This is a genomic window from Flavobacterium lotistagni, from assembly GCF_011392125.1.
GTDB classification, from domain to species: domain Bacteria; phylum Bacteroidota; class Bacteroidia; order Flavobacteriales; family Flavobacteriaceae; genus Flavobacterium; species Flavobacterium lotistagni.
In genome coordinates, this window is sequence record NZ_JAAJBU010000001.1 from 173015 (window position 1) to 230685 (window position 57671).

Sequence of the window (57671 nt, forward strand, 5' to 3'; positions counted from 1 at the left end):
ACTAATTTTCGATACTTGCTTTCATATAGGGAAAGCCCCAGAACGTTAGCGGGATTTCCCCGTAAATAATTGTCATTGAAAAGTTTGGAGGTTAAATCGGAAGTGTTAAATTTATCTTGTGAAACCGATTGTGGTTTTTCCCTAAACCAATTAGGGTTTTCCCCAATGACGCAAATACAGCCATTTGCCATCTTTGTGAATATCAACTTTTAAAAATTTTAGACATGGCAGATTTTAACATTTTAAAGACGGTATTCATTCAGATGAACCAAAAACCAGCCGGATGGGATAATTTAACCTACGGAAACCCGGCAGTGAAAAACAAAGACATGGTATTAGGAAGTTCAAAACTCTCTAAATGCGGGGTCGACGTGGAGATTGTCAATCTCTCTAAAATAACAGACGCGAACATATTGGTGGGCTGGCTGGAAGACAACTCGTCAATCATTTGTTATGATGACAGCTATGATTTCATTGAAAAGGTGCATATCATCGACAAAAAAGGTGCCGACGACAACACTATAACAGCTGCTATTCAAGATCCAAGTCATGTAAGAAAAGCCTCTTTGACTGCCGCAGATTTAACCAACAAATTAGGTGCTAAGTTTCAAAATCACAATTATGACAAAAACGCCTACATCCGATTGTACTTTGATACTAACGACCAGTTTCAATACGAGACTGCCGCTTTTAGCAGTACAGATGGAAAGACCTATCATTCCTATCCTTTTTTTAGAAGCATTCTAGTGAACAATGATGTGGTGACCTTAGCAGACCTTCAAAAATGCATATTTGATTTTGCAGAAGTGACCATCAACCTACAAACCTCTGCTGGACAAAGTCCGGTTCTTACCGTAGCTTTTAGAGTCACTTTCCCCAATGGCATTTCCACCACATTTTATGATTATTCCCAAAACCCGTCTCCCGCAATAGGACTCGGGCCATTATTTACCTCAATGAAGTTGATAATTTAAATGTCAAATCTATTTATATGTACAAACTCCATTCGCCTTTTGGTATTCGCTACCATGGCATATGGAGTTTTACATCTAAATTCAAAAAATAAAATCCATCGCCTAGTACAATTAATCTTGGTGGTCAATTGCCTGACAGAGGTACTTTCTGTCATCTTATCGATTTATGGGATCAATCTGTTCCTATTGTATTCGATAAGCTTTATTTTCCACCAATTCCTTTGGTTATGGTTGCTCTCTAAATTCAGTTCATATCGATACTCATTGGTAATTCCTATCCTTTTTCTATGTTTTGGACTGTTTAATTTGTTCTTTTGGGAGGGTAGAAATCTGAATCAGAAAACTTTTGTCTTTGGCGCTCTGATCTACATTGCCTTATTTATATATGAAAGTTTCAAGAACCTGAGCAAAGAGAATCTTGCTTTTTTTTCAAACAACGATTACACCATATTGTTTGCGCCGGTTTACTTTTTCATGGGTATGAGCTTCACTTTAGGCTTTGGGGATTTCAAGTTACTGGACTACCTGATTTACAACGACATCACTTTATATTCACTTATCAATTGCTTTGTCAATATTGTTTACTATGGGCTCATTGACTTCTATATTTACAAAGAACAAAAACTAAAAAATGCTTAAAGACATCGCCCTGGGCATCATCATTAGCCTACTTTTTATCAGCCTCGTGGTGTTGTTCTGCGCAGTGCTCATCAAACTCTACATCCAGAAAATCAAAGAACACAACCAAAAAGAACTGGCTTTTCAGAAAACGCTCAACAGTGCCATTCTGGAAAATCAGGAACAGTTGCTCACTTCTATTTCCCAAGATTTGCACGACGATGCCGGACAGCAACTCACGGTCATCAATTTCCAACTCGAAAATCTGAAACTCGACCACCCTGATTGCGAAGGCAGCCTCTCGCCTATTTCTACTTCTGTATCCAATCTTTCGCAATCGCTCAGGCAAATCAGTCATTCGCTCAACAACAACTGGCTTATTGTCAATGGCTTAATCAATGCCATACAAACCGACATCGATCGAATTAAAAACCTCAAAAGCCTCAATGTTTCGTTTGAATGCCAAGACGAACCTGCGCGAAAATTTAGTGTCGAGCAACAAATAGTGATCTTTCGAATTTTTCAGGAAAGCATCAACAACCTACTCAAACACGCCAAAGCCAGCTCGATTTCAATAACGATAAAAACCTTACCCGTTTTCGAAATGGTGCTTATAGACAATGGCATCGGCTTCGAAGCTAACGTTAAAAACCAGAACAGTATCGGCCTTGAAAATTGCAGACAACGGGCAGCAGCCATCGGACATAGTTTCCGCATCGAATCTATTCCTAACCAAGGAACCACCATTACTTTAATAGAAAACCCATCATGAATACCATCAACGTTTGCATTATCGACGACCATAAAATCGTGCGTCAAGGCCTAATTGAGCTTTTAGAAAAACTAGGCAACATCAAAGTGATTTACGAATTCGAAAGCGGCGTAGAATTTCTCAATGCCTTGCCCTTTGAACAAAAAGTCGATCTCTGCATTCTCGATTATTCGATGCCTGAACTCAATGGAATCGAAGTACTCAAAGTCTTGGAAGAAAAACAAGAGGAATATCGGGTTTTACTGCTCACCCAACACTTCGACGAGCACATCATTGACGAGGCCTACAACTTTGGCGCGCGCGGCTTTTTGAACAAGAACTGCACGGCGCATGATTTGAAATTCGCTATCAACAACATCGTGACTATCGGCTACAATAACGTTTCAGAGATTTTAAAACGGGTTCGCCATTACGAGGAAAACCATCGCCAACAGAAAAAAACCATTGAACTCACCGCGCGTGAACACGAATTCTTAACGCTGGTTTGCAATGAAAAAGAATTCACCTACGAACAAATGGCCGAAAAAATGGGCTTGTCGGTGAAATCGCTTGAAGGTTATCGCGCGGCTTTGTTTGACCGCTACGGCATCAAATCGAAAGTGGGATTGGTTTTGTTTTCGTTTAAGAATAAGTTGACCGAACCGTTTTTATGATTTTTGCGTGAGTCGCTGATAATAAAAAGCCGGTACAAAAAGCAAAACCAATAAAGGCTGGATTAAAAAACGCCTCAAGTAGAACAACACAAAGTACTGATGTTGCTCTCCGAAAGTAATCAGCACAAAGAAAGGTAACATCAGCAGCACGAAAAAAATCGCATACAAAACTGCTGCGAATTGGGTCAGCTTTACATCGGTAAACAAAACCCAAATGATGCCCAGCGATAAAACGGTATTCAGCGCATAACGCAAAGTCATGCTGCCCAGCAACGGCCAAAATTCAAAATCGGGAAAAGCCAAATTGAGGTAGTCGTTTTTGAAATAAGCCGAAAACGGATCATAAAAAAGCACATTCTCGAAAGCGCGCACCGATGCCAAAAGCACAACCAGAAGCGCAACCAATAACGCCTTGACTTTTTTATCCATTTTTCCTTGCTGCATAATCCGAGAATTGATTCACCCAAAACACCCAAAGCAAAAACACTACACCATAAATAAACAGCGGAAAAACCACGCCGTGCAATAGCGGTTCTTGCTCCGGATTGTAATACAAGGCTACCGAAAGCAAAGCAATGCGCAACACATTCAAAACGTGGATCAACAAAGAGCCCAGCAGTACATACAGAACGGTCGTTTTCCATTTCCCGGAAAAAGCCACTACAAAAGCCACGAAAAGTATCATGACGCTGATGGCATTGCAACCTTCAACCACACGCGATACGTATACGTTTTCCAGAATCAGTTTTACCGAAGCCTGCGCCGGATGTGGCTCTAACTGCGCCTGAAAATCCAAAGCTTGCAAAACCCATTGTACCTGACGAGCAACTGATTGTGTAAAACCATCGACTTCAAAAGACAACACACTCTCGAAACCGCTTAAATACCAACGATACAAAACAGTCAGAACCACATACACGCCGAAGAACTTCGCCAAAAAAACAAAGAACGGCCGATAAAGCGAAAGGTATTTTTTCAAGAAAGAATTTTTAACAAATTTATAGAATTAAAGCCCGAAGCATTGAATACTTTTGCGAAAAAAAAGCCATGACCTTCTCCGAACTTCAGCCAAAAGTACTCGAAATTTTAGAACAACCCAGCTTGAATCGCGACGAAAAACTACTTCAGCTTTGCGCTTTACTCGAAAAAAACGTGGCGCATTACAATTGGGTCGGGTTTTACTTCGCCAATCACGCGAGCCGAACCTTGCACCTCGGGCCATACGTAGGCGCGCCAACTGACCATACCGTGATTCCGTTTGGCAAAGGCATTTGCGGGCAAGTGGCCGAATCCAACCAGAACTTTGTTGTACCCGATGTTCAGGCCCAAGACAATTATATCGCGTGCAGCTTCACCGTGAAATCTGAAATTGTGGTGCCGCTTTTTGTACGCGGGGAAAACATCGGCCAGATCGACATCGATTCCAATGTGCTTGATCCGTTTACGCAGGCCGATGAACGTTTCCTGGAATTCGTCAACGAACAGGTCGCGAAATTGTTTTAGTTTTTTCAGAAGCTATTCCGGCTGTCCGCTATAGCTTTTGCGCCACTGAAACCTTCAGCCAAATTGACGAAATATACCCCGACGCAAAAGGCTGCCGCTACCATCCGGGCTAGGGCTTGCAGGAAACCGTTCACCTCCGGATGAAATTAAAAGCAAAATAAATTCGCGATTCGGTCTTTGTAATTGGGATTTATTTTTACCTTTGCGCACGAATTAGGAAAATCCTAATCGATACATAAAAATCATTTAAACAATATTGGCATGTACTTAACATCAGAAGTAAAAGCGGAAATTTTCGCAAAACACGGAGGAAAAGCAGAGAACACCGGTTCGGCTGAAGGGCAAATCGCCTTGTTCACTTTCCGCATCAACCACCTTACGGAGCACTTGAAAAGAAACCGTCACGATTACAACACCGAGCGTTCGCTTGTGAAACTCGTAGGTAAAAGAAGGGCTTTGCTCGATTATCTGAAGAAAACAGACATCAGCAGATACCGTGAGATCATTAAAGAATTGAATATCAGAAAATAATCAATCGAAAAAGAGGTGCCCACGCGCCTCTTTTTTTTACTACATATCGGCAAAAAAAAGTTTGGTTTTTCATTGGGTAACACAACAACTACAACAACAACACAACTACCCATTGTTTAATTAAGAGAATTAAAATTTATGATTCCAAACGTAAAGAAAGAAGTGATCGATTTAGGAGATGGCAGAAGCATCTCAATCGAGACAGGAAAATTAGCAAAACAAGCCGACGGTTCGGTTGTGGTGCGCTGCGGCGACTGTATGCTCTTGGCAACAGCGGTATCGGCAAGAACGGCAAACCCAGGCGTAGACTTTTTGCCTCTTACGGTAGATTACCGCGAGAAATTTGCAGCAGCAGGGCGTTTCCCTGGCGGTTTCTTCAAAAGAGAAGCACGTCCGAGCGATGCCGAAGTATTGACCATGCGATTGGTTGACCGTGTATTGCGCCCGTTATTCCCAGATGATTACCACGCAGAAACGCAGGTCATGATTCAATTGATGTCGCACGACGAAAGTGTTATGCCTGATGCACTAGCTGGTTTAGCAGCTTCAGCAGCTTTGGCAGTGTCGGACATTCCGTTCTACAACCTGATTTCAGAAGTGCGTGTAGCACGTGTAGACGGAAAACTGATGATCAACCCAAGCAAAGAACAATTAGAGCAGTCAGACATCGATATGATGATTGGTGCCTCATTAGATTCTGTGGCGATGGTGGAAGGCGAGATGAAAGAAATCTCAGAAGCCGAAATGATCGAAGCCATCAAATTTGCACACGAAGCCATTAAAGTTCAAATCCACGCACAACAGCGCCTTAGAGAAGCAGTAGGCACACCGGCATACCGCGAATATGAAGGCGAAGTGGAAGACGAAGCTATTTACGCTAAAGTAAAAGCAGCGGCTTACGATAAATATTATGCGATTGCTCAGGAAGCATCGGCCAAAAGCGAAAGAAGCGAGAAATTCTCTTTAGTAAAAGACGAAGTAAAAGCTTTGTGGAGCGAAGAAGAATACGCCGAAAATGCCGACTTGGCAGAACTCGTAGGCAAATACATCTACAAAACCCAGAAAGAGGCAGTTCGTAACGTTATCCTTGAAAAAGGTATCCGCCTCGATGGTAGAAAAACTACAGAAATCAGACCGATCTGGTGCGAAGTAGATTACTTGCCATCAGCACACGGTTCGTCTTTGTTCACCAGAGGAGAAACCCAAGCTTTGGCAACGGTAACTTTGGGAACTTCCAGAGAAGCTAACATTATTGATTCACCATCAGAGCAAGGAGAAGAAAGATTCTACTTGCACTATAATTTCCCGCCATTCTCAACCGGTGAAGCCCGCCCGCTCAGAGGCACTTCACGTCGCGAAGTAGGACACGGAAATCTGGCACAACGCGCCTTGAAAAACATGGTACCGGCCGATTGCCCTTACACCATTAGAATTGTATCGGAAGTATTGGAATCCAACGGTTCGTCGTCGATGGCTACCGTTTGTGCCGGAACAATGGCGCTCATGGATGCCGGAGTTCAAATGACCAAACCAGTTTCTGGAATAGCAATGGGATTGATTACTGACGGACAGAATTTCGCTGTACTTTCAGATATCTTGGGCGACGAAGACCACTTAGGAGACATGGACTTCAAGGTGACTGGAACCAAAGACGGAATTACTGCTTGTCAAATGGATATCAAAATTGACGGTTTGCGCTACGACATCATGGAGCAAGCGCTCAACCAAGCGCGTGAAGGCCGTATGCACATCTTAGGTAAATTGGTAGAGACCATCAAAACGCCTAGAGCAGACGTTAAGAAACACGCACCAAAGATCATTATGAGAACCATTCCTGGAGCCTTCATCGGCGCGTTGATCGGACCTGGTGGAAAAGTGATTCAAGAATTACAGAAAGCTACCGGAACTACGATTGTTATTAACGAAGTCAATGAAGAAGGTGTCGTAGAAATCCTAGGAACCGATCCGGATGGAATCGCAGCAGTATTGGCGAAAATCGATTCTATCGTATTCAAGCCAGTTGTGGGTGAAACTTACGAGGTAAAAGTCATCAAAATGCTCGATTTCGGAGCGGTGGTAGAATATACTCAAGCTCCCGGAAACGAAGTATTGCTTCACGTTTCGGAACTCGCTTGGGAACGCACCGAGAATGTGTCTGACATTGTAAAAATGGGCGATGTGTTTGAAGTAAAATACATGGGCATCGATCCTAAAACCAGAAAGGAAAGAGTTTCTAAAAAGGCTTTATTGCCGAGACCTCCAAGAGATGAAAACCGCCCACCTAGAGACGAAAATCGCCCTCCAAGAGATGGCAATCGCCCACAGAGAGATGGCAACAGATCGCCAAGAGAAGAGAAAAAAGACTAATTTTCTCCATTTCAAAACGATAGAAAAACCCGCTTTTCCAAAAACGAAAGGCGGGTTTTTTGTTTCGGCTCTTTTCGACGATTTTAATTTGCGTTTATCGATTTTAACTAAATCCTTTTCCTGCAACCCACATAGAATGGCTATCTTTAGCTTCAACTAAACAACAATCCTTAATTATTATGAAAAAAATCTTTACCCTACTCTTAATTGGTATTTTTTGCATCGGTTGCTCAAGCGATTCAGATAGCAGCAGCAGTAGCAGTTTATCAAGTACTCCAATGGCTAAAGCTGAATTCGACACCAAAAATTTTGGGATTTACAAAGGCGTATTTAGCGGATCTTCAGGCACAGTACTGATTAACATTAAAAATGACAGCGACGTTATTAAAGCGGTTTTGGTGATTGACGGAACAACTTACAATTTCACTTGTACAGAAGACGCTACCTTAGGCCAAGCAATCACTGGTTTGACCTTTACTAGCGGCGACATGAGTTTTGATGTGAATGTATCGGCAACCGGTGATGATATCGCAGTGGTATCGTCGACCATTCCGGCGCATCCGGGTGCTACTTTTAATATCATTAAGGAATATTCAACTGATTTGGTGCGATGCTATCAAGGCACTTATACTGGCAGTGCCCAAGGTACGCTTAACTTGATTCTAATCGATCAGGAAATTTATGGGCTTTCACGTTCTAATGAAGAAGGAAGCGAAGCTCAATTTCTTAATGGCAGCTTTATTGAAAACCAAATTAATGGTAGCTTCAACGGTGGTGGTTTTAGCGGTTCAATGTCTGGAAACAACATCAGCGGACAATGGCAAAACGACCTGCAAGAATCTGGCACCTGGACCGGGCGCCGAACTTTATAGACGCTCAGAGAAACTTAAAACACGAACCCATTTCAAATTCAGAAGTGGGTTTTTGTTTTTAGAGGCTATGCAATAGGGATGGAAGCAGTTGTCTGAGCTCTTTTTGCTTAGGGAAACTTCTTGAAAATCTAGTCTGAAATTTTTTAGAAAAAGCCCGAAACAGCAAGGGCAAAAAAGCGAGTGCGACAGCCCGGCCCAAAGGGATTGCCCCAAAAATCACAATAAAAAAATAAAATTTCGCGCTTTTGTAACTTTATCGTAGCCCGCGCCGTACAAGCCGGGTATGCTCTAAAAAAAGAAACGAAAACATGAGACAACTTAAAATCACCAAGCAGGTAACCAATCGTGAAACCGCTTCCCTTGACAAGTATTTACAGGAGATCGGGAAAGTCGATTTGATTACCGCCGATGAAGAAGTAGAATTAGCACAACGCATCAAAGCCGGAGACCAACGCGCCTTAGAGAAACTCACCAAAGCGAACTTGCGTTTCGTGGTTTCGGTGGCCAAACAATATCAAAATCAAGGATTGACTTTGCCTGACTTAATTAACGAAGGCAACTTGGGTCTCATTAAAGCAGCACAACGTTTTGATGAAACCCGCGGTTTTAAATTCATTTCCTACGCCGTATGGTGGATTCGTCAATCGATTCTGCAAGCTTTGGCCGAACAATCACGTATCGTTCGTTTGCCGTTGAACAAAATCGGTTCGATTAACAAAATCAATAAAATGTATGCGTTGCTTGAACAATCCAACGAGCGCCCGCCGTCTGCCGAAGAAATTGCCAAAGAACTAGACATGACCGTGAACGATGTCAAGGAAAGCATGAAAAATTCCGGTCGTCACTTGTCGATGGATGCGCCGCTGGTTGAAGGAGAAGATTCAAACTTATACGACGTTTTACGTTCAGGCGAATCTCCGAACCCGGACAGAGAATTGATCCACGAATCATTGCGCACCGAAATCGAGCGTTCATTGGAAACATTAACGCCTCGGGAAGCAGACGTGGTAAGATTGTACTTCGGACTCGGCGACCAACACCCGATGACGCTTGAAGAAATTGGCGAAACTTTTGACTTAACGCGTGAGCGTGTGCGCCAAATCAAAGAAAAAGCCATTCGCAGGTTGAAACACACCTCCAGAAGCAAGATTCTTAAAACCTACTTAGGATAAGTTTCAAAATACCCATTTTCTCGGGCGAGAATTTGGAATTCAAGTTGAAATTTATACTTTTACCGCAACAACAGTCTGATTAACTGTTCGTTTTTTGATTGATGATTGAAACTCCGGCTGATTACCGGAGTTTTGTTTTTATTATATCTTGCCGGTTGAGCATTTGTGAAAACACCGGTCAGTTCGCACTTTGTGCTCGGGTATAGCTTCGCTCAGTTCGCTATCGCTCGTGTCCGGAGTTTTGCTTTTTCTAATGCTTCTTTCAATTTCAAAATAATTATATACTACTAGAACTTTGCGCCTTTGCGTCTTTGCGAGCGTTATTTTTGGGCTCGCAAAGACGCAAAGGCGCAAAGCAATAATTTGGAAATGTTTATTTAATATTTAGGGCGTGCCCACAAGGGTCAGGCTGTCCGCAGTGCACGGCACTTAGCTCCCATCCTTCACGCAACCCGAGGCACCAACAACTTTTCTGCATAACCAAATTACCGCATCCACAAAAACCTTATTTTTGCACCATCAACACAACTACTACTATGAGCAATACCATCATCGCCCCGTCGATTCTAGCCGCTGATTTCGCGAACCTGCAACGCGATATTGAAATGATCAACCAATCACAAGCCGACTGGTTCCACATCGACATCATGGACGGTGTTTTCGTGCCGAATATTTCCTTCGGTATGCCCGTTTTGGAAGCCATCACCAAACACGCAAAAAAAACCATCGACGTGCATTTGATGATCATCGACCCAGACCGTTATATCAAAACCTTTGCAGATTTGGGTGCCAATATCCTGAGTGTGCATTATGAAGCCTGCAATCACCTGCATCGCACAATACAAGCAATTAAAGCAGAAGGCATGAAAGCCGGAGTGGTTTTGAATCCGCACACGAATGTAGATTTGCTCGAAGACTTAATCAGCGACATCGATTTGGTTTGCATTATGAGCGTGAATCCTGGTTTCGGCGGGCAATCGTTTATCGAGAATAGCTACACCAAAATCGAAAAACTCAAAGCGATGATCAGCCGTAAAAATGCGTCTACACTCATCGAGGTAGATGGCGGTGTGACCAACAAAAACGCCGCACAACTCGTGGCTGCCGGCGCTGATGTTTTAGTAGCTGGAAATTTTGTTTTTAAAGCAGAAAACCCTACCCAAACCATTGCTGATTTGAAGCAACTGACTTCAAAGTAATTATTCCTTGATGATTTTAATGACTTGTGATTTATTGTCAGATTCGAGTTTAACGAAATAGTTTCCAGTTCTGAGTTGGCTCATCGGCAAACTGAACTCTAGAGTATTTATGTTTTGCTGCAAGATTTTTTGACCTATGAGATTCAATACCGTCACTTTCAGAATCTTGTCTTTAGACGAAATCTGTAGCGCTTCACCAACCGGATTTGGGCCAAATTTCAAATCTTTGAAAGCAAAAGTATCATTTGCAAGAAATTGTATCGTGATGCTAAAGGCGGACGGACTTTCATGCCCGTTGATAGTTTGTGTCGCGTAGTACGTAACACCTTCTTGTAGAACCGTGCTTAAAGGTAGCGGCACCGAATTCGGCCCTCTGTTCAACGAATCATACCATTGGATATTTTGTCCATACACTACCACGTCGGCCAAAGTTTGCCCCAAAGTAAAAGTTTGATTCGGATCGCCTACCGGAGCCGGAACTGGTGTTTCGAAAACATGAAATTCTGAAGATTCCGTAGTACAACCGCCCATTAAATGGGTCACCTTTACCGTATAAGAATGTACCCCTTGAACCGTGGTATTGACCAAATAGGTCGGCCCATTTGCCCCAAGGATATCGTTTCCGAACAATGCCCATTGATAGCTATAATTGCCTGACATGGTTGCATTAAGCAGTAGAGTTTGAGCGACTTGATTTCCATCAACATAAATATAATCCACGTTATTATCTGTAGCAATTACTGGTATTGTGGTTGGAATAACTGTTACTTGAAAAGCATCTTCAACTGAACTGCAAGAATTACTTAAGTACACATATATCATACTGCTAGCGGTAATCACATCTCCAGCTTGAAGCATCGGCCCATTGCCGCCTGAGAGCAAATAATAATTTCCTTGTTGCAATGGCGGTAATGTATACTGATCACAAACAGTAACATCCGGCATTGGCATAACCACCAAAGGAGGTAATACATTGATACCTGCACATCCACTTAGGCTTGTAGTACAATTTAAAATACCACTACTGGTAACACTCACTAAACAAAACATGCTACTAGCACTTAATGCTGGGGTAACTATGGTAGCGGTTCCTGAAGCATTTAAAACAATCATCTGCATTGGGCCACTGTTATAGGTGTAAGTGACTACCGCGTTTGGAGTTCCGTTAAAGTTGACCGTCGCAGACTGCCCTTGACAAATCGGAGAAGTGGCCGAAATCGTGGCGGTAGGCGATGGATTTACTGTAAAAAAATCTGTTCTTGGTATCGCACATTGCCCGGCATCTGGGGTAAAAGTATAAGCACCGCTGGTAGTGACAACCGATGGATTCCAGCTCCCTGTGATTCCGTTGAGCGAAGTAGTAGGCAAAGTGGGTGCTGTGCCTTGGCAAAAACTATTGCCGTTAAAACCAAACTCGGGCTGAATAGTATCTTCAATAAAGATGGTAATGCTGGTGGTATTGGCGCATTGGCTAGCGTCTGGTGTAAAAGTATATGTCGTCGTGAACTGGTTGTTAATTGCGGGCGACCAAGTACCGGTTATGCCATTATCAGAAGTGACCGGAAAATTCGGGATCTGACTTTCTGTACAATAATTGGTAGGGAACGAGAACATCGGAATCATCTCTGCCAATATAACCACCGTTGTCGTACATACAAACGCAGGGTCTTCTGGAGTTGAGGCAATAGTGTAATTCACCGTAAATGTCCCTGCTGCGCTTTGCCCGGGCGATATGGTTCCCGTAACTGGATTGATAACTAAGCCCGGTGTGGCAGAAAAAGTGCCGCCAGTTGTTCCCTCAAGGATGACCTGTAAATCTCCCCATCCAGTACACCAAGGATATGGATAGTAAATCGTCGCGTTGGGCGGTGCGGCTGCTTTGGCTACAGAGAAGATTAATATTAAAAACAAACTGAATGGCAATTTTATCTTCATAAGGTTTTGATTTTTAGTCTGATTCAAAGATAGATAAATAAGGAATCTATGCTATTTTAATATAAAAAAAACAGGAAAAAGTCCGAATGCTTTCTCCTGTTTCGCCAATTCTACCAATTAGATAAATAAATGAAAAATAAACTAATACTGTTCAATCAGGTAACGAATCAAATCTGTAGTAGAAACAATCCCTACCAACAACTCGCCCTCCACGACCGGCAAAGCGTGAAATTCGTTAACCGACAGAATTTCTGCAGCTTCCTTAATGGTGGTTTCGGGAGTAATGGTGACTAACTTGCGAGCCATGACCTGTTCAATCGAAAACATATTGTATACCGTCACATCTACCGCGATTTCATTTTCATCCACCGCGTCGGCATAGGCAATCCTGAGAAGGTCGGTATAACTGAGCATACCCAGAATTTTATTGCCGTTGACCACGGGAATATGACGGATATGGTGTTTTTTAAAAAGTGCCTCGGCTTTGGTCAAGTCATCAGAAAGGTTAAGCTTGATAAGATTTTTGGACATAATGGTCGATACCGGAACGCGTTGTTTCATAATACTGAATTTTAGGTTACAGTATTAAAATTACGATTTAGCCGATTGACAGAAGATGATTAATATCAGGTAATCGAAAGTTGTCTGTGATGATTGCTTTTTGATATTAAAGAGATCAAATTACCTGCGTACAAGATTGACTGCGCCGGGCCTCAAATGCTCCGCTTTGAAAAACAAACTGCTCTAAGAAAATGCTCAAGCGAGCTTGGAACTTGTTCTAGTTTTGACACGAGAGGATTGACTACGTCGGGCCTCAAATGCTCCGCTTTGAAAAACCTAACACCCTAAGAAAATACTCAAGCGAGCTTGGAACTTGTTCTAGTTTTGACACGAGAGGATTGACTACGTCGGGCCTCAAATGCTCCGCTTTGAAAAACCTAACACCCTAAGAAAATACTCAAGCGAGCTTGGATATTTTCTTAGGGTGTTAGGTTTTATTCGTGACCGCGGGAGGACTCGAACCTCCATCATCAGAACCGGAATCTGACATTCTATCCGTTGAACTACGCAGCCGTTTTTTGGGGATTGTAAGACTGTAAGATTTTGAGACTTTAGGATGATCAATCTTATAGTTCTGTAATCTTAAAATCCTATTTACGCCAATAGTTTTTTGACTACTGTGGATATGGTTTTACCATCGGTTTTGCCGGCTAGTGCTTTGGAGGCGATGCCCATGACTTGACCCATAGCCGCCATGCCTGACAAACCGTTTTCTGAAAGTATTTTCGCTACTGCAGCTTCTACTTCTGACTCGGTCATTTGAGCGGGTAAGAATTTCTCGATAACAGCCAATTGGGCTAGTTCGGGTTCGGCTAAATCGGCACGGCCTTGCTCGGTATAAATCGCGGCGCTGTCTTTTCTTTGCTTGACCAAACGTTGTAATAATTTGATTTCTTCTTCTTCAGAAATTTCTTCTTTGGCACCGCTTTCGGTTTGGGCCAGCAATAAGGCTGACTTAACCGCTCTTAAAGCTTCGAGTGCTACGGTATCTTTGGCTCTCATGGCATCTTTGATGTGCTCCATGATGGTGGTGGATAAACTCATTTTGAGAAAGTATTGGTTATGAAAACTGTAGCCCTGCCCCGGATGGCAGCGGCATCCTTTTTAAATGTGTTGGGTTTTTTGAAACCCAGCACATTTAAAAAGATATAGCGAACAGCCGGATTAAGGCCCGACAAAACTACAAAAAAATGTTAGACCACCACACCCGGCCAAAAACAAAAAACCCCGAAAACCAATTAAATTTTCGGGGTATTTTTTAAAGGATTCTAGGTGGATTATTTGCGCTCCATCCAGAAGTAATTGTTCCAGCCTTCTACCAAAGCTTTTGGATCGGTGTTCTTAGCTCGATCTTGTTTGTCGCACTGAACAATGTTGCCACCAGCCATTTTGAAATCGTACATTCTTGGGGCTGCTTCTCCATCAACGGTAACTTTCATGGTGTAATTGCCATCTTTAAGTTCGTTGATTTTAAGGAAATCTTTACCGCCAATTAATTTGACTGAAGTAGAACAATCTTCCCACTCGCCTTGTTTGACGATAGAAGTTTTCTTGTTTTTCTCGGAGATTACTTTTCCGTTCTGCATCAACTCAGGATACCAATTGATACTTTTAGAAGTCTTCCTTGGGTTGTTCGGATCTGGTTTGGCATCGGTATGCATCAAATAAAAACCAAAGATGAAATTCCCAGAAGTTTGTGGTGTTACATATGCCCATTTTTCCCATGGCCCTTTAGAGAACCACAGAGTATTGTTGGCTGCGTAGGGATCTGAATCGACTTTCTTGAACACATCGAAGTCAAAGCTGTAGAAATGTTGTCCGCCTGCATAGAAATCAATACGGTATTTACCTTCTTTGCTGAGCTGGATGTCTGAGTCGTTTCTGTCATCCTGATAAGTATTTTGCTTGCCTTCGTTGAAGTAGCTTCCGTTAGGATAAGTAGCTTCCTTTTCTAATTGGTCATTGATGTAGATTTTGGTCGTCAAAACATTTTTGTCGTAAATCATATCTACATTTCCACCAGAAGCTTTTTTGTTGGGAATGAAAGTCGCGCGGTAGAAATTCATTCGGAGGTTTCCGGTTGGCGAAACTTCTGTGCCTTCAAGCAAAGATTTCATGGTGATGGCTGGTGTCATTGGATATTGTTTCCAGTCCAAAGCAACACTTCCACCGCCCACTCCTGCAATACCTGAACCAGAAGACGAGGAAGTTGCATTTCCTGTAGCGGCTTTAGTAACTTGTTCTGTAGCTGCATTCTTAGCGGCTTTTTTAAGCATGCCGCCCAATTGTGCTTGCGAAGCTGAACTTACAGCAACCGCTGCAATCAGTGTAAAGATTTTTTTAGTGTTTTTCATTGGGTTTAAATTTGTTTTTAGGTAGTAACTTTTGATTGTCTGCGCAAGGTAAACTAAAAAAGCTATCCAAAAAAATATCCCGAAAATTCGAGGGGATTTTCGGGATATTTGCAGCGATTTGGGAAATATTCGCTAATCTACATTGTCGTGCAAGAAGGAATTATTCGAACGCAACTGGATGTCGTCATTGCTATCTGTGCCCAAGGAAGTACGCGAAGTACTATTGTCTTTTGGACCGGTTGAGATATCGATTCCCAATCTTTTGTAAGCGGGTTCTTTTTCAAATTCTTCCATGCGCGATGGGTTGTTATGGAATTTGTAATTGAACTCTTTCAACTTTCTTCTTCTTTCATCAGCGCGTACTCTGAGTGACTCTTCGATAGACATTTCTACAGGTGAAACATCTTCAAATGCAGCAGAGAAATTTGATACTTCCTCTACTTGCTTCATGGTGATGTCAAGTTCTGGTGCTACTGGCTCAGCAGCAATATTATCAACGGGCTTTGAATTGAGTAGCTCGTTCTCCAATTCCATATACTCCTCAAGCGAATATTTGATAATGCCATTCTCGTTAAGCTCTGTCATTGGCACCACCTGAACCGCTTGGTTAACCACAATATCTTTGGTTTCGCTAGTGAGTTCAAAAAGCACTTTATTTTCGTCTTCTAGAGGTGTTTCAATAGGTTTGCTGATAGGTAAATCAAAAGTAAACGACACTTGTTCTTGTTTCACTTCAGTAGCGTCGATGACTTTGATGTCATTGGTATTTTTGATTTCAGCCACAGGTTTTGAAATTTCAAAATCAAGCGGTCGCTCTGGTGATACGATTTCGAAAGTCACATCCAAGCTTTTGATGAACTCGGTCATGACAATGAGTTCGTTATTGTCGATCATGACAGGCTCTTCAACCTGTTGAACAACCGACGTTTCCTCTACTGCTTTAATTTCATTCGCCTCGTCTTCAATGAGTTCAAAAACGATTTTCTCCTCTTCTTGTGCCGTAACTACTGGTTTTTCTACTTCAGTATCCAATTGGAAAGCTGCCACAGGTTTGTTGGTCAAATCACGCTCTAATTTGTGCTCACCATCAAGCGAGTGAATGATTTTCTTCGGCTCAGTATTGACGATTTCGTTTTGTTGCTCGACGTTGAAGCCTGTAGCGATAATAGTTACCGCGATAGCATCTCCAAGGGTTTCGTCTTCTCCGACACCCATAATGATGTTGGCGTTGAAACCGGCTTCAGTTTGGATATGGTCGTTGATTTCTCCGATTTCGTCAATGGTAATTTCGTTGGTTCCGGAAACGATAAGCAACAATACGTTTTTGGCACCGGTGATTTTATTGTCGTTCAAAAGTGGCGAATCCAATGCAGCGATGATGGCTTCCTTGGCGCGATTCTCCCCCATAGCAGTAGCCGATCCCATGATGGCCGTTCCGCTGTTAGAAAGCACGGTTTTCGCATCTTTCAAGTCAATGTTTTGTGTATAGTGGTGTGTGATGACTTCAGCGATACCACGTGAGGCTGTAGCCAAAACTTCATCGGCTTTAGAGAACCCGGCTTTAAAACCTAAATTGCCGTATACTTCTCTTAATTTATTATTGTTGATGACAATCAAAGAATCCACTTGCTTGCGCAGTTTTTCCACACCTAAAAGCGCTTGGTCTGAACGAACTTTCCCTTCGAACTGAAAAGGAATTGTCACGATACCCACCGTAAGAATATCTCTTTCTTTGGCCAGTTGCGCAATCACAGGAGCAGCACCGGTTCCTGTACCTCCGCCCATACCAGCGGTAATGAAAACCATCTTGGTGTTGGTGTCGAGCATTTTCTCGATATCGGCAATACTTTCGATTGCTGATTGTTGGCCTACTTCCGGATTCGCTCCAGCGCCCAAACCTTCAGTGAGGTTCACACCCAATTGAATTTTATTGGGCACGGCACTGTTCTGTAGCGCTTGTGAATCGGTGTTGCAAACGATAAAATCTACTCCTTTGATTCCTTGACGGAACATGTGATTAATAGCGTTGCTCCCGCCACCACCTACTCCGATGACTTTAATGACGTTGGATTGATTTTTAGGTAAATCAAACGAGATGTTTCCAAAATCTGAGTTGCTTGTCATAATTTTTGGTTTTTGATATTCTTATTCTATTGTGCTTCTGGTGGGACTATTCTGCGTTGTCTAAAAATTCTTTGATCTTGTCTACGTATTTATCGAAGAACGATCTTCTGATTTTAACCTCAGTCGATTCTGGCCTGAAAACAGCTTCTTCGACTACTGCTTCGGTTTTGGGCTGAACCACTTCTTTGACTTCTTCGGCTTTCTCGAATGTAACTTCGGACTCCGCTTTCGGAATATCGAAAGGCTCAAAAGTGCGCTCCTGCTGGAACGTAACTTTTTCAGGAACCACAGTAGTTTCTTTCTTGACCGCGCTTTGGGTCTTGTTCTCGATGCTGTTCATTACGAGCCCAACTGCTGTTGCATATAATGGACTTGAAATTTCTTCGTCTGAATTACCGGCCAAATGCTCGTTCGGATAACCGATTCTGGTGTCCATTCCGGTGATGTATTCTACGAGTTGTTTGAGGTGTTTCAGATTCGCACCGCCGCCGGTTAAAACGATGCCGGCGATGAGTTTCTTGCGTGGATCTTCGTGACCGTAGGCTTTAATTTCGGCAAACACTTGCTCAATGATTTCCACCACTCGGGCGTGAATGATTTTCGAAAGGTTCTTCAATGAAATTTCCTTAGGTTCTCTTCCGCGCAATCCTGGAATGGAAACGATTTCGTTGTCTTTATTTTCTCCTGGCCAAGCCGAACCGAATTTGATTTTCAGAAGTTCCGCTTGTTTTTCGATGATAGAACAACCTTCTTTGATGTCGTCCGTGATGACATTTCCTCCGAACGGAATTACTGCGGTATGGCGAATAATGCCATCTTTGAAAATGGCTAAATCTGTGGTTCCGCCACCAATATCAATCAGTGCTACTCCGGCTTCTTTTTCTTCTTGACTCAATACGGCATCAGCAGAAGCTAGTGGTTCCAGAGTTAATCCTGACAATTCAATGCCGGAACTCTGAATGCATCTTCCAACATTTCTGATGGATGAAGCTTGCCCAACTACTACGTGGAAACTGCTTTCCAAACGGCCGCCGTACATACCGATCGGCTCTTTGATGTCAGATTGTCCGTCGATCTTGAATTCTTGCGGCAATACGTGGATGATTTCCTCACCGGGAAGCATCGCCAATTTATGGACTTGGTTGATCAGCATGTCGATGTCTTTGCCACCAATCACTTCTTCGGCATTGCTGCGGCTGATGTAATCGCTGTGTTGGATGCTGCGAATGTGTTGCCCGGCAATACCAACTACCACATCTTTGATTCTGTAACCCGAATTGTTTTCCGCCTCGAGAATTGCTTGCTGGATAGAATGAATGGTTTGGGTGATGTTATTCACAACACCGCGTGCCACACCAAGGCTTTTGGATTTTCCTACCCCGAGGATTTCCAATTTGCCGTATTCGTTTTTCTTGCCAATCATGGCCACAATCTTGGTGGTTCCTATGTCAAGACCTACTGCAATATTTTCATTTTCCATAATCACTTATTTAGTGCAAACAACCTGCTGGGTAAAGGTCAGATTAATCTTTTTGTATTGGTGCAACGAACTATCCTGAACAGCCTTCTGATAAAACGCTTTATAGTTGTTGAATTTTCGTTCGATATTGACCGTTTGGCCAAATTCAATTTCATAATCGAAATTCCTATTGCGCATTTTCAATCTACCAGACGGCGAGATTTGGATACCAATGATGTTTTTTTTCAAAAAGTCATCGTCGTAAACAAACCTTAATAATTGGCTAAATTCGTCCTGATGTAATTTGTTAATTTCCCCCGAAACAATTGGAACTCTCGCCGTAAATTCGTCAGACAAAGGCATAATACTTCCCTGATAGTCAATATAAAACGAACCGGTTTCATTGAAGAGCCTGGCAATGGGCGTTTTCTGTTTCACCACTGCTTTAAGAACCCCGTCTATACTGACAAAAACCTCAGATTTTTCAATCATTGGGTTGGCATTGATAGACTTTTCCAATTGGTTCAAATCTAAATCAACTTTTTGGATGGCTGAAGCGTCGGTTTTATTTTCTATTAACAATTTATTAACCGCTTCCTGCCGAATAAACGGGTTCGAATCATCTGTAAAAACCACGACAGATTTGGCCAATTTACGGTGCTCATTTCGCATCGAAGTGAACGAATACAAAAACGCCACTAATGCAAACATTAGCACCAATCTCAGGTTATCCCATTTGAAGATTTTCATGACAATAAAGCTTTTTTAATGGGTTTGACTAATTCTCCTATATCGCCCGCGCCAATGGTGGCAATCACTGTTGCATCGCTGTTTGAAATGGTATGGATCAAATCGTTTTTTGAAACTAATTTCACATTCGGATTGGTCATTTTTTTCATGAGCCAAGAAGAGGTAATTCCTTCCATCGGCAACTCGCGCGCCGGATAAATATCGAGCAAAATAATCTCGTCGAACTTCGATAAACTCTCAGCAAAACCATCGGCAAAATCTTTGGTTCGGCTAAACAAATGCGGCTGGAAAACCGCAAGTACTTTTTGCCCCGGATACAACTCGCGAACCGCTTGGTGCACGGCATCAATTTCGGTCGGATGATGGGCATAGTCATCAACATAAACCAAATCATCGGTTTTAATCTGGAACGAAAACCTTCTGCGGATTCCGGTAAACGAAGCCAAGGCACGCTTGATATCTTCTGAATGCACACCATAACTGCTAGCCATCGCCAAAGCCATAAGCGCGTTCATCAAATTGTGTTTTCCGGGCAAACTGAATCGGATGTCAGTAATTATTTCGGAAGGAGTTTGCACATCAAAAACATATTGGCTGTTTTCAATTCTGACGTTGAACGCTTTGAAGTCTGCATCTTCATTAACAGCGACAGCCATTCCTTTTAAATGCAATCCTTTCGCTATAAACAGTTTGTTTTTATCTTCGACTTTATCGGCAAACTCTGCAAACGATGCTTCAATCGAGGCTTTATCGCCATAAATATCCAAATGATCGGCGTCGGTTGAAGTGACACAAGCAATATCCGGATGCAAATGCAAAAACGAACGATCGAACTCATCGGCTTCAACTACGGTAACCGTTTTGCCATTTCCAATTAGATTCGAGTCGTAGTTCTCCACGATTCCACCTACAAAAGCCGTCACATCCACGCCGCTTTGAAACAAAACATGCCCGAGAATGCTTGAAGTCGTTGTTTTCCCGTGTGTGCCGGCAACTGCAAAACAGAAAGTATCTTTGGTAATGATGCCCAGCACTTCTGCTCTTTTCTTAATTTGAAAACCTCGTTCTAAGAAAAAGTTCCACTGCGAATGCGCAATCGGAATGGCCGGCGTTACAATCACCAGTGTATTTTCGGTGTAAAAATCTTGCGGAATCAGTGCGATTTTGTCTTCAAAATGAATGTCGATACCACTTTGTTGCAATTCTTTAGTAAGCTCGGTTTCGGTTTTATCGTAGCCACAAACGTTCTTGCCGATGGTTTTGAAATACCGGGCGAGCGCGCTCATACCGATGCCTCCGATGCCGATAAAGAAAACGTTATGGATTTGGTTCAAGTTCATTTTTGAGTGTCTTAGTTGCTGAGTGCTTTAGTGCCTGAGCTTTTACTTTATTAATTTGACTATTTCTTCTACGATATCTTTGGTCGCGTTGGGTTTTGCGAGCGATTTGATGTTTTTGGACAAATCTGCTTGTTCACTTTCATTTTCAATGAGATGACTGAAAACGTTCTCAAACTTTTCATCGAGTTCGGATTCTTTGAGCATCAGCGCACCTTTTTTGTCAACAATAGCTTTAGCATTTTTGGTTTGATGGTCTTCTGCCACATTCGGCGACGGAATAAAAATCACCGGTTTACCCACCAGACAAAGTTCTGACACCGACGAAGCTCCGGCGCGAGAAATGATAACATCTGCGGCGGCGTAAACCAAATCCATTTTGTCAATGAATGCCATCACCTGAACGTTTTCGAGCTCGTTGAAATGTTGGTATTCTTCAATATAAAACTTACCGCATTGCCAGATGACCTGAATGCCCTGCGATAAAAAGAAATCAAGTTCTTTAGCAATGAGCTGGTTGATTCTTCTGGAACCTAAACTGCCGCCCAAAACCAACAAAGTTTTCTTGGCCGCGTTGAGTTTGAAATAGGCTATTGCGTCGATTCTTTTCTCATCGATACCAATCAAATCCTGACGCACCGGGTTTCCGGTCAATCGGATTTTATCCTTTGGGAAAAAACGCTCCAGGTTTTCATAAGCCACACAAATTGATTTCGCTTTTTTGCTGAGTATTTTATTGGTAATGCCCGGATACGAATTCTGCTCTTGCACCACGGTCGGAATGCCCGCACGATTGGCCGATTGCAACAATGGGCCGCTGGCAAAACCGCCGGTTCCGATCACCACATCTGGTTTGAATTGCTTAATGATCGAACGTGATTTTATCAAACTACTTATCAATTTTATCGGAAACAATGCATTGTCTAAAGTGAATCTACGCTGCAAGCCTGCAATCCACAAACCGATAATAGGATAGCCTGCTTGTGGCACCTTTTGCATTTCCATTTTGTCTTTGGCTCCTACAAATAGGAATTCTGCATCGGGAAAACGTTGCTTCAATTCATTGGCGATTGCAATAGCCGGATAAATGTGTCCGCCTGTGCCGCCGCCGCTTAAGATGAATTTTGGATGGGCCATTTTCTAAAAGGTGCTAAGGTTTGCCGATAACAGCGTTCATCGGGTTGGATTCGTCTTCGATGGAATAACCGTTTACTTTTGCTGCTTCTAGTTCGCGCAATTCTTGTTCTGCTTTTTCTTCACGTTCTATTTGCGCATCGATCATGCGTTTGAGAGTTTCCTCGCGTTTTTGTTTTTCGTCTAGTTCTGCGGCAATTTCTTCTTCTTTTTTGGTGACGCCGATGATGATTCCCAGAGCGATACAAGTCATCCAGATCGAACTTCCACCGCTACTGATTAGCGGCAGGGTTTGTCCGGTAACCGGTAAAAGTTCGACCGCTACAGCCATGTTAATCAGCGCCTGGAAAACAATCGGGAATCCGAGCCCGACTACGACCAATTTTCCGAACAGCGAATTGGCTTTGTGTGCCGCGACGATGAAACGGAAAAACAACAGCATATACAACCCCAAAACTGTCAAACCGCCGATGAGGCCGTATTCTTCAACAATGATAGCATAGATAAAATCTGAGGAAGACTGCGGTAGGAAGTTTTTCTGTACGCTTTTTCCCGGCCCGAGCCCTTGTATTCCGCCCGATGCAATCGCGATTTTGGCTTTCTCGATCTGGTAATGTTCGTCATCAGTATCTTTTTCTGCGTCTTTTGAGGTAAAACTCTCCAAACGGCTTTCCCAGGTTTTCACGCGGCTGAAGAACTTCGCATCGGGAAAAGCCTTGCTGATTAGAACAAAAAGCACTAAAGCCATGACACCGGCTGCGATAATCAGCCCGATATATTTCAGTGGATATTTGCCGATGAACACCAGCATTAACACCATCGAAAACATCAAAGCGGCTGTTGAAAAGTTCGCCGGAAGTATGAATCCTAAAGTGATGAAAACCGGCAGCCACAATTCCCACAACGAGTTTTTGAAAGTAACGGGTGTTTCTCTTTTCTTGGATAAATAACGCGCGACGAACACCATCAGCACAATCATCGCTAAAGTGGAAGTCTGGAAAGTGATTCCGATGAACGGTACTTGAATCCAGCGACTGGCGTTGGCTCCGGCGATGACTGTTCCTTTAATTAAAGTATAAGCCAGCAAAGCCCAAACTACCGGAAGCGCCACTAGTGATAATGCCCTGAAATAATGATACGGCACTTTATGTACCCAGTAAATAATCATAAACCCGATGCAAATGTGCGCGAAATGCTTCACCAGATAACCCAGAGTATTTCCGGTACCGTGACCCATATAGGCCAAGTTGCTACTGGCACTAAAAACCGGCATAAACGAGAAAAGCGCCAAAAGGGCCACGAAGGTCCAGATGACTTTGTCTCCTTTGAGGTTTTTAATGAGTTGCAACATGGGTTGATAGTTCTTTGTTGATTGTTGTTGGATTTATTTTTGGGCGTTCCCCTATGGGTCGGGCTTTGCGCAGTACACGGTACTTGCTGCAATCCCTAACGCGGGCACTCGTTGTAAAATTCAAATCACTTATTCAATCGACGTTTTTTATACCTGAAGCCCACTGGGCTTCCTCCTCTTAATATCAAATCCGGCTCCTGAAAAAATTATAAATTCTGCACCGCGTATTTGAACTGGCGGCCTCGGTCTTCGTAATTCTCGAACAGATCGAAACTCGCGCAGGCCGGTGACAACAACACGTTATCGCCTTTCTCAGCTAGTCTTTGCGCCATTTTCACTGCAGCGGCCATCGAATCGACCTCGACCATCACATCGACCACGTTGCCGAACGCATCGATGATTTTTTTGTTGTCGACGCCCAAGCAAATGATCGCCTTGACTTTCTCGTGCACGAGCGACATCAGTTCTGAATAATCGTTGCCTTTATCGACACCACCGACAATCCAGACTGTGGGCGCGTTCATGCTATCGAGAGCAAAAAAAGTCGCATTGACGTTCGTGGCTTTCGAATCGTTGATGTACTGCACGTTCTGAATTTTGAGCACTTTTTCCAGACGGTGTTCAACGCCTTGGAAATTCGACAGGCTCTCGCGGATGGTTTCCTTGCGAATCTGCATCAGTTTGGCTACCGATGATGCGGCCATGGCGTTCTTCATATTGTGCTTGCCTTCGAGCGCAATATGTTCGGTGTCCATGATGAATTCTTCTTCGTTGATGTTTACTTCCATTTTATTTTGGTTTAAATAAGCTCCTTTTTCGAACTTCTGGGTCAGCGAGAAAGGAATCAATTGAGCATTAGTTTTGTTTTGTTTGAGCCAGGTTTGGATGGCCTCGTCGTCTGCGTCATAGATGAAATAATCATTGGCGTCTTGATTCATCGTGATGCGGAATTTCGAGGCGATGTAATTTTCGTATTTGTAATCATAGCGGTCCAGATGGTCCGGGCTGATATTCGTTAGCACTGCGATGTGCGGCTTGAAATCGATGATGCCGTCGAGCTGGAAACTGCTTAATTCGAGTACATAATAATCGTACTGGTTTTCGGCCACCTGCCAGGCGAAGCTCTTTCCGATGTTGCCGCCGAGCCCGACATTCAAACCTGCTGATTTGAGCAAGTGATACGTGAGCATCGTGGTGGTTGTTTTGCCGTTACTCCCAGTTATCCCGACGATTTTGGCCTTGGTGAACGGCGCAGCGAATTCGATTTCTGAAATCACGGGAATGCCTTTTTCCTTGAGCTGTTTCACTATCGGTGATTTGTCTGGAATACCTGGGCTTTTCATGACCACATCGGCACTGAGGACTTTTTTTTCGGTGTGGGTTTCCTCTTCCCACTTGATGCCATTAATAGTAAGAACTTCTTTATAGTGATCTTTGATCTTTCCAAAATCAGACACAAAGACATCATAACCTTTTTGTTTTCCGAGGATGGCGGTTCCGACACCACTTTCGCCTCCGCCAAGAATGACCAGCCTTTGCATTATCTCAACTTTAAAGTCACAATGGATAGAATCGCAAGCAAAATCCCGACAATCCAGAAGCGCGTTACAATTTTACTTTCATGGTAACCTTTCTTCTGGTAATGATGGTGCAGCGGCGACATCAGGAAAATCCGGCGACCTTCGCCATATTTCTTTTTGGTCCACTTGAAATAGGAAACTTGCAAAACCACCGAGAAATTCTCGACCAGGAAAATCCCGCAGAGTAGCGGAATCATCAATTCCTTGCGCACCGCAATGGCCAAAACCGCGATAATTCCGCCGATGGTCAAACTACCGGTATCGCCCATAAATACAGATGCCGGATAAGAATTGTACCAAAGAAACCCAATCAATGCCCCGACGAAAGATGCAATGAACACGGTCATCTCGCCCGAATTCGGGATGTACATAATGTTGAGATAACTAGAGAAAATAATGTTACCCGAAACGAAAGTGAAAATCCCGAGCGCGAGTACCGAAACGGCTGAAGTTCCGGCTGCTAATCCGTCAATTCCGTCGGTGAGGTTGGCTCCGTTGGATACTGCGGTGATGATGAATATCACAATCGGAATGAATACAATCCAAGCCCAGTTTTCGTAGCCGTCGCCCATCCAAGAAAGCAGTTCGGCATAATCTAGTTCGTTATTCTTAACAAACGGAATCGTCGTCGCAGTTGATTTTTCTTCGAGCGGCACTTGCGAAATCACGTTTTCGGTTTGATTCAGCATGATACTTTTCGGTGCTTCTTTTCGAATCGTGACTCCGGGATGTGTATAAAGTACTGTGCCGACAATCAACCCTAAACCGACTTGGCCGATGACTTTGAAAATCCCTTTGAGACCTTGTTTGTCTTTTTTGAAAATCTTGATATAATCGTCGATAAACCCGATCGTTCCCATCCAAAGTGTCGTAACAATCAACAAGATGATATAAATGTTGTTGAGTTTGGTCAGCAGCAACACCGGAATCAAAGTTGCAAAAATGATGATGAGTCCGCCCATGGTTGGCGTTCCGGCTTTCTCGTTTTGCCCTGCCAATCCTAGTTCACGCACGGTTTCGCCCACTTGTTGGTTTCTCAAAAATCCGATGATGCGTTTCCCGTAAATGGTCGAAAGGGTCAGCGAGAGCAATATGGCCAGCGCCGAACGGAACGTAATGTATTGGAAAACCCCAGCTCCCGGGATGTTCATCGTTTTGTCGAGGTATTCAAAAAGATAGTACAGCATAATTCCAGTTTTATTTCCCGAGTTGCGTTAATAGTTCTTTTACAATTTTCATATCGTCGAAATCATAGCGCACGCCCTGAATTTCCTGATAAGTTTCATGGCCTTTGCCGGCAATGAGAATGATGTCGCCGGGTTGTGCCATTTGACAAGCGGCTTGAATGGCTTGTTTGCGGTCGGTAATCGACATTGATTTTTTATAGTGCTGGGGCTCGACGCCTTTTTCCATATCGGCGATGATGTCTTCTGGTTTTTCCGTTCTCGGATTGTCAGACGTGATGATGGTTTTGTCGCTCATGGTAGTAGCGATATTGGCCATCACCGGGCGTTTGGTTTTATCTCGGTCGCCGCCACAACCTACAATGGTAATGAGCTGCTCGTTTTTGGTGCGGATGTCGTTGATGGTTTTCAGTACGTTCTCGAGTGCATCCGGCGTGTGTGCATAGTCGACCACCGCGGTGATTTTGTCTTGGGAAACGATGTATTGAAAACGCCCCGATACACTTTCAAGTTCTGAAAGCAAGCGCAAAGCTTCAAGAGAATCCATGCCCAATTCTACCGCTGAACCGTATATCGCGAGTAAGTTATATGCATTGAAAGTACCGATCAATCGTACCCAAACTTCATTATCATTAATCTTCAGTAAAAGGCCGCTCAACTGATTCTCGAGAATCTGCGCTTTGTAATTCGCATAGGATTTTAGCGCATAGGTGAGTTTTCTGGCACTCGTATTTTGCAACATCACCAAACCGTTCTTGTCGTCGATGTTGGTCAGAGCAAAAGCGGATTTCGGCAAGTAGTCAAAAAACGACTTCTTCACGTCGCGGTATTCGGCAAAATCTGCGTGATAATCCAGATGATCGTGCGATAAATTCGTGAACACGCCGCCTTCGAAATGCAAGCCTTCAGTTCGCTTTTGGTGGATGCCGTGCGAGGAAACTTCCATGAAACAATGCCTTACACCACTATCGACCATTTCGCGTAAGTAGCGGTTGATGGTAATAGAATCCGGCGTGGTGTGTGTGGCTTTGTGCTCAATATCATCCACCATGATTTTCACCGTGGAAAGCAATCCGACTTTGAAACCGGCCTTTTTGAATAGTTGATATAATAAAGACGCAATTGTGGTTTTCCCGTTGGTTCCGGTAATGCCAACCAGTTTTAAATGCTGCGATGGATTACCGTAAAAATTGGTTGCCATAAAAGCCAAAGCCTGATTGGTGTCTTTTACCTGAACGTAAGTTACTCCGCCCACAATCAGCTCCGGGAATGTATCGCACACAATGGCTACTGCGCCTTGATTGATTGCTTTTTCGATATAATCATGGCCGTCGGAAACCGTACCGCGAATCGCAATAAATACGTCGTCTGCACCAATCTTGCGCGAATCGAAATCGATTTGGTTGATTTCCATTTCGGTCGATCCTTTGACGGCTTCGATGCTTACTTTATATAATATGTCTTTTAAAACAATCACGATAGTTCGAGTATAATAGTGGTATTCTTGTTAAAAATCTGTCCAGGTTGGATGGATTGCGATTTGACCTTTCCGGTCCCTTTAACTTTTATATTTAACCCTAAATTTCCAAGCAGTGCAACCGCATCCATCCCAGACATTCCTTTTACATTCGGAATTGTATTTTGTTTTGTTTGTGCTTTCGTATAATAATTCGCGTAACTATCTTCTTGAACCTTGTTTTTGAGATTCAGGTTTTTGATTTCGTTCATCGACGGAGCATCAGTGAAAATCTTCTGTGCGATGCGTTTGAATACCGGCCCGGCGACATCAGCTCCGTAGTAATTATTGCCTGAAGTATTCGGTTCATGTACTACGACAATGCAGGAATACTTGGGTTGTTCGGCTGGAAAATAACCAACGAATGAAGAAATATAGTGCTTCTCGGTTCCTCCATTTTTTGCGTAATTTGCCTGTGCGGTTCCGGTCTTTCCTGCCATCGAAAAATCTTTGGAATACAGTTTAGAACCGGTGCCTTTCTTGACAACATTTTTCATCACCGCTTTGAGTTTGGCAATGGTTTCCTGCGAACAGATTTTCGGGTTGATGACTTCCTTGTTGAACTTTTTGATGGTTTTGTTCCATTCTTTAATTTCAGAAACGAATTGTGGCTTGACCATTTCTCCGTTGTTCGCTACGGCATTATAGAAAGTCAAGGTTTGAAGCGGCGTGATGGAAACCCCGTAACCGAAAGCCATCCAGGGTAAGGAAATTGCGCTCCAGCGTGGTGTTTCAGGTTGCGGCACAAACGGAATTCCTTCGCCTTTAATCGGAAGCCCGAGTGGTTTATTGAGTCCGAAATTGTTCAGGTGATCTACAAATGCCTTCGGATCGTTTTTGTAATTATTGTAAACTGCTTGCACCAGAACAGTGTTTGACGAAACTTCAAAACCACGGCCCAAAGAAATTTTGCCGTAACCGCCTTCATGCGAATCGCGTACTTTTTTGCCTGAATAAGTGATGATTCCACCATTACTGTCAAACACAGTGCTGGTATCGACTTTTTTGTCTTCGAGTAAAGCCATCAAATCAGCCAATTTATAAGTAGAACCTGGCTCATGAGATTCTGCAATCGCGTAATTGGTAGTTTCGAAATAAGTGCTGTCAGCAGCTTTGTTGGCGCTGTTGGGGTTTTTTCCGAGGTTTGAAATGGCTTTGATCTTGCCGGTTTTGGTTTCCATTACCACAACACAACCATGGTCGGCGTTGTATTGGCGGAGTTGCTTCAGCAGCGCATGGTGCGCGATGTCTTGAATGTAAACATCGATAGTCGAAATGATATCGTAACCGTCTTGCGGATCCACTTCATTGACATCGCGAATCGGTTTCCATTGGCCTTTGGCGATTTTCTGCTTGAGCACTTTGCCATCTTTGCCATTGAGGTATTTGCGAAAAGCCCATTCAATACCTTTACCATCGAGTGAGCCATTGGGTGTGACGCGTTCGTAGCCGATGGTTCTCTCGGCGATTTTACCGATTGGATGTTCGCGCACGGTTTTCTGTTCAGTGATAATTCCACCTTTAAAAGCACCGAGATTGAATAGTGGATAACTTTTGATTTTCATGTATTCGGTATAGCTCAAATCACGCGCAACCAAGAAATATCGGTTTTTATGTGCACGCGCTTTTCTGAGTCCGGATTGAAATTCACTACTCGGTTTATGAAGCAATTTCGCGAGCGAATCAGACAAAGGCTTCACATTTTTCTCAAAGGCTTCGGCTTTAGGCGCCACCGCATCAAAACGAATTTCATAATTCGGGATTGAAGTAGCGAGCAAACTTCCATCGGCAGAATAGATATTGCCTTTGTTAGCCGGAATCACAAAGTTGCGGACGGTTCTTTCTTTAGCAAGATGACGATAATAATCGCCTTCGACCCACTGAATATTGGTCAGCTTGACAGTGATCGCGATTGCCATGAGAAACATGGTAAAGGCCACCAGGTACATCCGGTAAGAAATGTGCTTGTCTTCTACTGCCATATCCTTTTAAAGAAATTGGGTTCTTCTTGTTTTTTTATTTTGATTTTCACCGGCGGCACTGAAGCCGGAAAAATATTCTTGGCTTCCATTTTGGCCGCAACGGTCGACTCCATTTTGAGTTTCATCAATTCTGAACGGCGATCTACAAACTCAGAGCGCAATTCTTTGACTTCGCTGGTCAGGGCCACGATTTTAAAAACCTTTTGCTCGTAGCGCTGGGTGTTGGCAATCATGATAATCGCCAGTATGATTAGAAACACAATGAACCGCCAGTTCTTGGCTGCATTGGCTTCTTCGTTGATTAGAAATCTCGCTTTTAATATGCTGTAAACTCCGCTCTTCATCTTCTTTTAAAAGCTTTATATTTTTTCTGCGATTCTTAATTTGGCGCTTCGGGCGCGATTATTCATTTTGATTTCCTCATCGCCGGGAACAATCAGTTTCTCAATGGTTTTGAATGGCACCGAATAATTACCATAAAAATCACGCTCGGGCTCTCCTTCAAATAACCCGTTTCTCATAAACCGCTTGACCAAACGATCTTCGAGCGAGTGATAGGAAATCACGCTGAGCCTGCCGCCGGGTTTGAGAATCTCTAAAGATTGCTCTAAGAATTCCTTGAGCACTTCCATTTCTTGATTGACTTCTATGCGAATGGCTTGATAAATCTGAGCCAATATCTTATTGCTTTTATGCGCCGGAAGGTATTTCCCTAAAATCGTCTTGAGCTGCTCTGTGTTTTTGACAGGAGCATCCATTCTGGCCTCGATAATTGTTCTTGCCAACGCCGGTGCATTTTTCAGTTCTCCATAATCAAGAAACACTCTAGTGAGGTTTTCGTGATTGTACTGGTTGACCACTTGATAAGCATCGAGTTGGTTTTTTTTGCTCATCCGCATATCGAGTTCGGCGTCGAATCTGGTAGAAAATCCGCGTTCAGCCACATCGAATTGGTGTGAGGAAACCCCTAAATCTGCCAAAATCCCATCTACACTCTTTACTCCGTGAAACCTTAGAAATCTTTTGAGGTACCTGAAATTTTCATTGATTAGTTCGAAACGGTTGTCATCAATAGCATTCTCCAGCGCATCTTCGTCTTGGTCAAAAGCAAACAATTTCCCGTTTGGCCCCAGCCTTTTCAGCATTTCTTTGGAATGTCCGCCGCCGCCAAAAGTCACATCAACATAAATTCCATCTGGTTTGATGTTGAGCCCGCCGACAGTTTCTTGTAGCAGTACCGGATTATGATATTCCATGATCGTCATCAGTTACATTCCCCATTACATCTTCTGCCAAATCTGCGAAATCAACGACCGAATCATCAATCGCTTTTTCGTACAAATCTTTATCCCAGATTTCGATGATATTCACCGCCGATGACAACACGATGTCTTTCGAAATATTTGCAAAAACCACCAAGTCTTTCGGAATCAACAACCTGCCGAGATTGTCAATTTCAACGACTTTCACACCGGCAGTAAAGCGACGAATGAAGTCATTGTTCTTTTTGACAAACCGATTGAGCTTGTTGATTTTCTGCATCATCAGGTTCCATTCTCCCATAGGATACAATTCCAGACAAGGCTGAAAAACAGACCGCTTGAGGATGAAACCCTCCTGCAATCCGGCAGAGAGTTGCTTCTTGAGTGGCGCCGGCAACAGCAACCTCCCTTTGGCATCTACTTTACATTCATATGTCCCGACAATGGCGTTCAAGAAAATGGTTTTAAGTGATTTGGAGCAAAAATATAAAAATAAATACCACATTTTACCACAAAATACCACTTTGTTGATAAGTTTTACCACTTAACCTTAATTTAAAATAGAATTTGACGATTGGAATTCAACAGATTAAAATTTCGCAGCCACTTTAATAGTGACAGAATTTTGAACAACTACGGATTTTTCTAAATAAATAATACTGCTTTCATATTCTCGATAAAATCATATATTTGTGCGCACCAGAAAGGGCAGCAAAAGCAATGAACGAGAACTTAAAAAAGGAAGGCAAGTACAAGTATTTCGAAGCTGGAGAAGGTACGCCCATCGTGATCCTGCACGGGCTAATGGGCGGTCTTAGCAATTTTGACGGCGTAGCAGAATATTTTCCGAAACACGGCTACAAAGTGGTCATTCCTGAATTGCCGATTTACACACAAAACATCCTGAAAACCAACGTAAAAGCTTTTGCGAAGTTTGTGAAGGATTTCATTACCTACAAAGGTTTCGACCGTGTGATTTTACTCGGGAATTCGCTAGGCGGGCACATCGCTTTGTACCACACTAAAATGTATCCTGAAAAAATGCTCGGTTTAGTGATTACGGGGAGTTCCGGATTGTACGAAAGCGCTATGGGCGACAGTTACCCTAGAAGAGGCGACCGTGACTACATCCAGAAGAAAGCCGAAGCGGTGTTTTACGACCCGAAAATTGCTACACCAGAAATTGTAGAGGAAGTCTACACCATGGCCAACGATCGAATCAAACTGATTAAAACTTTGACCATCGCCAAGAGTGCCATTCGACACAATATGGCCAAGGATTTACCAAAAATGCACGTGCCAACTTGTATCATTTGGGGAAAAAACGACAATGTTACACCACCAGATGTAGCCGAGGAATTTCACAAATTGTTGCCCAACTCAGCGCTATATTGGATTGACAAATGCGGCCACGCAGCTATGATGGAACACCCGGACGAGTTCAACCGACTGATGCACCAATGGCTTAAAGAAACGCATTTATAAGAAATATGATGACCGCTGTTGAGAAATGGCGGTCTTTTTTTGGCTACTTTTACCAACAAATCTTTTTCAATGAAAATCAATTCTGCAGAATTTGTCATCAGCAACTCAGAAGTAGACAAATGTCCGAAAGAGCCTTTGCCGGAATACGCTTTCATCGGCCGGTCGAATGTCGGGAAATCGTCGCTGATTAATATGTTGACCAACAACAAAAACTTGGCGAAAACTTCAGGAAAGCCCGGAAAAACGCAACTTATCAACCACTTCAAGATTAACAACAATTGGTTTTTGGTGGATTTACCTGGTTACGGTTATGCGCGCGTTTCGAAAAAAACCAAATCGACTTTCCAGCAATTCATCACTGATTATTTCGAGAAACGCGAACAATTGGTTTGTGGTTTTGTATTGATCGACATTAGGCTCGAAGCCCAAAAGATTGATTTGGAGTTTATGACTTGGCTTGGCGAAAGCGAAATTCCGTTCTGCATTATTTTCACCAAAGCGGATAAAATCAGCCGCACCAAAGTCGATTCACATATTGCGGCCTATCGCAAACAAATGCTGATGAACCAATGGGAAGAAATGCCGCCTTATTTCGTGACCTCATCGACTGAAGGCACCGGAAAAGATGATTTGTTAGGCTATATCGATTCGATTAACGAAGAAGTTTTCAAAAACAACAACCGTTTTTAATTCCCGTTTTTACCCTTTCAATTCCAACTTCTCTGCAAAATAATCACAGAAGTCTTTCATGGTAGCAGCCATTTTTTCGTCGCCGGTCGCGCGTTGGAAAGTATCGGTCATCGCTACTAAAGTCTGGTGGAAAAACTGTTTCATCTCGTCTACCGGCATATCTTTAGTCCAGAGGTCGATGCGCAGGGTTTCTCGGGCGTTGCTGTCCCAGATGGAGAGCAACATGGCTTTGGCTTCTTCTGCTTCGATACCGCCATCTTGGGCTGTCCAACTGAGTTTTTCGGGAACACGGTTCTCGTCGAGTTCTACAAGGAATTTTATTTCGGAGGTAATTTTATTACTCATTCTTTTTGGGTTTGTAGTGTGATTTTTCAAACAGTTCTTTGGCATCTACTTTTAAAAGTTGGCCTACCGAAACTTCATTGTTTTCCATGTACGAGCGTACCATTTGCCAACCGATCCACGCTCCTATTCGACCTGGAGAATCGTTATCAATCTCTAGATAGAACTTAGAAAAAGGCGCCGGGTTGATAAAACGCGGAATCAATTTCTGGTCGGTATCGTAGAGCATTTTGTTGTCGATGAAATAACGCCAAATATAGCCCTCGTTTTCTTTGGCCCAAGTAATTTGCTCATTTTTGTAACCCATCTTCTCGGCATCTGAAGCTTCGGGCAACAAAATATCTTTGAGGTACAATTCTTTTCCGGCGTACACCATTTGTGACAGGAACGAAGTATCGGTGGGCGGCAAAATCTTGGTTTTGGCAAAACTAGAAGCGATATCAGGCATCATTTGGCTGGGTTCGAAATTTTGCTTGAGATATTGAGGAAATTCGTAAAAGCGGTGGTCTTTGCCGAGGTATAATTCGAGTGAAATCACGAGCATATTTCCGGTGTAAATTACTTTATTTTGATAATCCATCTCGGCGATGATGGTGTAGACTTTTGGGATTTTTGTTCCGGGGAAATAGTATTTGATGTGTTTAAATAACTCCTCGATTTGCGTGGTTTCTGTGCTGAAATTGCCGTAGCGTTTCTGCACTTCGGTGTAAAGTTCACGCCACTGCGGATTCTGCATTTTCTCGATCCAAACCTGATCGTCATTACCGGCCGGAAAGAAGAAAGGATATTCGGCTTTGAGTTTGGGCAAATCTTGTGGTTGGGTTTCGAAGAAGGCTTTGTCGAAGCGATTGACTTTGATTTGCAGCGGAATTTCTTCAACGGCTTTTTCTACTTTGGATTTTTTGTCGCAGGAAAGCAGCACCCAACAGCACAAAAACGGCAACAATAAACGATAGTTCTTCATAGACGGTAACGCATTAGCCCTGATGGCAGCGGCATCCTTTTTTGCCTTGGAAAAACTCGTGGTTTACCTTATAAATACTGGCGAAAAAGATATAGCGGACAGCAGGAAATAGCTTCAAATTATTATTATCTTCGCAAAGATACATTCCCGAGAACTAAATTTTCAGAAAATATGCCTAAAAAAAGTACAATCGATGTTGAAAAAGTGAACCAGCAAATTGTGAATTGGTTGAAAACGTATGCCCAAAACGCGAAAGTGAACGGCTTTGTGGTCGGGATTTCGGGCGGAATCGATTCGGCAGTTACCTCAACCTTGTGCGCGCAGACCGGAATGCAAGTAATTTGCGTGGAAATGCCGATCCATCAGGCGATAAGTCAGGTTTCTCGTGGGCGCGAACACATTGAGCAACTCAGGAAACGTTTCCCGAATGTGGGCCATGAGCAGATTGATTTGACTTCGGTATTTGAAACTTTTAAAACCCAAGTACCCACTTCAACCAATGAAGCCATTTTGAATTTGTCATTAGCCAATACGCGAGCACGACTTAGAATGACATCGTTGTATTATTTGGCAGGAATTCATGGCTTACTAGTGGCCGGAACGGGAAATAAAGTAGAAGATTTTGGAGTAGGCTTTTATACCAAATATGGCGATGGTGGCGTCGATTTGAGCCCGATTGCTGATTTGATGAAATCAGACGTGTATGCTTTGGGCGACTATTTAAAAGTTCCTGAATCTATCTTGAAAGCTGCGCCAACCGATGGCTTGTTTGGCGATGACCGCACCGATGAAGACCAACTCGGAGCTAGTTATGATGAACTGGAATGGGCGATGCTCGCAGACGAAGCGGGGAAAAACGAAACTGATTTTGCCGGACGCGAAAAAGAGGTTTTTAACATCTATAAACGTTTAAACCGAAGTAACCAACACAAAATGAAGCCGATACCGGTTTGTTTAATTCATCGGGATTAATGACGTTTTATCTATAATTTTTTAGTGTTTAAGTTTTTTTTAACTAAATTTATGCACTTCTAAAAATAACCCTTAAATGATACAGTTATGATTAAAGTTTGTTTGGCAGACAACTACCCGGTTGTGCATTTTGGCGTTAAGTCTTATTTTAAGGAACATTCCGATATCAGCATCGTGGCCAATGTCGGGAATTTCTCAATGGTGAAAGACGTGCTCTACACCAAAGAAATTGACGTATTGGTTTTAGATCTTGACCTTGACGGTTTATCGAGTATATACGAACTCAAAGCGATTATCAAGAATTACACGAAAACAAAAATCATTGTTTTCAGCAGTTATTCGGAACAGATTTATGCGCCGAACGCTATCAAGGCAGGCGTGGCTGGATATGTCCACAAAACGGCAAAACTGGAAACTTTAGGAATCGCGATTATGAAAGTACACCAGGGGCAAACTATCCTCAACGATACCATCAAACGAAACTTGGCCTTGATTGCCAAGCAAAATAAAAGCGAAAGATTATATCGTAAGCTCTCTAACCGTGAAATTGAAGTGTTGCGTTATTTGAGCAACGGAAAAAAGAACAATGAAATTTCGTCTATTTTAGGTTTGAACGAAAAAACCATTAGTACTTACAAACTCAGATTACTCACCAAACTCAACGTGACCAACTTAGTAGATTTGGTCAACAAAGCCAAAACGCTCGAAATCGTTTAACTATAACGAGACATTACCCGCCCAAGTTTTTTCGAGAAAGAACCAATTAGTTTGTAATAATCCATTGCCATAGACAACGGTTCAGTGTTGTCTGCTTCAGGCTCTTGGGCAATACTTACTTTCAAATCCTCAATAATTCTATTGACCAAAAACCATCGCAAAGTCAGAATGGTTTCAGAAACGTATTGCGCTACGGTTTGGTCTTTGCCTTTAACGATAATTTGTTTGGATTCCCAGTTGTGCAAAGCCATTTGCTCTTCCAACATTAATATATCGGTGATTTCTTGAGTGAATTCGGGCTCAAGGTGCATTAGGTATTGGTCCATTTGGAAATTTTCCGCTTGGTGATAATAATTAATCAGATGATTGTATATATTCAGGAATAATGGGTTGGCGAGTTCGACCTCGTCTTCCTGCAAACTCAAATAAATGCGTTGATAGACTTTGTAGTCTTTCTTCTCGGTACTTTCGACGATTTCGCCTTCTTCATTGGTTTTCAAAATCACATCTTCGAATTCTTCGGTTCTATCTCCGTAAAGCAATAGGATTTCTATAATCTTGCGTTCCAGTTCATAGAGTACATCTACTTTCTGGGTCACAATGGGGTTTTCATCTTTAATGACTTCAAACGCTTTCTGCTCTTGTTTGATTTTCTTTTCGGCTTCGGAAATATCCTTTTGAACCAGTTGCGCCAAAGTATTCAGCAAAACCTGCTCGGAAATATCCATGATGCGCGCACATTCCTGCACATAAATTTCGCGTTTGATTCGGTCCGGGATTTTGGAAATACTCGTGACCATATCGCGGATTAAGTCCGCTTTTTTGATTGGGTCGTTCTGAGCTTCATCCATGAGCAATGACGCTTTGAACTGAATGAAATCCTTGGCGTTAGTTTCTAAATAAGCGACCAAATCTTCGTAGGATGATTTCCGAGCAAAACTATCTGGATCTTCGCCTTCGGGAAAAGTGCAAACGCGAACGTTCATACCTTCTTCCAGAATCAAATCGATTCCTCGAATGGAGGCGCGCAAACCAGCCGCATCACCGTCATAAAGCACCGTAATATTTTTAGTGAGCCGATTGACTAATCGAATTTGGTCTGGCGTAAGCGCCGTTCCTGATGAAGCGACTACATTCTCGATTCCGGCTTGATGGAACTGGATCACATCGGTGTAGCCTTCTACCAAATAACAATTGTTTTGCTTGGCGATGGCTTGTTTGGCCTGAAAAATACCGTAAAGTACTTTGCTTTTGTGGTAAATTTCGCTTTCGGGCGAATTGAGGTATTTGGCGACTTTTTTATCGTTGGTAAGAATCCTGCCGCCGAAACCTAAAGTTCGTCCTGACATGCTATGGATTGGAAACATCACGCGGCCTCGAAAACGGTCGATTGGGGTTTTGTCTTCGCGCACGATGGTGAGCCCGGTGCTTTCGAGAAACTCAAGATTATATGCTTTGCCCAGAGCTTCTTTAGTGAACGCATCCCATTGTTCGGGCGAATAACCGAGTTCGAATTTCTTGATGGTTTCGTGGGTAAAACCGCGTTCCTTGAAATAAGAATAACCGATAGCCTTGCCTTCTTCGGAATTGATGAGCGTATCGTGGAAGTATTTCTTGGCGAATTCCGAAACCAAAAACATACTCTCGCGCACATCGGTAATGGCTTTTTCCTCTTGGGTTTGCTCGGTTTCTTCTATGGCGATATTGTATTTCTTGGCCAAATAACGAATCGCTTCCGGATACGTAAAATGCTCGTGTTCCATCAAAAAGGCTACGACATTACCGCCTTTGCCCGAGGAGAAATCTTTCCAGATTTGCTTCACTGGCGAAACCATGAACGATGGCGAACGCTCGTCTGAAAATGGGCTCAATCCTTTGAAGTTGCTACCGGCCCGTTTGAGTTGCACAAAATCGCCGATGACTTCCTCGACGCGGGCAGTTTCGAATACAGTATCGATGGTGGCTTTTGAGATCAACTGGCAAAACGGTTAGGGCGTCAAAGTTACAAAGTTTTTGTTGTGTTTGGACGCGCGAACATGGAAGGATTTTGCCTTAGCCCTGATAGCAGCGGCATCCTTTTTCCGGTAGCTTGCGGACGGGAAAAGATATAGCGAATAGCAGGTTCCCGGCTACTAAAAAACAAAAAAAAGCGCCCCTTTTGAGAGCGCCTCTTACTATTTAAACAAAGGTGGAACATGCTAGTTGAAATCGAAACGAACGCCGAACGAAATGTTGTTCTGGTCTACGGCATTGTCGCGAAACAGTGGGCTTAAATCGTATTTGGCATACAGAGAAACTTCTTTGTAGCCGATGTAAGCACTGGCTCCGTAGATGAAATCGTTGACGTTGAAATCGCCTTTGGTTTTCTGCTTCACTTTGTTGCCTTCTTCGTCTTCAAATTTAAGAATTTGCTTTGATTTGATGTTGGCCCCGAAGTAGCCGCCCAAACCAACGCGCATGCTTTTGTGGGTGCGGAAAAGGGTTTTGTCGTTTTTGATTTCCTTCTTAGAAAAATCGAATTCGAGGTGTGCCGGAACTACCAGATATACATTACGAAAACGCGAATCGTTCAGATGCACTGTGCTTTTAACGAGCTCGGTCTGCTTGCCGTTTTCTTGGAAATAACGGTTCTCGGTTGGGCGCAAATTGTTGTACATTAAAGACAGTCCGTATTTGGCATGGAGCAAATTGTCGTTTTTGAAAATCCGGGTGTTGGCGGTAAAACCCCATTCGTAGAAGTGTGAACCCCAATAACGATAATCGGAATGGGCCAAAGCTTTGTCTGTGACCAAGTTGTTCAGACCAAAGGCAAAAACAAATTGTGAAGTAGTTCTGCGCTCGCCGTCGTGGTTCCAATTTTTGCGTCGTTTGTTGTCGAAATGAATCACCCAAGTGCGTGATGAATCGCTTTCTTTGATTTTGCCATCTACTTTTTCCTGAACCAAATCTTTGAGTTCGTCTTGCGCTACGGCCACTCGGGTTTCGATGTTTTTAGCTCTAGCTGCTGCAAGTTCTTGCTTTTTGACCTCGGCTTGTTCAGTAGTGATTTCTTTTTTGTCGAGTTGGTTGTTAATGGCTTCAATTTCTGCTTTCAAAGCGGCTTTTTCTTCTTTGGTAATGTTCTCGATTTTGTTGGCGATTCCTTTAGCGCGAGACTCAAAAGTTTCCGAGACTACTTCGCCTTTTTGGTCTTGAGCGAAAATTTCGGTTAAAAAAAGTAATAAAAATCCGGTGAGATAAATGGTAAAGTTTTTCATGATGTTTTGATTTTTCTGATTATTGATTGATGTTAGATGATTTGATTTATTCGTTAGGGTTTTGATTGCGATTGGCCAGTGCCACTTTGACGTTTTGGTAATTGCGGTCCAGACGGTTGATTACTTTTTCGCGAAACGAAAGTTCGAGTTCTCCGTTGACTTCAGAGAGCAGGTTGGAAGCGTTTACTTTAATCGGGGTTTTGCCGATTTTTGGAGCGACTTCCAATTGCGCTACCGCTTGCTGATTAGGCTGATTGATTGTATTGAACAGTTGATTAGGCTGTTCGTTTTTTGATGGTTGATTGATTTCTGAGTGATTGTGGGTAGCGATTGCATCATTTTGCTGATTCGCAATTGGATTTTGCATTTTTCTTTTTTCCGGTAGGTTTTGATTTTGGATAAAACTTTTATTAACCCTTGGCGATTGAGTCTCGGAATTACTTTGAGTCTCGGCGACTACTTCTTTGGTTTTGGGCAGCAGCACTAGGTCAGTTTTGTTTTCGGGTTGCAATGAATCTTTTACCGTATCAGAGGATTCATTTTGATAGACCACTTCGTCTCTTCTGACATCGACCAATTGTTCGGTTTTACTAAGAAATACTACTGCAATAGCAATAAAACCTAACAAGGTCGCAGCGATATATAACCAATTATAGTTGGTTGTTGCTTTCTTTTCCTCGGCAACGGTTAGCATCGCATCGAGCCTGTCCCAAGCGGCCGGTGTTGGTGCAATTTCCCGCTCTTGTAGCGCTTTGCGAAATTTCTTGTCTAATTTATTTGGTTCCATTGCGGTAGTCTTTTAATTTGATGATTTCGTTTTGAAGCAGCCTTCTGGCATGTGACAATTGCGATTTCGAAGTGCCTTCGTTGATGTTCAACAGCGCCGCAATTTCGTGGTGTTTGTAACCTTCAATGGCGTAGAGGTTGAAAATCATTTTATATCCGTCGGGCAAAGCATCAATCAGGAATTGGATTTCATCTACGGTGAATTGGCTGTCGATATTGTTGAAACTGTCTTCTTTGTAATATTCGTCTTCCAGAAAACTGACCTTTTTATTAGCGCGGATAAAAGAGATGCACTCGTTCACCATGATGCGCCGAATCCAGCCTTCAAAGCTGCCTTTATGTTCAAAATTCTTGAGATTAGTAAACACTTTCATAAATGCGGTAATCATGACATCTTCTGCTTGGTGCACGTCTTTAATGTATTGACGGCAAACTCCGAGCATTTTGGAAGCATAAGTGGAATAGATTTTATGCTGCGCCTGACGATTGTTCTCGGTGGCCAACTGAACCAAATCCTTCTCTTGCTGATGTAAATCGATTACTTTCAAAACCTTTTGTCAAGTATTACTATTGGCATAGACGCAAAACTGCCAAAAACGGTTGCATGAAGCCGTAAAAAAATGAAAATATTTTTATAGATTTTAAAAAAACTCCCGTAAATAAAGCCCTGAGCAACTAAAAAAAACTGAAAAAAATTAAATTTTTCTTTCGATGACGTAGTTGACCATCAAAATTAAAGCTTCTTTGTAGTCAGAATTCGGGTAAGCATCTAGCAGTTGAAGCGCTTTTTGTTGGAATTCGCGCATTTTTTGTTCGGCATAAACCAGACCATGGTTGTTTTTTACAAACGCGATGACTTCCTTGATGCGCTTTTTGTCTTTGTTGTGGTTCTTGATTGAATTTATGAGCCAAGACTTTTCTTTCGGCGAACAATGATTCAACACATAAATCAAAGGCAAGGTCATTTTTTGTTCCTTGATGTCAATACCTGTTGGTTTGCCGATTGCGTCTTCGGTATAATCGAACAAATCGTCTTTAATCTGAAAGGCCATTCCAATGAGTTCGCCAAACTGTCTCATATTCTCAACTTGCATCTCGTCTTCAATGACTGATTTGGCGCCCAATGCACAACACGAAGCAATTAATGTAGCGGTTTTCTTTCGGATGATTTCATAATAGATATCTTCGACAATATCCAATCGGCGTGCCTTTTCAATTTGTAACAACTCACCTTCGCTCATTTCGCGGACCGCCACCGAAATAATCCGCAGCAAATCAAAGTCACCGTGGTCGATAGAAAGCAACAAACCTTTAGACAATAAATAATCGCCCACCAATACTGCAATCTTATTTTTCCACAAAGCATTAATGGAAAAAAATCCTCGCCTGCGGTTACTGTCATCCACCACATCATCATGAACCAAGGTGGCAGTGTGAATCAATTCAATCACTGATGCCCCGCGATATGTTCGTTCATTCACCTGACCATCGTGAAGCATCTTGGCGGTCAGAAACACAAACATCGGGCGCATTTGTTTTCCCTTTCGGTTAACGATATAATAAGTTATGCGGTTGAGCAACGCCACTTTTGAAGTCATCGACTCGTAGAACTTTTTCTCGAAAAGCTCCATTTCGACCTGAATCGGGCGTTTTATTTGCGAAGTGATATTCATTCGTCTCCAAAGGTAAATATAACTTTTAAGAGTGGCAAAGGTAATAAGACAGGTTTTTTTCTGTTTGTATTAAACGATACCAAACCCAAAAAGTCTTAAACGAAACTTAAAAATTTTTAGGATTATGAAAACAAGAATTTTAATGCTCGGATTGCTTTGCAGCTTTTGGTTAATTAGCTGTAATAAAGACGATGACAAGAACTCGTCCAACGGTTCTTCTGAATTTATTTCCAGTACTGATGTCGATGTTATTAGCGATGATGTTTCTCAAATTGTAGAACTGGAATCTGACCAAACCGCATCAAACCGATTGACCTCAGCCACTGAAAATTTCTTAGGCAATTGCGCTCAAGTGACTACCAGTGTTTCAGGTAACATCGTAACGAGAACCATCGATTTCGGAACTAGCAACTGCACACTCAACAATGGCAATACCGTCAGAGGTAAAATCATCCTTACTTTCACCAACGATTGGGATGCCACTACCCGAACCATCAATTATTCTTTTGAGAATTTCTATCACAACGACAACCACGTGGAAGGTAATAGAAATGTGGTGAAAACCATTTTGCCCAGCGGCCATCCGCAAACGACGATTTCGCTCGACATGACCGTAACCACACCAAGCAACGCGGTTTATACGGTAACCGGAAATCGCGTCCGTGAATTTGCAGAAGGTTATGGCAATAACATTTTAGCTGACAATGTATTTTTAGTTCACGGAAACTGGACTACCACCTTGCCCAATGGAAACACACACAGCCATTCGGTGAATGAAGAATCTCCGCTCAGAATTATTTACAGTTGCGACCAAACTGTAGGCCGTCGTCGGTTCGAAATAGTAAGTGGAATTGCCACCATCACCAGGAACAATAACACTGCAGTAATTAACTACGGCGACGGACAATGCGACGGTGTAGGCACTATCAGTATCAATGGAGGCGCAGCTATTACTTTCACGTTAAGACGTTAATTCCAGAAAAATATAAACGATAAGAAAAATAGGTTCCAGATTATGGAGCCTTTTTTTATGCTTCTTTGTTAGCGAGTTGTCCACAAGCGGCATCAATGTCTTTGCCTCGACTACGACGTACTTTAGCTACAATTCCGTTGGCTTCGAGCGCATCAATGTAGGCCTCTATGGAGACTTGCGAGGCTTGTTGGAATTCACCGTCATCAATCGGATTGTATTCGATGAGATTGACTTTACAGGGTACTTGTTTACAGAATTTCACCAAAGCGTCAATACAAACTTTAGTGTCATTGATTCCTTTCCAAACTACATATTCATAAGTGACTTTGCTTTTAGTTTTCTGATACCAGTACTGCAAAGCTTCGCGAAGTTCTGTCAATGGAAAGTTTTTGCTGAAGGGCATAATTTGATTGCGGATTTCTTCCACAGCGCAATGCAGCGACACGGCGAGTTTGAATTTCACTTCATCATCGGCCATTTTTCGGATCATTTTCGGAATACCTGAAGTGGAAACAGTAATCCGTTTTGGCGACATTCCCAAACCTTCTTCGGAAGTAATCATTTCGATTGCTTTAATGACATTGTTGTAGTTCATCAGCGGTTCACCCATACCCATAAAAACGATATTCGACAACGGATGATTGTAGTACAAACGGCTTTCCTTGTCAATGGCCACTACTTGATCATAGATTTCTCCGGGTTCAAGATTGCGCATTCTTTTGAGTCTGGCCGTGGCACAGAAATTACAATCTAGGCTACACCCGACTTGGCTCGACACACAAGCTGTAGTTCTGGTTTCGGTTGGAATTAGAACTGATTCGACCACTAACCCATCGTGCAAACGCACCGCATTTTTCACTGTGCCATCATCGCTTTTTTGCATCTGATCTACTTGGATGTGATTGATTACAAAATGTTCTTGAAGCATCAAGCGTGTGGCTTTGGAAAGATTGGTCATATCTTCGAAAGTATGCGCGCCTTTACTCCAAAGCCACTCGTAAACCTGATTCCCACGAAACGATTGATCGCCTTGCGAGGTAAAAAAGTCACGCAGTTGTTGTTTGGACAAAGCCCGAATATCTTTCTTGGGTGTTTCCATGATTGGGTTGTTAAAGGTTTTTTAAGAATAACCTTTGAACGGCACTTCGGTTTCTTTAAAATGAATACCAAAATTTTCTAGCTCCTTAAGGATTGGGATATACACTTCTTTATTAATCGGTAACTGCACTCCCGGATTTGTAATTTGTCCGTTAAGGATTCGCAGCGCTGCTATAGCTACTGGTAGTCCGACCGTTTTGGCCATCGCAGTATAAGTTTGGTCATGCCCGATACATACCATTTGGGAATCGATTTGCTTTTTCACGCCGTCAATTTCGTAACCAAATTTGTGGTACATCACAATCATGTCTTTATCGTCAGGTGCCAAGGTCCAGCTCTCGGTGAGAATTTTCTCGAGAATTTGCGCCGGAGTGGCATTTTTGAGGCCGACGGTTTTAGAGTTACTAAATAAGTCGAGCTCTTGGAATTTTATCCACATGGTGTCGTTTTGCGTGAGTCCAATCGTTTGGCAGAATTGTTTTTCCGTGTTCTCGGGCGTATCAATCGGTAAAAACAATCGTACATAATCCTGATAAGTAAGCTGTTCAGAATTATCAATCACATAACTGTCATCGGTCATTCCCAACTGCACAAACGCATCCCAAGCTTTGGAATAACCCGAACGCCGAATCGTGCCGCGCAATAAGGTCTGAATATCATTCAAACCGTAAACACTCCGGTATTTTAATGAATCGCGGTTGGCATAGGTTTCGAAATTACCATAACCTTCCACCTTTAAAATGTCAGTCCGCTTAAACAATTGTTGGTACGGAATGTATTTGTAAGTGCCTTCCTGAATAAATTTAGCAGCGCCGCCTTGACCCGCCAAAACTACATTTCTCGGTGCCCAAGTAAATTTGTAATTCCAAGCGTTGTTGTCTGATTCAGGAGCAATCAGTCCGCCACAGAAAGACTCAAACATAATCATTTTCCCGCCTTGTTCGCGAATTTCGTCAATAATTTTCATGGCGCTCATGTGGTCAATGCCCGGATCCAGCCCGATTTCGTTCATGAAAACCAAATTATTGGCTTTGGCTTCAGCATCAAGCTCTTGCATCGCTTCTGAGATATACGACGCGGTAACCATGTGCTTTTTGTAGGCAATGCAATCTTTCGCTACTTCGATGTGCATGTGCGCCGGAAGCATCGAAATCACCAAATCGGCACGTTCTATTTCAATTTGACGTTGTATAGCATTGAAAATATCGAACGCAATCGCCCTAGCGTTTTTATGATGGGCAGTTTTTTTCTGGGCCAGTTCCAATGACAAATCACCAATAGTGATATGCAGATTCTCCGCCTCAGATTGGTTCAAAAGATATTGTATTAAAGACGAAGCCGAACGTCCGGCCCCGATAATCAAGATTTTTCTCATGAGCTAAAAAATAGGCTCCAAAGGTATAAATAAGAAACAAAAAAAGCCCACTTAATGTGAGCTTAAAACAGAATTATAAAACTATCTGTAGTTTATTCTATCGCTTCTAATTCCTCGAGGTCTTTAAGGTCTTCTTTTTGCGATTCGATTTTTTGTTGTTCCATTTGAACATCTTTTTCTACTTCATCAGGCGTCATGCTTTTTGCAATCACTACTACCAAAATCAAACCGGCCACAATAAGCAACCATTTCGGAACAGTTCTGTCATTCGCTGCAGACTTAGCGTAAGCCAATCCGCTGAAAACCAGCGCCAAACCTACCGGTAAAAGACCTAAAGTTCCCATGGGTAAAATGGCGAAAATGACACTCAATAGAGTGAAAATAAAGGCTAAAACGATTAGTGCTTTTCTCATAATTATATTCCGCTTGCGTTAGTTAATGTGAGTTGTCCTGTTCCTACCGGAATGCTGAACTGAATTAGAGCCGGAACTCTCGCGTTGTCAGCAGTAAGGTAAATAATGTTTTTATCGGTGCCTTTAAGCTTGTTGGTTTTGGCTCCAATCGAGATTTTATAACACGTTTTTGAACCTAAATTTCCAGCTTTCACGGTTTCCTTTCCCATGTATTTGGCTGTCACGCCCATTTCTTTCTCGTCAAAAACCACTACGAACGATTTAGTTTGCCCTGGTGACATTTTGCTAAAATCCACGTTGCGCAATTGGTAAATAGTAGCCACTACATCACTTGCCGAACCACTAATTTGAAAGGCTTTGGTAGTTTCCGGCATATTCTTGCGTTTCAAGGTGCTCTGAATCGTATTGCCTTTGAACAAATACTTCTCTTTTTTGGTGTAAGTCCCTTCGAGGATGTCTCTTTTGTACAAACTTGGCTTCAAAGTAGTTGGATTTACATAAGACTCATAATTGTCCCTAATTTTAAAGAAAGTATCCCATTTAGTATAGGTAGTGGCGTTGCAACTAAGATGCAGCAAGGTGTTTTTAGAAGTTTTGACGGTTTGGGTTTGCATGGTCACTTGGGCAAGTGGCGTCATCAATCCGCTCATATTATAGGAAGCCGCGTAGGTAAGTTTCTCGCCAGATTTCACAGCCTTGTTAGTTTGGGCGCTTGTGATGCTAGAGATCAAAACAGCCGCAATCATAAATAATTTTCTCATGATGTTCCTAATTTTTAAGTGCAAATGTAATTTTTTTTTGTTTAGTAGCTTGTTCCGGTTTTCCGCTAACACGAGCGAAGCGAATTGACCGAACACAAACTAAACAAAATTATAACGTGTGAGGTAATCTTTTTTGGTCAAAAAAAGCCCAAAAAAGGATGCCGCTGCAACCCGGGCTAAAAAACCTCGAATATCTTTGATGTCTTACCCATAACCCATAATTTTACGACTTAGTATCAAATCTTCAATAAAAATGGATAAAAAAATAATCTCGACCGCGGCGCTTCTTGGGGCGTCAGCAATCATATTAGGTGCTTTCGGGGCACACGCTTTGAAAAAAGTTCTTACCGATTCGCAACTCATTACTTTTGAAACCGGTGTGAAATACCAAATGTACCACGCTTTGTTTTTGTTGTTTGTCGGTTTCTCGACAAGCATTAGCGTGAAAGCCAAGCAAATTATTTACTACTGCGTGCTTACCGGAGTTTTGTTTTTCTCTGGTTCAATTTACCTTCTAGCTACCGATGAGCTCAACAGCTTTAACTTCAAAACCATCGGATTCGTTACACCCATCGGCGGTTTTTTATTAATCATCGGTTGGTTCTGGCTGTTCGTCGATTTTTACCGAAAAAAGTGATATTATTTCCAGAATTTCGGCGTCGATAAAATTTTATTTTTACTTTTGTCGTTGATAAAAAACAACAATACAAACTCATTTCTATGGATAATTACGCTCAAGTTACGAAATCGATTTCGCTTGAAAAATACGGAATCAAAAATGCAGCAGAAGTTATATACAATCCGTCCTTTGACCTACTCTATCACGAAGAATTGAAGCCTTCTTTACAAGGTTTCGAAAGAGGGCAACTCACTGAATTAGGCGCAATCAACGTAATGACTGGCGATTTTACAGGCCGCTCGCCCAAAGACAAATACATCGTTAAAGACAGTATCACCGAAAACACCATTTGGTGGAATTCAGAAAAAGCCGTCAACGACAATAAACCCATCTCACAAGATACTTGGAATGCCTTAAAACAAACCACCGTCGAGCAACTTTCAGGAAAAAGATTATTCGTAGTTGATGCCTTTTGTGGCGCCAACGAAAACACAAGACTTAAAGTGCGCTTCATTATGGAAGTGGCTTGGCAGGCACATTTTGTTAAGAACATGTTCATCCGCCCAACGGAAGAAGAATTAGAAAACTTCGGCGAACCAGATTTTATCGTGATGAATGGTTCGAAAACCAGTTTCAAAGATTACGCAGCTCACGGCATGAACTCGGAAGTTTACATCGCGTTTAATCTAACCGAAAAAATGCAACTTATTGGCGGCACTTGGTACGGAGGCGAAATGAAAAAAGGCTTGTTCTCGATGATGAACTATTATTTGCCACTCAAAGGAATTGCTTCCATGCACTGCTCGGCCAACAAAGGCAAAGACGGCGACGTGGCAGTTTTCTTTGGTTTATCTGGAACCGGAAAGACCACGCTGTCAACTGATCCGAAACGCGAACTTATCGGAGACGACGAACACGGCTGGGACGATGAAGGCGTATTCAACTTCGAAGGTGGCTGTTATGCCAAAACCATCGATTTGAGCAAAGAAAATGAACCAGACATTTACAATGCAATCAAACGCGACGCCTTACTAGAAAACGTAACAGTAGATGCTGACGGAAAAATAGATTTTAAAGACGGTTCAGTAACTCAGAATACTAGAGTTTCTTATCCTATTAATCACATTCACAATATAGTAAAACCTGTTTCTAAAGCCGGGCACGCCAACAAAGTAATTTTCTTGACCGCCGATGCTTTTGGAGTAATGCCTCCGGTTTCTAAACTGACACCGGAACAAACTAAGTACTATTTCCTTTCAGGATTTACCGCTAAATTGGCCGGAACCGAAAGAGGTGTAACCGAGCCACAACCGACATTCTCAGCGTGTTTTGGAAAAGCGTTCTTATCGCTGCATCCTACACAATACGGACAAGAGTTGGTAAAGAAAATGGAACAACACAAAGCGACTGCTTATATGGTCAACACTGGCTGGAACGGAACAGGTAAAAGAATCTCTATCAAAGACACTCGTGCCATTATCGATGCGATTTTAGATGGTTCTATTGAAAATGCTGAAACCACAATGATTCCGGTATTCAATTTCGAAGTGCCTACAGCGCTCAACCAAGTAGATGCGAGCATTCTAGATCCGCGAAATACTTATGCTAACGCTTCAGATTGGAATACAAAGGCCGAAGATTTGGCAGCGCGTTTTATTAAAAACTTCGCCCAATATACAGACAATGCCGAAGGCGAAAATTTGGTAAAAGCCGGACCACAATTGTAAAAGTTTCAATAACAAACCGTTATAAAATGTCGGTTTTTGAAGTCAGATGTGCCATTTGATTTAGAAAACCGATTTTTTTGGCTTCAAAAGTCTTTACCGCGAAAACGTTTTCTGTTTTAGGATTCTAATTTCCTCTGGCTAAATATTGGCAATCAGATTTGTTTTTTAGATAGTTTTTGCCATATTCTCAAATCGTACCTCTGGCGATGGTTTCTATGGATGAATTCTTTTTCTTTGCTGCATAATTCTAAAAATGAAATAGTTATGTCAGTTAAGAAACAATTTATAAAGACTAAACCGGTTTGCAAAGTTACTTTTACCGTTGATGCTAAAGAGGCAAACACCGCTGCGGTTGTCGGCGATTTCAATAATTGGAATCCAAAAGAAGGCGAATTGAGCAAACTTAAAAACGGAACTTTCAAAGGCGTTTTCGATGTGAACAAAGATGCTTCTTACGAGTTCAGATATATCGTTGACGGTGCTTACACCAACGAAGCTGAAGCCGATTCTTACCGTTGGAACGATTTCGCAGGTGCAGAAAACAGCGTGTTGGAAGTATAATTCAGCTCGTTTTCAAAAATAATTCACCGCTGATTTACAGAAATACAAACTGTGAATCAGCGGTTTGTTTTTATAATTTTCCTAAGAAACTCAAGTCGCTGCCGCTTTCAAATTCTTCCGGAGTTTGGTTTTTTCGAAACAACCGCGCCGACAAATTTCCTTTTAGCGTGATTTTCTCACCTTTGACTTCGAGCCAACTGCCTTCGCGTAAGCCCAAAACCGGAACCGTATTGAACGCATGAAACTCAGTAATTCGCGTTTCACGAGTTTCGCCCATGTGTTTAGACTGCAAATCCGGGTCGAGATAATGCGGATTCAGGTTGAACGGAATCATCCCTAAAGTATCAAAACTCGGCGGATAAATAATCGGCATATCATTGGTCGTTTGCATCGAGAGCCCAGTAATATTACTTCCGGCACTGCATCCTAAATAAGGCGTTCCCTTTTTCAATGTATCCGACAAGACCGTCATCAACTGATGTTTATACAATTGAAACACCAGCAGAAAGGTATTTCCTCCGCCGGTAAAAATTCCCTCAGCATTTTGAATCGCATGAGCCGCATTCTCAAATTCATGCAAACCTGCTACTTTAATATCGATTTGAGCAAAAGCTTGAGCCACTTTCTCGGTATACTGTTCGTGCGATATTCCGCTGGGTCGGGCATACGGAATAAACACTATCTTTTTACAGTTTTTGAAATGTTGCCGGAGTTCGGGCAAAAGATATTCTAAATATTGGCTGCCATGAAGCGTTGAAGTGCTGGCAATAATGAGGTTTTTCATAAACAAGATCAGGTTTGGGTTAAAGATAAAACCTTTTTTAAATTAACATACCGTTATCATTATTTTGGTGGTGGTTTGTTTTAAATTTGGGAAAAAACCACACGCTATGAAAACCTTTCTCTCACTCCTGTTTAGTTTTGTTTTCATCTCCACCGGCTTTTCGCAAGCTTCCAGAAAACAACTGCGGGCGCAAGCAGTCAACGACTCGCTCAAAGTGGAAAATCTAATTATTTTCAACGTCAATGCCCACGTAGGAACCGTTGCCAAATACGAAGGCGCTTTCACAATTCCTGCCAGAGTGAATGATACTTTGGTGTTATCGGGATTCGTTTTCAAATCGAAGAAAATTGTCATTACCCAAGATGACTTAGATCAAGATGTGCTTAAAATTCCTATGCAAGCTTATCCGAACCAATTGGCCGAAGTCTTAGTGGAACAAAAAATGATCAAAGCGCCGAAGATTAATCCACGGGCTGAATCAGACAAAAAGTATTTTGACGACCGCCAATCTTCGCCAAAAAATACCGTAATGATTAACCATAACGCCATCGAAAACGGAGCCGATTTCGTTCGGATGTACAAAGACGTATTGAAAATCCTGCGGAAGAAAAATCCGAAAAAGAGCGAATTGAACTCTGGTGGCGACTTTACGGAACTGGTCATGCAAAAAATCAATTATACTTTTTTTAAAAACAGTTTGAAATTGCCCGATGACCAAATCCGGCTGTTTTTAGTGTTTTGCGAAAACGATCCGAAGGCAAAAAAAATTACCAAAGCCAGCACAAATTTCGAGTTGATGGATTTTTTGGTAAACGAGAACGAAGAATTCCAGCAAATCGTAGCCGCTCAGAAAAACTAGATTATAGTGCTAAGAACAATACTATTTTTTCTGTTCGCATTCTCAACGCAACTGATTCAAGCCCAATCTGAAGAAGGGTTGCAAGGGAAAATCTACAACGAAGGTCATCCGGTAGAAAAGGTCAATATCGTAAATGAAACCACGGGCAAATCAACCGTTTCAGATGCTCAAGGCCAATTCAATATAGCCGCTAAAAAAGACGATATTCTGATTTTATCTGCTATAAATCTCGAAACCAAACGCATCATCGTCAACCAATCACACCTAGATCAAAAGGAATTGTCGGTAAAAATGAACACCTCGATCCTGCCGCTAGAGGAAGTGAAAGTCAATGAAAATTCAGGTGTAAATGCAGAAAACCTTGGGATTATTCCGCGCGGCCAAAAAAAATATACGCCTGCCGAGCGAAGGTTGCGCGAAGCCACCACCGGAAGCGGGATTGTTCCTTTAAACCCGATACTCAATGGTATTTCCGGACGAACCAAAATGCTCAAGAAAGAACTTCGGGTTGAAAAAAAAGAGCGTTTACTGTTGCAACTCGATGGCTGGTTTGAAGACGATTTTTACGAAAACACCTTAAAAATATCGAAGCAATACGTTCGCGGATTCCACTATTTTCTGATTGAAGACACTGATTTTGTGAGGGCGCTTAAAGCCAAAAACAAAACCTTGACCAAGTTTCTAGCGAAGGGCCTAGGATTAAAATACAACGACATTCTGGCCGTTGAGCAGAAATAAGTACTTTTGAAGCATGAGAAAAACGTTGGGCTTTATAATAATTTTTGTGGTTTTGTCTGGATTTGGCTGGCACAAATTCTACGTCTCAATTTTCCAACTTCATCATTCCCCAGACAAAAAACGGCTCGAAATTACCACCCGTCTCTTCGTCGACGACCTCAACAAAGCGCTCCAAGACCACTACCATCAAACGACGCATTTGGGTGAAGAAACCGAAACTGCAGCCGACATTGCACTGATGAATCGGTATCTTGCAGAAAATTTCACTATCGAGGTCAACGGGCAAAAAAAATCTTTTGCCTTTGTGAGCAAAGAACTCGACAATAATGTGCTTGTTGGCTATTATAAAATCAATGATATTCCGAAAATTAAATCGCTTAAGATTCTAAACACCGTCTTGACACAAACTTATGCGGAACAACAAAACATGATTCAGGCTGATTTCAACGGCAAAAAACAAAGCTTGTTGCTAACGGCCGAGAAAACCAGCGGCGTGTTAAAGTAGCTTCCGGTCGCTAACAATTTCTGAAAATCCATTACTTTTAGCGCAATCAACCTCCTTGACACTGAATTATTTTATGAAAAAACATATCCTTTTTATCTGGCTCTTTATTGCAATAACTCCTAGCATCATAGCTCAGGAAACCTCAAAAGCAAAGGAAAAAGGCCATACCGACCAAAACAAATTCAGGCAAATGTATGATTTGCTTGCCACACCCAACAGTTACCGAACCGCTTCAGGTGCGCCCGGACCAGATTATTACCAACAACAAGCCGATTATAAAATCGATATAGAACTCGATGATAAAAACACCAAACTTTATGGCACGGAAACCATCACTTACACCAACAATGCCAAGGAATCTCTTGATTATTTGTGGCTACAGCTCGACCAGAATATCGCCGCAAGAACTTCTAAAACACCACTGGTCGACAATTCGAAAATCGACCCATCGATTAGCGCGGCCGGTTTTTCTAGAAAATACTTAGAAGCAAAATTCGATGGCGGTTTCAAACTCGATTACGTCAAAGACGCTAAAGGCAACCCGATGTCATACACGGTCAATGAAACCATGATGCGCATCAATCTGGACAAACCTTTGCAACACGGTGAAAAAATCGTGCTCAATATCAAATGGAACTACAACATCAATAATTATATGATTGATGGCGGGCGTTCGGGTTACGAGCATTTCAAAGACGGCAACAATCTCTATATACTAGCGCAGTTTTACCCTCGAATGGCCGTTTATAATGATGTTGAAGGTTGGCAAAACATGCAATTTTGGGGCGCGGGCGAATTTGCTTTAACGTTCGGAAATTACGAAGTCAATATCACGGTGCCTGCCGATCACATTATGGAAGCTACCGGGGTTTTGCAAAACCGTTCGGAAGTGTTCACCCCAGAACAATTGAAGCGATACAACCAAGCGGAGAATTCGTTCGACAAACCCGTCATTATCGTAACCCAAGCGGAAGCTATGGCCGCTGAGAAAGGCTTCTCTGCGAAAAAGAAAACTTGGAGATACAAAGCCGAAAACGTGCGTGATTTTGCCATCTCGACTTCCAGAAAATTCATCATGGACGCGATGGCCGTGCAGTTCGAAACCAAAAAAGCCATGGCCATTTCACTCTACCCAAAAGAAGGCAATCCGCTTTGGGAAACCTATTCGACACGCGCTGTGGCCCATACTTTAAAGAGTTATTCGAGCCATACTTTTGAATATCCTTATCCGAAAGCCGTTTCGGTCAACGCGCAAGACCAAGGCATGGAATACCCGATGATTTGCTGGAATTTCGGCCGTCCGCAAGAAGACGGAACTTACACCGACCGAGTAAAATACGGCATGTTGGGCGTGATTATCCATGAAGTCGGGCACAATTATTTCCCGATGATTGTCAACTCCGACGAACGCCAATGGACCTGGATGGACGAAGGTTTGAACACTTTTTTACAATCTTTGGCACAAGCCACTTTTGACCCAAAGTTTCCTATTGACCGCGGCCCGGCAAAAAATATTGTGCCTTACATGAGTGGCGATCAGTCGAAACTTGAACCTATTATGACCAATTCGGAAAGCATCAGCCAATTCGGAAACAATGCCTACGGAAAACCTGCTACTGCACTGAATATTCTTCGCGAGACCATTATGGGACACGATTTGTTCGATTATGCTTTCAAGACCTACGCGAACCGTTGGAAATTCAAACACCCGACACCGGAAGACTTTTTCAGAACCATGGAAGATGCCTCAGCCGTCGATCTGGACTGGTTTTTCCGCGGCTGGTTTTACACCACCGATTATACCGATATCGGCATCAAAGAAGTCAAGCAGTTCTTTGTGAGCAACGACCCGCCGAAAGATTTCAAAGCGCCTGAAGTCACACGCAGAAACCGCCTAAAAGCTTCTGGGCCATTAGTGTATATGATTGCCAATGACAGCCCCGATTTCAAACCGGAGATGAACAAACCGCTCGACATTAAATCGGTTACCGCCTTAGATGAATTCATCCAAACCAAATTCACCGCCGAGGAGAAAGCCAAACTCGACAGCCCAAAATATTTCTACCAAGTCACTTTCAACAAACCCGGCGGATTGGTCATGCCGATTATTGTCGAACTCAGTTTTGAAGACGGTACAAGCGAAACCCAAACTTTTCCGGCACAAATCTGGCGATTCAACGATGCCGAGGTGAGCCGAATGTTCGCCACCAAAAAGCCAATAGCTAAAATCACCGTCGATCCAAAACTCGAAACCGCCGATATCGACACGACTAACAATGTTTGGCCTAAAGCTGAAGTCAAGTCGAAGTTCGATTAAATAATTAATACAATTTTGGCAGAAAACCTTTTGGTAAACTTTGTAACTTTGCCGCAAAATCAACCTATATGTTCGGAATCGGAGGAGGAGAATTAATTTTTATACTGTTCATCGCGCTGATGCTTTTCGGTTCAGATAAAATTCCGGAAATCGCCCGAACTTTGGGTAAAATCATGGCGCAACTCAAGAACGCTACCAACGATATCAAGAGCGAAATCCAGAAAGGTGCCGAAGCCAATGGTTTAGACAAAACCTTCCGCGAACTCCACGGCGATTTCACCGGTGTTTCAGAAAACATCAACGCAGAAATCACCAAAGCCAAAACCCAAATGCTCGCCGATACCACCGTGAAGACCGACGTGGCAGAAGAAATCGAAGACATCGTCGGCCCCATCAAAAGACAACGCTAAATGCTTGAGAAAATCATTGCCGCAGACAAGCAACTGTTCGTTTTTCTGAACGGTTTGGGTGCTGAAACCTATGACGGGTTATGGCTCGGCATCACGCACCAATTCTACTGGATGCCTTTCTATTTGCTGGTTTTCTATCTGCTTCAGAAAAAAGTCGGGCTCAAAAACACTTTGATTGTTTTACTCTTCGTAGCGGCGCTTATTACAGTGGGCGATCAAACCGCGAATCTTTTCAAGGCTTTTTTCCAGCGCTTGCGCCCGTGCAACGACCCGGAAATCAAAGACATCATCCGCATTGTCAAGTCGAGCGATACGTTCAGTTTCTTTTCAGGACACGCGACCAGTTCGATGGCAACGACAGTTTTCGTGTTCCAGATTTTCAGGAAATACTACAAGTTTGCGTTTTTACTGTTTGTTTTTCCTTTGTTTTTCGCTTACAGCCGTATTTATCTTGGCATGCATTTCCCGCTCGATATCTTAACGGGTTACACAGTGGGTACGACTTACGCCTATTTATTCCACCGATTGCATTTGTATTTGCAGCCTAAATATTTTCCTTCTTTATAATCAGAAGCTGATCCGGCTGTACGCTATATCTTTTGCTGCGAACCCCGCAACAAAAGGATGCCGCTGCCATCCGGGCTAGGGCAACTAACCCAACTGAATCGCTGCGTCAGACAATAAATTTTCCCTTAATAAAAAACCTTAATGTCTTTATGAGAAATCAAATTGCTCGCAAAGACGCCAAGGCAAAAAGAAAAATCTTTAAAAATCAGCTTATCAGAGCACTCGAGTCACTGTGAGTCCGTCGCGAATGGGAAGCAGCACAGTTTCCACTCTAGGGTCATTATTAAGCCGCTGGTTGTATTCCAAAAGGATTTTGGTGCTCAGGTCATTGGGTTGCAAAGGCTCGACCACTTTGCCACTCCAAAGCACATTGTCCGAAAGGATAATCCCGCCGCGGTTTATTTTCGGAACAATCAGTTCGTAATAATTCAAATAGTTTTCTTTATCGGCGTCGATAAAGACCAAATCGAATTTCAAATCCAACGTCGGAATCACATCAATCGCTTCACCCAAATGCTGCACGATTTGATTGCCCCAAGGAGAGCGGTCGAAGTACTTGCGCTGGAAATCCACGAGTTCTTCCTTAATATCAATGGTATGCAACGAACCATTTTCCTGCATGCCTTCGCACAAGCACAACGCGGCATAACCGGTATAAGTGCCGATTTCCAGAATATTCAAAGGCCGGATCAGTTTAGAAAGCATACTCAAAACCCGCCCTTGAAAATGCCCGCTGAGCATTCTGGGCAATAAGATTTTCTGGTAAGTTTCCTTGTTGAGCGCTGCCAATAGTTCAGGCTCCGGAGCCGAATGTTGCTCGATATAATCTTCAAGTTCTTGCGAGATGAAATGCATAAGTAGAAATTTCGCCAAAGGTATCAAATTGGCCGGAACTGTCAAGACCAACTGGGTGCCGAGCCACTTCTTAAACCATTATCAATAAATATTAAAAACCGCAGTTTAGTTTCAACTTAAAATCAAAACTGTATTTTTGACTTCAAATTATTAATCATGAAAATCAATCAGCTACAAATTGAGATCGACGGCATAGACAAAGAAATCCTGCGCGATTTGATGGAAGATGCCCGCAAACCCATTCTGCAAATTGCGCATAAAATCGGCATTTCCGGCGCAGCCATTCACCAACGTTTGCGCAAACTAGAACAGGCCGGCGTGATTTCAGGTTCTAAGTTTGTGGTTAATACAAAAGTTTTGGGCTATAGCACGATGGCTTTCGTCGGTATCTATCTTGATAAAGCCGCGCGAAATTCAGAAGCCGTGCGCGAGCTCAAAAAAGTGCCCGAAGTGCTCGAATGTCATTATACCACGGGAAATTGGTCGATCCTAGTCAAGATGATTTGCCGCGACAACGAACACCTGATGCAACTGCTCAACACCAAAATCCAAGCTATCGAAGGCGTTTCCAGAACCGAGACATTCATTTCGCTGAACCAACAAATCGATCGGCAAATTCAACTATAGACTATACTGAAAACCAACAAAAAATCCAGATTCCAAAGAGTAACACCTGAAATCTGGATTTAGTTTTTTAACGAGGCTCTAGTTACCTTCTATTCATGTAAATCATCACATAATAAAGTAAAGTTGCAACGGATCCGATGGCAGCTACAACATAAGTTCTTGCAGCCCATTTTAATGCATCTTTGGCGCCGTCGTGTTCTTCGCGGTTCAGCATGCGTTTGTTTTCCAGCCAAGCTAGGGCGCGGTTGCTCGCATCATATTCTACCGGAAGCGTAATCACCGAAAACAAAGTAGTCGCGGCAAAAATCACGATGCCAATCAAAAGCAATTGCGGGAACGTTTTAATCATTAAGATTCCAGCGATCAAAATCCATTGTACAAAGTTGGAAGCCACAGAAACCACCGG

Annotated in this window: 58 protein-coding genes and 1 tRNA gene (1 of these 59 cut by a window edge); 25 read left to right on the plus strand and 34 right to left on the minus strand. The window is 42.6% G+C overall.

What is annotated here, in order from left to right:
* The first annotated feature begins 224 nt into the window (after positions 1–224).
* The 4 genes from G4D82_RS00725 to G4D82_RS00740 all read left to right on the plus strand — a co-directional run bounded on the left by G4D82_RS00725 (position 225) and on the right by G4D82_RS00740 (position 3017).
* Positions 225–974 (plus strand): hypothetical protein, encoded by a 750-nt coding sequence (locus G4D82_RS00725; RefSeq protein WP_166333396.1) that lies wholly within the window; start codon positions 225–227, stop codon positions 972–974.
* A 306-nt stretch (positions 975–1280) separates the two neighbouring features.
* A complete protein-coding gene (locus G4D82_RS00730) occupies positions 1281–1613 on the plus strand; it encodes a hypothetical protein (protein WP_166333398.1) in 333 nt (110 codons plus the stop codon).
* Positions 1606–2364: a sensor histidine kinase gene (locus G4D82_RS00735; protein WP_166333400.1), complete on the plus strand. Its 759-nt coding sequence runs from the start codon at positions 1606–1608 to the stop codon at positions 2362–2364. The genes G4D82_RS00730 and G4D82_RS00735 overlap by 8 nt, the downstream gene beginning before the upstream one ends.
* Entirely contained in the window at positions 2361–3017 is a 657-nt protein-coding gene (locus tag G4D82_RS00740) for a response regulator transcription factor (RefSeq protein ID WP_166333402.1), read from the plus strand. Before G4D82_RS00735 ends, G4D82_RS00740 begins: the two co-directional genes overlap by 4 nt.
* On the opposite strand, the gene G4D82_RS00745 is transcribed toward G4D82_RS00740, so the two are convergent.
* Both G4D82_RS00745 and xrtF read right to left on the minus strand, forming a co-directional pair.
* Positions 3012–3461: an exosortase F system-associated membrane protein gene (locus G4D82_RS00745; protein WP_166333404.1), complete on the minus strand. Its 450-nt coding sequence runs from the start codon at positions 3459–3461 to the stop codon at positions 3012–3014. The genes G4D82_RS00740 and G4D82_RS00745 overlap by 6 nt on opposite strands.
* Entirely contained in the window at positions 3439–3996 is a 558-nt protein-coding gene (gene xrtF / locus G4D82_RS00750; protein ID WP_166333406.1) for an exosortase family protein XrtF, read from the minus strand. Before xrtF ends, G4D82_RS00745 begins: the two co-directional genes overlap by 23 nt.
* Positions 3997–4064: 68 nt before the next feature.
* Here xrtF and G4D82_RS00755 point away from each other — a divergent pair, with 68 nt between their 5' ends.
* The 6 genes from G4D82_RS00755 to rpe all read left to right on the plus strand — a co-directional run bounded on the left by G4D82_RS00755 (position 4065) and on the right by rpe (position 10661).
* Positions 4065–4520, plus strand: coding sequence for a GAF domain-containing protein (locus tag G4D82_RS00755; protein WP_166333408.1), 456 nt, complete (start codon positions 4065–4067; stop codon positions 4518–4520).
* 261 nt (positions 4521–4781) lie between these two features.
* Positions 4782–5051, plus strand: coding sequence for a 30S ribosomal protein S15 (rpsO, locus tag G4D82_RS00760; protein WP_166333410.1), 270 nt, complete (start codon positions 4782–4784; stop codon positions 5049–5051).
* A gap of 138 nt (positions 5052–5189) precedes the next feature.
* Positions 5190–7418, plus strand: a complete 2229-nt coding sequence (locus G4D82_RS00765) for a polyribonucleotide nucleotidyltransferase (protein WP_166333412.1) — start codon at positions 5190–5192, stop codon at positions 7416–7418.
* Between the two features lie 179 nt (positions 7419–7597).
* On the plus strand, positions 7598–8290 hold the full coding sequence (locus G4D82_RS00770) for a hypothetical protein (RefSeq protein WP_166333414.1): 693 nt from the start codon (positions 7598–7600) through the stop codon (positions 8288–8290).
* Between the two features lie 308 nt (positions 8291–8598).
* Complete coding sequence (locus G4D82_RS00775; protein WP_007804760.1) at positions 8599–9462, plus strand: sigma-70 family RNA polymerase sigma factor; 864 nt, start codon at positions 8599–8601, stop codon at positions 9460–9462.
* A gap of 536 nt (positions 9463–9998) precedes the next feature.
* On the plus strand, positions 9999–10661 hold the full coding sequence (gene rpe / locus G4D82_RS00780) for a ribulose-phosphate 3-epimerase (protein WP_166333416.1): 663 nt from the start codon (positions 9999–10001) through the stop codon (positions 10659–10661).
* Here rpe and G4D82_RS00785 read toward each other — a convergent pair whose 3' ends face one another.
* From G4D82_RS00785 to mraZ, 18 genes are all read right to left on the minus strand, one after another.
* Complete coding sequence (locus G4D82_RS00785) at positions 10662–12596, minus strand: T9SS type A sorting domain-containing protein (RefSeq protein WP_166333418.1); 1935 nt, start codon at positions 12594–12596, stop codon at positions 10662–10664.
* Positions 12597–12737: 141 nt separating this feature from the next.
* Positions 12738–13157: a CBS domain-containing protein gene (locus G4D82_RS00790; RefSeq protein ID WP_166333420.1), complete on the minus strand. Its 420-nt coding sequence runs from the start codon at positions 13155–13157 to the stop codon at positions 12738–12740.
* A gap of 441 nt (positions 13158–13598) precedes the next feature.
* Positions 13599–13670 (minus strand) — tRNA-Arg (locus G4D82_RS00795).
* Between the two features lie 81 nt (positions 13671–13751).
* A complete protein-coding gene (locus G4D82_RS00800; RefSeq protein WP_166333422.1) occupies positions 13752–14201 on the minus strand; it encodes a GatB/YqeY domain-containing protein in 450 nt (149 codons plus the stop codon).
* Positions 14202–14434: 233 nt separating this feature from the next.
* Positions 14435–15511 carry a hypothetical protein gene (locus G4D82_RS00805; protein WP_166333424.1) on the minus strand — a complete coding sequence of 359 codons (1077 nt, stop codon included), beginning with the start codon at positions 15509–15511 and terminating at the stop codon, positions 14435–14437.
* A 132-nt stretch (positions 15512–15643) separates the two neighbouring features.
* Positions 15644–17635: a cell division protein FtsZ gene (ftsZ, locus tag G4D82_RS00810; RefSeq protein WP_166333426.1), complete on the minus strand. Its 1992-nt coding sequence runs from the start codon at positions 17633–17635 to the stop codon at positions 15644–15646.
* Between the two features lie 46 nt (positions 17636–17681).
* Positions 17682–19115 carry a cell division protein FtsA gene (ftsA, locus tag G4D82_RS00815; RefSeq protein ID WP_166333428.1) on the minus strand — a complete coding sequence of 478 codons (1434 nt, stop codon included), beginning with the start codon at positions 19113–19115 and terminating at the stop codon, positions 17682–17684.
* Positions 19116–19121: 6 nt separating this feature from the next.
* Positions 19122–19844, minus strand: coding sequence for a cell division protein FtsQ/DivIB (locus G4D82_RS00820; protein WP_166333430.1), 723 nt, complete (start codon positions 19842–19844; stop codon positions 19122–19124).
* A complete protein-coding gene (gene murC, locus G4D82_RS00825) occupies positions 19841–21184 on the minus strand; it encodes a UDP-N-acetylmuramate--L-alanine ligase (protein WP_166333433.1) in 1344 nt (447 codons plus the stop codon). Before murC ends, G4D82_RS00820 begins: the two co-directional genes overlap by 4 nt.
* Positions 21185–21226: 42 nt before the next feature.
* Positions 21227–22318, minus strand: a complete 1092-nt coding sequence (murG, locus tag G4D82_RS00830) for an undecaprenyldiphospho-muramoylpentapeptide beta-N-acetylglucosaminyltransferase (RefSeq protein WP_166333435.1) — start codon at positions 22316–22318, stop codon at positions 21227–21229.
* Positions 22319–22331: 13 nt separating this feature from the next.
* Positions 22332–23666 (minus strand): FtsW/RodA/SpoVE family cell cycle protein, encoded by a 1335-nt coding sequence (locus tag G4D82_RS00835; protein ID WP_166333437.1) that lies wholly within the window; start codon positions 23664–23666, stop codon positions 22332–22334.
* Positions 23667–23872: 206 nt separating this feature from the next.
* Complete coding sequence (gene murD / locus G4D82_RS00840) at positions 23873–25207, minus strand: UDP-N-acetylmuramoyl-L-alanine--D-glutamate ligase (protein WP_166333439.1); 1335 nt, start codon at positions 25205–25207, stop codon at positions 23873–23875.
* A complete protein-coding gene (gene mraY / locus G4D82_RS00845; RefSeq protein ID WP_166333441.1) occupies positions 25207–26433 on the minus strand; it encodes a phospho-N-acetylmuramoyl-pentapeptide-transferase in 1227 nt (408 codons plus the stop codon). Before mraY ends, murD begins: the two co-directional genes overlap by 1 nt.
* Before the next feature lie 10 nt (positions 26434–26443).
* A complete protein-coding gene (locus G4D82_RS00850) occupies positions 26444–27907 on the minus strand; it encodes a UDP-N-acetylmuramoyl-L-alanyl-D-glutamate--2,6-diaminopimelate ligase (protein ID WP_166333444.1) in 1464 nt (487 codons plus the stop codon).
* Complete coding sequence (locus G4D82_RS00855) at positions 27904–29928, minus strand: penicillin-binding protein (RefSeq protein WP_166333446.1); 2025 nt, start codon at positions 29926–29928, stop codon at positions 27904–27906. Before G4D82_RS00855 ends, G4D82_RS00850 begins: the two co-directional genes overlap by 4 nt.
* Entirely contained in the window at positions 29919–30272 is a 354-nt protein-coding gene (locus tag G4D82_RS00860) for an FtsL-like putative cell division protein (RefSeq protein ID WP_166333448.1), read from the minus strand. The genes G4D82_RS00855 and G4D82_RS00860 overlap by 10 nt, the downstream gene beginning before the upstream one ends.
* A 15-nt stretch (positions 30273–30287) precedes the next feature.
* Positions 30288–31196, minus strand: coding sequence for a 16S rRNA (cytosine(1402)-N(4))-methyltransferase RsmH (rsmH, locus tag G4D82_RS00865; protein ID WP_207788112.1), 909 nt, complete (start codon positions 31194–31196; stop codon positions 30288–30290).
* Complete coding sequence (gene mraZ, locus G4D82_RS00870; protein ID WP_166333452.1) at positions 31171–31644, minus strand: division/cell wall cluster transcriptional repressor MraZ; 474 nt, start codon at positions 31642–31644, stop codon at positions 31171–31173. The genes rsmH and mraZ overlap by 26 nt, the downstream gene beginning before the upstream one ends.
* Before the next feature lie 266 nt (positions 31645–31910).
* On the opposite strand from mraZ, the gene G4D82_RS00875 reads away from it, so the two are divergent.
* The gene (locus G4D82_RS00875) at positions 31911–32675 is read left to right on the plus strand and encodes an alpha/beta fold hydrolase (RefSeq protein ID WP_166333454.1); all 765 of its coding nucleotides are present in this window, start codon (positions 31911–31913) and stop codon (positions 32673–32675) included.
* Positions 32676–32744: 69 nt separating this feature from the next.
* A complete protein-coding gene (gene yihA, locus G4D82_RS00880; protein WP_166333456.1) occupies positions 32745–33365 on the plus strand; it encodes a ribosome biogenesis GTP-binding protein YihA/YsxC in 621 nt (206 codons plus the stop codon).
* Positions 33366–33374: 9 nt separating this feature from the next.
* Here the strand turns inward: yihA and gldC are convergent, their stop codons facing one another.
* The gene (gldC, locus tag G4D82_RS00885) at positions 33375–33710 is read right to left on the minus strand and encodes a gliding motility protein GldC (RefSeq protein ID WP_166333458.1); all 336 of its coding nucleotides are present in this window, start codon (positions 33708–33710) and stop codon (positions 33375–33377) included.
* Positions 33703–34671, minus strand: coding sequence for a gliding motility lipoprotein GldB (gldB, locus tag G4D82_RS00890; RefSeq protein WP_166333460.1), 969 nt, complete (start codon positions 34669–34671; stop codon positions 33703–33705). The genes gldC and gldB overlap by 8 nt, the downstream gene beginning before the upstream one ends.
* Positions 34672–34842: 171 nt before the next feature.
* On the opposite strand from gldB, the gene nadE reads away from it, so the two are divergent.
* On the plus strand, positions 34843–35643 hold the full coding sequence (gene nadE / locus G4D82_RS00895; protein WP_166333462.1) for an NAD(+) synthase: 801 nt from the start codon (positions 34843–34845) through the stop codon (positions 35641–35643).
* Positions 35644–35730: 87 nt separating this feature from the next.
* Positions 35731–36360, plus strand: coding sequence for a response regulator transcription factor (locus G4D82_RS00900; protein WP_166333464.1), 630 nt, complete (start codon positions 35731–35733; stop codon positions 36358–36360).
* On the opposite strand, the gene dnaG is transcribed toward G4D82_RS00900, so the two are convergent.
* From dnaG to G4D82_RS00925, 5 genes are all read right to left on the minus strand, one after another.
* Positions 36357–38336, minus strand: coding sequence for a DNA primase (gene dnaG / locus G4D82_RS00905; protein ID WP_166333466.1), 1980 nt, complete (start codon positions 38334–38336; stop codon positions 36357–36359). The two genes, G4D82_RS00900 and dnaG, sit on opposite strands and share 4 nt — an antisense overlap.
* 222 nt (positions 38337–38558) lie before the next feature.
* Positions 38559–39617, minus strand: a complete 1059-nt coding sequence (locus tag G4D82_RS00910; protein ID WP_166333468.1) for a hypothetical protein — start codon at positions 39615–39617, stop codon at positions 38559–38561.
* A 46-nt stretch (positions 39618–39663) separates the two neighbouring features.
* Positions 39664–40404, minus strand: coding sequence for a hypothetical protein (locus G4D82_RS00915; RefSeq protein WP_166333470.1), 741 nt, complete (start codon positions 40402–40404; stop codon positions 39664–39666).
* Positions 40391–40951 carry an RNA polymerase sigma factor gene (locus tag G4D82_RS00920; protein WP_166333472.1) on the minus strand — a complete coding sequence of 187 codons (561 nt, stop codon included), beginning with the start codon at positions 40949–40951 and terminating at the stop codon, positions 40391–40393. Before G4D82_RS00920 ends, G4D82_RS00915 begins: the two co-directional genes overlap by 14 nt.
* A 147-nt stretch (positions 40952–41098) precedes the next feature.
* Positions 41099–42076: a polyprenyl synthetase family protein gene (locus G4D82_RS00925; protein ID WP_166333474.1), complete on the minus strand. Its 978-nt coding sequence runs from the start codon at positions 42074–42076 to the stop codon at positions 41099–41101.
* Positions 42077–42200: 124 nt separating this feature from the next.
* Between G4D82_RS00925 and G4D82_RS00930 the strand changes: the two genes are divergently transcribed.
* The gene (locus G4D82_RS00930) at positions 42201–43049 is read left to right on the plus strand and encodes a hypothetical protein (protein ID WP_166333476.1); all 849 of its coding nucleotides are present in this window, start codon (positions 42201–42203) and stop codon (positions 43047–43049) included.
* A 55-nt stretch (positions 43050–43104) separates the two neighbouring features.
* Here the strand turns inward: G4D82_RS00930 and rlmN are convergent, their stop codons facing one another.
* From rlmN to G4D82_RS00950, 4 genes are all read right to left on the minus strand, one after another.
* Positions 43105–44148, minus strand: coding sequence for a 23S rRNA (adenine(2503)-C(2))-methyltransferase RlmN (rlmN, locus tag G4D82_RS00935; protein WP_166333478.1), 1044 nt, complete (start codon positions 44146–44148; stop codon positions 43105–43107).
* Between the two features lie 21 nt (positions 44149–44169).
* Positions 44170–45522, minus strand: coding sequence for a saccharopine dehydrogenase family protein (locus G4D82_RS00940; RefSeq protein WP_166333480.1), 1353 nt, complete (start codon positions 45520–45522; stop codon positions 44170–44172).
* Positions 45523–45614: 92 nt separating this feature from the next.
* Entirely contained in the window at positions 45615–45935 is a 321-nt protein-coding gene (locus G4D82_RS00945) for a hypothetical protein (RefSeq protein WP_166333482.1), read from the minus strand.
* A gap of 2 nt (positions 45936–45937) precedes the next feature.
* Entirely contained in the window at positions 45938–46696 is a 759-nt protein-coding gene (locus tag G4D82_RS00950) for a DUF3108 domain-containing protein (protein WP_166333484.1), read from the minus strand.
* 253 nt (positions 46697–46949) lie between these two features.
* On the opposite strand from G4D82_RS00950, the gene G4D82_RS00955 reads away from it, so the two are divergent.
* From G4D82_RS00955 to G4D82_RS00965, 3 genes are all read left to right on the plus strand, one after another.
* Positions 46950–47333, plus strand: coding sequence for a DUF423 domain-containing protein (locus G4D82_RS00955; protein ID WP_166333486.1), 384 nt, complete (start codon positions 46950–46952; stop codon positions 47331–47333).
* A gap of 83 nt (positions 47334–47416) precedes the next feature.
* Positions 47417–49042, plus strand: coding sequence for a phosphoenolpyruvate carboxykinase (ATP) (gene pckA, locus G4D82_RS00960; RefSeq protein WP_166333488.1), 1626 nt, complete (start codon positions 47417–47419; stop codon positions 49040–49042).
* A gap of 264 nt (positions 49043–49306) precedes the next feature.
* Positions 49307–49603: an isoamylase early set domain-containing protein gene (locus G4D82_RS00965; RefSeq protein WP_166333490.1), complete on the plus strand. Its 297-nt coding sequence runs from the start codon at positions 49307–49309 to the stop codon at positions 49601–49603.
* A 70-nt stretch (positions 49604–49673) separates the two neighbouring features.
* On the opposite strand, the gene pepE is transcribed toward G4D82_RS00965, so the two are convergent.
* Positions 49674–50387, minus strand: a complete 714-nt coding sequence (gene pepE / locus G4D82_RS00970; RefSeq protein WP_166333492.1) for a dipeptidase PepE — start codon at positions 50385–50387, stop codon at positions 49674–49676.
* Between the two features lie 106 nt (positions 50388–50493).
* Here pepE and G4D82_RS00975 point away from each other — a divergent pair, with 106 nt between their 5' ends.
* The 6 genes from G4D82_RS00975 (at position 50494) to G4D82_RS01000 (ending at position 55783) form a co-directional block, all read left to right on the plus strand.
* A complete protein-coding gene (locus tag G4D82_RS00975) occupies positions 50494–51246 on the plus strand; it encodes a hypothetical protein (protein WP_235924278.1) in 753 nt (250 codons plus the stop codon).
* Between the two features lie 6 nt (positions 51247–51252).
* Positions 51253–51984, plus strand: a complete 732-nt coding sequence (locus tag G4D82_RS00980; RefSeq protein ID WP_166333494.1) for a carboxypeptidase-like regulatory domain-containing protein — start codon at positions 51253–51255, stop codon at positions 51982–51984.
* Between the two features lie 13 nt (positions 51985–51997).
* Entirely contained in the window at positions 51998–52489 is a 492-nt protein-coding gene (locus G4D82_RS00985) for a DUF6702 family protein (protein WP_166333496.1), read from the plus strand.
* A gap of 73 nt (positions 52490–52562) precedes the next feature.
* Positions 52563–54806, plus strand: coding sequence for a M1 family metallopeptidase (locus G4D82_RS00990; protein WP_166333498.1), 2244 nt, complete (start codon positions 52563–52565; stop codon positions 54804–54806).
* 68 nt (positions 54807–54874) lie between these two features.
* Entirely contained in the window at positions 54875–55216 is a 342-nt protein-coding gene (locus G4D82_RS00995; RefSeq protein ID WP_166333500.1) for a twin-arginine translocase TatA/TatE family subunit, read from the plus strand.
* Complete coding sequence (locus tag G4D82_RS01000; RefSeq protein ID WP_166333502.1) at positions 55217–55783, plus strand: phosphatase PAP2 family protein; 567 nt, start codon at positions 55217–55219, stop codon at positions 55781–55783.
* Positions 55784–55996: 213 nt separating this feature from the next.
* Here the strand turns inward: G4D82_RS01000 and G4D82_RS01005 are convergent, their stop codons facing one another.
* Entirely contained in the window at positions 55997–56638 is a 642-nt protein-coding gene (locus G4D82_RS01005; RefSeq protein ID WP_166333504.1) for an O-methyltransferase, read from the minus strand.
* A 156-nt stretch (positions 56639–56794) separates the two neighbouring features.
* On the opposite strand from G4D82_RS01005, the gene G4D82_RS01010 reads away from it, so the two are divergent.
* Positions 56795–57265 (plus strand): Lrp/AsnC family transcriptional regulator, encoded by a 471-nt coding sequence (locus G4D82_RS01010; RefSeq protein WP_166333506.1) that lies wholly within the window; start codon positions 56795–56797, stop codon positions 57263–57265.
* Between the two features lie 82 nt (positions 57266–57347).
* Here the strand turns inward: G4D82_RS01010 and G4D82_RS01015 are convergent, their stop codons facing one another.
* Positions 57348–57671: the 3' portion of a zinc metallopeptidase gene (locus G4D82_RS01015; protein ID WP_166333508.1), read on the minus strand. The gene runs 348 nt beyond the window's last position; 324 of the gene's 672 nt are visible here — the last part of the coding sequence; its start codon lies beyond the right edge, outside the window — the gene reads right to left on this strand; the stop codon is at positions 57348–57350.

Bases quoted from the DNA above. Each gene is read 5' to 3' on its own strand.
- gldB (WP_166333460.1), bottom strand. From the start codon at position 34,671: ATGAAGAACTATCGTTTATTGTTGCCGTTTTTGTGCTGTTGGGTGCTG.
- G4D82_RS00735 (WP_166333400.1), top strand. From the start codon at position 1,606: ATGCTTAAAGACATCGCCCTGGGCATCATCATTAGCCTACTTTTTATC.
- G4D82_RS00975 (WP_235924278.1), top strand. From the start codon at position 50,494: ATGAAAACCTTTCTCTCACTCCTGTTTAGTTTTGTTTTCATCTCCACC.
- G4D82_RS00785 (WP_166333418.1), bottom strand. From the start codon at position 12,596: ATGAAGATAAAATTGCCATTCAGTTTGTTTTTAATATTAATCTTCTCT.
- murD (WP_166333439.1), bottom strand. From the start codon at position 25,207: ATGCAAAGGCTGGTCATTCTTGGCGGAGGCGAAAGTGGTGTCGGAACC.
- G4D82_RS00800 (WP_166333422.1), bottom strand. From the start codon at position 14,201: ATGAGTTTATCCACCACCATCATGGAGCACATCAAAGATGCCATGAGA.
- G4D82_RS00965 (WP_166333490.1), top strand. From the start codon at position 49,307: ATGTCAGTTAAGAAACAATTTATAAAGACTAAACCGGTTTGCAAAGTT.
- gldC (WP_166333458.1), bottom strand. From the start codon at position 33,710: ATGAGTAATAAAATTACCTCCGAAATAAAATTCCTTGTAGAACTCGAC.
- G4D82_RS00930 (WP_166333476.1), top strand. From the start codon at position 42,201: ATGAAAACAAGAATTTTAATGCTCGGATTGCTTTGCAGCTTTTGGTTA.
- G4D82_RS00900 (WP_166333464.1), top strand. From the start codon at position 35,731: ATGATTAAAGTTTGTTTGGCAGACAACTACCCGGTTGTGCATTTTGGC.
- rpe (WP_166333416.1), top strand. From the start codon at position 9,999: ATGAGCAATACCATCATCGCCCCGTCGATTCTAGCCGCTGATTTCGCG.
- pepE (WP_166333492.1), bottom strand. From the start codon at position 50,387: ATGAAAAACCTCATTATTGCCAGCACTTCAACGCTTCATGGCAGCCAA.
- G4D82_RS00985 (WP_166333496.1), top strand. From the start codon at position 51,998: ATGAGAAAAACGTTGGGCTTTATAATAATTTTTGTGGTTTTGTCTGGA.
- G4D82_RS01000 (WP_166333502.1), top strand. From the start codon at position 55,217: ATGCTTGAGAAAATCATTGCCGCAGACAAGCAACTGTTCGTTTTTCTG.
- G4D82_RS00835 (WP_166333437.1), bottom strand. From the start codon at position 23,666: ATGTTGCAACTCATTAAAAACCTCAAAGGAGACAAAGTCATCTGGACC.
- murC (WP_166333433.1), bottom strand. From the start codon at position 21,184: ATGAACTTGAACCAAATCCATAACGTTTTCTTTATCGGCATCGGAGGC.
- G4D82_RS00945 (WP_166333482.1), bottom strand. From the start codon at position 45,935: ATGAGAAAAGCACTAATCGTTTTAGCCTTTATTTTCACTCTATTGAGT.
- G4D82_RS01010 (WP_166333506.1), top strand. From the start codon at position 56,795: ATGAAAATCAATCAGCTACAAATTGAGATCGACGGCATAGACAAAGAA.
- ftsA (WP_166333428.1), bottom strand. From the start codon at position 19,115: ATGGAAAATGAAAATATTGCAGTAGGTCTTGACATAGGAACCACCAAG.
- G4D82_RS00740 (WP_166333402.1), top strand. From the start codon at position 2,361: ATGAATACCATCAACGTTTGCATTATCGACGACCATAAAATCGTGCGT.
- G4D82_RS00855 (WP_166333446.1), bottom strand. From the start codon at position 29,928: ATGGCAGTAGAAGACAAGCACATTTCTTACCGGATGTACCTGGTGGCC.
- G4D82_RS00820 (WP_166333430.1), bottom strand. From the start codon at position 19,844: ATGAAAATCTTCAAATGGGATAACCTGAGATTGGTGCTAATGTTTGCA.
- G4D82_RS00955 (WP_166333486.1), top strand. From the start codon at position 46,950: ATGGATAAAAAAATAATCTCGACCGCGGCGCTTCTTGGGGCGTCAGCA.
- G4D82_RS00745 (WP_166333404.1), bottom strand. From the start codon at position 3,461: ATGCAGCAAGGAAAAATGGATAAAAAAGTCAAGGCGTTATTGGTTGCG.
- ftsZ (WP_166333426.1), bottom strand. From the start codon at position 17,635: ATGACAAGCAACTCAGATTTTGGAAACATCTCGTTTGATTTACCTAAA.
- rlmN (WP_166333478.1), bottom strand. From the start codon at position 44,148: ATGGAAACACCCAAGAAAGATATTCGGGCTTTGTCCAAACAACAACTG.
- G4D82_RS00950 (WP_166333484.1), bottom strand. From the start codon at position 46,696: ATGAGAAAATTATTTATGATTGCGGCTGTTTTGATCTCTAGCATCACA.
- G4D82_RS00995 (WP_166333500.1), top strand. From the start codon at position 54,875: ATGTTCGGAATCGGAGGAGGAGAATTAATTTTTATACTGTTCATCGCG.
- G4D82_RS00805 (WP_166333424.1), bottom strand. From the start codon at position 15,511: ATGAAAAACACTAAAAAAATCTTTACACTGATTGCAGCGGTTGCTGTA.
- G4D82_RS00940 (WP_166333480.1), bottom strand. From the start codon at position 45,522: ATGAGAAAAATCTTGATTATCGGGGCCGGACGTTCGGCTTCGTCTTTA.
- G4D82_RS01005 (WP_166333504.1), bottom strand. From the start codon at position 56,638: ATGCATTTCATCTCGCAAGAACTTGAAGATTATATCGAGCAACATTCG.
- G4D82_RS00910 (WP_166333468.1), bottom strand. From the start codon at position 39,617: ATGAAAAACTTTACCATTTATCTCACCGGATTTTTATTACTTTTTTTA.
- G4D82_RS00875 (WP_166333454.1), top strand. From the start codon at position 31,911: ATGAACGAGAACTTAAAAAAGGAAGGCAAGTACAAGTATTTCGAAGCT.
- pckA (WP_166333488.1), top strand. From the start codon at position 47,417: ATGGATAATTACGCTCAAGTTACGAAATCGATTTCGCTTGAAAAATAC.
- murG (WP_166333435.1), bottom strand. From the start codon at position 22,318: ATGGCCCATCCAAAATTCATCTTAAGCGGCGGCGGCACAGGCGGACAC.
- G4D82_RS00755 (WP_166333408.1), top strand. From the start codon at position 4,065: ATGACCTTCTCCGAACTTCAGCCAAAAGTACTCGAAATTTTAGAACAA.
- yihA (WP_166333456.1), top strand. From the start codon at position 32,745: ATGAAAATCAATTCTGCAGAATTTGTCATCAGCAACTCAGAAGTAGAC.
- G4D82_RS00725 (WP_166333396.1), top strand. From the start codon at position 225: ATGGCAGATTTTAACATTTTAAAGACGGTATTCATTCAGATGAACCAA.
- nadE (WP_166333462.1), top strand. From the start codon at position 34,843: ATGCCTAAAAAAAGTACAATCGATGTTGAAAAAGTGAACCAGCAAATT.
- rpsO (WP_166333410.1), top strand. From the start codon at position 4,782: ATGTACTTAACATCAGAAGTAAAAGCGGAAATTTTCGCAAAACACGGA.
- G4D82_RS00765 (WP_166333412.1), top strand. From the start codon at position 5,190: ATGATTCCAAACGTAAAGAAAGAAGTGATCGATTTAGGAGATGGCAGA.
- G4D82_RS00775 (WP_007804760.1), top strand. From the start codon at position 8,599: ATGAGACAACTTAAAATCACCAAGCAGGTAACCAATCGTGAAACCGCT.
- G4D82_RS00925 (WP_166333474.1), bottom strand. From the start codon at position 42,076: ATGAATATCACTTCGCAAATAAAACGCCCGATTCAGGTCGAAATGGAG.
- G4D82_RS00990 (WP_166333498.1), top strand. From the start codon at position 52,563: ATGAAAAAACATATCCTTTTTATCTGGCTCTTTATTGCAATAACTCCT.
- mraY (WP_166333441.1), bottom strand. From the start codon at position 26,433: ATGCTGTACTATCTTTTTGAATACCTCGACAAAACGATGAACATCCCG.
- G4D82_RS00915 (WP_166333470.1), bottom strand. From the start codon at position 40,404: ATGGAACCAAATAAATTAGACAAGAAATTTCGCAAAGCGCTACAAGAG.
- G4D82_RS00770 (WP_166333414.1), top strand. From the start codon at position 7,598: ATGAAAAAAATCTTTACCCTACTCTTAATTGGTATTTTTTGCATCGGT.
- G4D82_RS00860 (WP_166333448.1), bottom strand. From the start codon at position 30,272: ATGAAGAGCGGAGTTTACAGCATATTAAAAGCGAGATTTCTAATCAAC.
- G4D82_RS00790 (WP_166333420.1), bottom strand. From the start codon at position 13,157: ATGAAACAACGCGTTCCGGTATCGACCATTATGTCCAAAAATCTTATC.